This is a genomic window from Bacteroides eggerthii (assembly GCF_025146565.1).
Classification (GTDB): domain Bacteria; phylum Bacteroidota; class Bacteroidia; order Bacteroidales; family Bacteroidaceae; genus Bacteroides; species Bacteroides eggerthii.
Genome location: NZ_CP102258.1, coordinates 2,594,114 through 2,651,784, shown reverse-complemented (window position 1 = coordinate 2,651,784; position 57,671 = coordinate 2,594,114). Strand labels below are relative to the sequence as shown.

Genomic DNA, 57,671 nt, shown 5'->3' with positions numbered 1-57,671 from the left:
AAGCCATAGAAATCGAACAATAAAACACCTGCTCCCGCTCCTATCAGCATACCCAACCTTGCCGACCATGCGTATACCATATTTCCCGCACTGCGTCTTGTAGATGCTGTGATGTCGATAGCCACCGTAATGCCGGCCGTCGTTGCCAGCCCGAAACATGCCCCTTGCACCGATGCAAGCAGCAAGAGCTTCGCATAACTGTCTGCAAAGACATAGCCTGCCGTTGCCGCCAGCATGATAAGGGTGGAATAAAGCAATACGTTCTTCCGCTTGTACTCATCGCACAGGAAGGCATGGAACGGCCCTACCGCGAACATTGCCGCCGCAAACGCCAGAAATATAGTCCCCGTTTGAGGAAGCGATATCCCCACTTGCTCCGGCATCACAAACGAAAGTACGGGAAAGAGCATGTAGGCAGATGCAAACAGCAGCAGGTTTGCTATGCACATCCGCCAGAAGTTCAGCGTCATAAGTCCGTTAGTACTGTTCTTTCTCATTCGGGAAGTCTAAATTCTTCACATCGGATATGTAATGGCTGATAGCGTCCGTCATCACTGTATGAAGGTCGGCATAGCGACGCAGGAAACGGGGACGGAACCCATTGTTCATACCCAGCATGTCCTGAACCACCAATACCTGTCCGTCTACCCCGCCACCGGCTCCGATACCTATAATAGGAATAGTCAGTTCGCTCGACACGCGCTCTGCCAGCGCAGCGGGAATCTTCTCCAATACAATGGCAAAGCATCCGGCTTCTTCCAGCAAATGAGCGTCACGTATCAGCTTTTCCGCCTCCGAATCGTCTTTGGCACGTACTGTATATGTTCCATATTTATTAATGGACTGCGGCATCAGTCCGAGATGTCCCATGACGGGAATACCGGCACTGAGGATGCGTTTCACCGTACCGATGATCTCCTCTCCGCCTTCCAGCTTCAAAGCATCCGCATGGCTCTCCTTCATGATACGGATGGCCGAAGCAAGGCCTTCCATTTCATTTCCCTGATAGGAACCGAAAGGCATATCCACTACCACCATTGCACGCTTCACACCACGAACAACGGACTTGGCATGATAAATCATCTGGTCGAGTGTTATCGGCAGCGTAGTCACGTTACCCGCCATTACATTGGAAGCGGAGTCTCCCACCAAAATAACGTCCATGCCGGCGCCATCTACAATCTGCGCCATGGTATAGTCATAGGAAGTCAACATTGATATTTTTTCGCCTCTTTGTTTCATCTCAACAAGGCGATGCGTAGTTACTTTACGAGTGTCGTCTGAAATATATCCAGCCATAATGTTTAGTGTGTTAATGATTTTAAATTGCGCGCAAAGTTAGTGCTTTTTCCCATTACTTGTGCACTTGAAGCATTTTATCGTAAGTGAAGCCCCTAAAATCATCCAATACACAATGGCATAAGGGAGCAATGGACTCACGAGGATTTGTCGTGGCCAACCCTATGACAGTAGCTTCGGATGCCATGCCCGCTTTCAGTCCGTTAAAGGAATCTTCGAACACATAAGTGGTGTCAGGTGTTGTTCCGAACACTTCCATTCCAAGCAGGAAACAATCGGGAGCCGGCTTGGACCGGGTAAACATTTCCGCCGTAAGGATACGGTCGAACATCGTTCTCACTTCAGGACGGGCGCGATAGACAGCAGCCATTTTCTGGTCATTGGAACTGGTGACAACCGCCATTTGCACATGGTTACGGCGCAAATCGGCAATAAAATCAAGCACACCGGGAATATAATCATAATCCATTTCTTGTTCAAAGCGTATAAGGGCAGCGGTGATTTCCTCCTGTTCTTTCGCTTTTCCGCCAAAAAAAGTATCGTAGATGTAGGTCAGCGTCTGACCTTTCACGCGGTTTTCCAAATCGTCCATACCCAGATAATCGACACCAGCTTTATGCCAAAAGAAAGAATACTGTGCTTCAGTATCCATGATCACTCCGTCAAAATCAAAAAGGACGGCTGTTGTTTTTATTGTATCCATGATTAAAACAAATATAATATTCAGCCGCAAAGGTCTGAATAATCATCGAACTGAGCAAATATTTCCTATCTTTGCAGATGCTTAATTGACGAATATCAAATGAATGATCCGCATATTTTAGGAACCGAACGAATCGACAAGCTTCTTGTACAGTATTCTATTCCTGCCATTATCGGAATGACAATCACTTCACTGTACAATATCATCGACAGTATATTTATCGGTCATGGCGTAGGCGCCATGGGTATTGCCGGACTTGCCATTACTTTCCCGTTGATGAACCTGGTGGTTGCTTTCTGTACACTGGTTTCGGCAGGCGGTTCTGCCATTTCGTCCATACGGCTGGGGCAGAAAGATATGGACGGGGCAGCGGAAGTGTTGAACAACACCCTGATGCTCTGCCTGGTCAACTCATTCCTGTTTGGCAGCATCTCTTTCTTCTTCCTGGATGAGATCCTGCGTTTCTTCGGGGCCAGCAACGACACCTTGCCCTATGCGAGGGACTTTATGCAAGTGATCTTGCTGGGTACTCCCATTACCTATACGATGATCGGGCTGAACAATGTGATGCGCGCCACCGGTTATCCCAAGAAAGCCATGCTGACCTCAATGGTTACGGTGGTCTGCAACATCATACTGGCCCCTGTCTTTATCTTCCACTTTGACTGGGGCATCCGCGGTGCGGCAACGGCAACTGTCATCTCACAGTTCATCGGTATGGTGTGGGTAGTGAGCCATTTCCTGCAAAAGACAAGTATCGTACGGTTGCAGCCGGGGTTCTGGAAAATGAAAAAACGCATTATCAGCAGCATATTCTCCATAGGGATGTCACCGTTCCTAATGAATGTAACGGCGTGCGTCATTGTAATCATCGTCAACAACAGCCTGCAACATTACGGCGGCGACATGGCTATCGGAGCATATGGCATAATGAACCGGCTACTGGTGCTGTATGTAATGATTGTATTAGGGCTGACTATGGGTATGCAGCCCATTGTCGGCTATAACTTCGGAGCACAGAAACACGACCGGGTAAAGGCAACCTTGCGCCTGAGCATCATTGCAGGCGTATGCATCACCAGCACCGGCTTTATCATCTGCGAACTGTTTCCGCATGCCGTATCGGCAATCTTTACGAGTGATGAGCAGTTGATTGACATGGCTTCAAGAGGAGTACGCATCGGCATAGCCATGTTCCCGCTGGTGGGTGCGCAAATCGTTATCGGCAACTTCTTCCAAAGTATCGGCAAAGCGAAGATCAGCATATTCCTGTCCCTCACCCGGCAACTGCTATACTTATTGCCGGGATTGATTATCCTCCCCCGCTACATGGGACTGGATGGCATCTGGACCTGTATGCCCGTATCAGACTTCTTTGCTTTCGTTACGGCTGTCATCGCGCTGTGGATATACATAAGCCGCACTCGCCACTATACTACCGTCAAACAGGTGCACCGTACGATGTGCAAATGATGCATCATGCCGGGAGTGCGTCACCATGACAATGGTAGTGCCCTCTTTGTTCAATTCGGTCAGCAAAGCCATCACCTCCGCACCGTTCTTGGAATCCAGGTTACCGGTAGGCTCATCGGCAAGAATCAACTTCGGGTTCGTTACCACAGCGCGGGCAATGGCCACACGCTGCTGCTGTCCGCCGGAAAGTTGTTGCGGGAAGTGCTTGGCCCGGTGACCGATATTCATCCGTTTCAGAATATCATCCACCATGCGTTTGCGCTCTCCGGCTTTTACGCCCAGATATGTGAGGGGAAGTTCCACATTCTCGTAGACGTTCAGTTCGTCTATCAGGTTAAAACTCTGGAACACAAATCCCAGTTGGCCCTTGCGTACGCGGGTACGCTCCTTTTCTTTCAAATCCGCCACTTCCTGCCCAAGCAGCTTATAACTGCCCTCCGTAGGATTATCCAACAAACCGAGTATATTCAGCAAAGTGGACTTGCCACAGCCGGACGGCCCCATAATGGCTACAAACTCTCCCTCTTTGACTTCGAGGTTTACGTGATTCAGTGCTACCGTCTCTACTTCCGAAGTACAGAATACTTTACTGATGTTATTAATTTCAATCATAATATCCATTTTTATTTATATTATCTTTTTATTCACTCTTAATACTGTTCACCGGATTTTCGTTGGCTATCCGCCAGGATTTCCAAAGAACACAACCTACTATTATCACCAGATTGACGATTATCACCAGCAGGTATACAATCCAACCGAGAGGAATCTGCTCGGCAAACTGTTCCATCCAGACGCCGTTGATGTACCATGACGCGAGACTTCCGAGAATAACCGCCGGCAATGCCACAACAAGTATGTCCTTAGAAAGCAGTTCCAATATAGAAGATGCTTCCGCGCCGTTCACTTTGCGAATGGCAATCTCCTTACTGCGACGGCGCACTTCATCGGCGGTATATCCTATCAAACCCATCAGCATGACGAAGAACATTGTTATGGCCGCCATCAATGTGGCATTGCGGAACACGCGAACGGAATTATAAGAATCGGTAATCTTCTTTTCATAGCCGATGAAGTCGATAGTCTGATTATGGAAAGCATCAGCTACATCTTTGTTCAGTTGTTGCAGATTCCGGACAAAAGGTTCTTTCAGACGGACATGTATCGTTCCCACGAAATATTTATTGTAGCGTGCAACGAAAGGCATCTTGTCGGCAGTAAAGTCCTCTATCTGAAAATCTTTCAGCACTCCCACCACCTTCATCTGTGCAGTGCCGTCAACATCAACTGTGCGTCCCACAGCATCATTCCCCCAATGCATCATATCTGCGAATGTTTCGTTCACTATAACTTCATCTTCCGTACGGGCCATGCGGCCGGTCTTGAACGTCATGCCCATCATCGCCGGATAATCCTCACGCATATAGTAACAAGCACGTGTGGAGAAGAGCGCATTGCCCGATTCATCGCGAATCATAGATCCGCTGTATCCACTGATAGGCGTATTATTGGCACTGGTAACAGCCTCTACATAAGGAAGCCCCTTAAAAAACTGGAAAGCGGCGTCACACTCTTTTTCCTTATTCCAATAAGCATTGGCAAGCGCCAGCCGTTGCGGGTTATACCCCATATCCTTGTTCAGTACATATTGATATTGCGCCATCACCACACACATAAGTCCGCTGATGAATGCCACACCCGCAAACTGGATGAAAAGCAGCGGACGTTTCCACCCCTTCTTACCCTCGGTGTAACGGCGGAATACCTGAGATACGGGAATACGGGCAAACAATCGCCCCGGCAACACCCCGCCCACTATAAACAATACGCCGATTACCGTCAACGGAACCCAAATGCGCTCCGGAGCAAGCAGTAAGGAGAGCTTTGCCGCAGCAGTATCCTCAAAGAACTCCCGAAAATTCAGCAGCACCAAAGCCATTAAGAGCAAGGCTGCCACAATGATGATGCCCGTCTCCAAAAGGAACATACCGAATATCTTACCGCCGCTTGCACCATTGCACTTATGCACGCCTACCGCTTTGGCACGATAGGTGAGCGAAGAAATGGAAATCAACACATAATTCAACGCCGCTATAAAAAGAATGGCAAAGCCGAGAACGCTCATGATATTACGCATCCGTTTCACACTCTCATAGTTCCGGTATGTATCGCGGATAGGCTTTACAAACGCCGTATATCCATATTTCGTTTTACTCTCTTCCGGACGGTACTTCTCTATCATAGCGTCTATACGTGCGTTCACCACCGACTTGTCCGCACCGGGACGGAAACGGATATATTCAGGATAACTGTCCCCGCCCTGCCATGAATAGTTACCGCCGGAACCTTCGTTCCATAAGGTAGGCATGGAGATAACGGCTTCAGGATTGACAGTAGCGTTTGCGGGCAATGCCTTATACGTGCCCTTCACCATAAAATCCTTCTCGTGATTGTAATTGATGGTCTTCCCTACCGGATCCTCTCCGCCGAATATCTTCTTAGCAAAGCGGTCGCTCAGGAAAATCACATCAGGCTGCTGAAGGTCCTTCACCGGATTGCCACTCAGCACCTCGATACCCATTGTCTGAAAAAAGAGCGAGTCTGCCACAATCTTTTTTTCATCAAAACGAATGTTGCCATTGTACAAAGGAGAATTTTTCCAGTAGCAAGTGCTGGTGGCAGCTTCCACCTGTTCCGGAAAATTCTCCAATATGGCGCCTGCCACAGGACCACAGTTCTGTTCTTGTGGCGGATACTTTTCGCCTTTGACGGTAAATACAGACCAGATTTGGTAAAGGTTGTCATAGTCTTTGTAGCAGGTATCAAAGCTCTGCTCGTATGCAACGCGTGAGAAAAGCAGGATACTCATCGTCAGGCTTAACCCCAAGGAGATAATTTTGATGATGTTCGAGCCGCGTCCCCGGAGCAAAGTTTGAATGACATAATAGATTTGTTTCATACTATATTTATATTGTTATGTTTTTATTTATTATGTTATTTTTCCTGCCTAAGATAATGCAGAAAGCGTGCCAAAACAGTTATAGTACTGGTTGTCAGCAAGTAGTGGACAGACCGTATAAGTATCAGTGTCTAATAATTAGACACAGCCTGTCCAATAATTAGACACAGCAGCCCATCCAGTATGTTCTTATATTCTTCCGTCTGAAAAGAATCCATGTCCTTTTGTATAGTGTTGCAGTGAAACAAAATCTCTTTTACAGGACAGAAAAACGGAAAATAGGACAACTTTTCTATTGAATGAAAACTCTACCTTTGCCCTCAGTTTTCATAGGCATACACTTATATACCAAGCTGATTAATATGATAAAGCCATATAAACCCTTACTCCTATCATTCCTCTGCCTGTTCATGGATGGCTGCGACATGATAGACTATCACCCGTATGATGTGCGCATCAGCGGTGAGACCGACGTAAATGCCCATAACATTGCAGAGATAGAACAGAAATGCAAAGGCAAGACAACGATTAAATTCGTGACTATGGGCGACTCGCAACGCTGGTATGACGAGACGCTGGATTTCGTAGGAGAGATAAATAAGCGCGACGACATCGACTTCGTTATTCATGGCGGTGACATGAGCGACTTCGGTGTTACTGACGAGTTCCTTTGGCAACGCGACATTATGAACAAGCTCCACGTGCCCTATGTTACCTTGATTGGCAACCACGACTGCCTTGGCACAGGAGAAGAGACATATCGCGCCGTATTCGGCGACCCCAACTTTTCGTTCATTGCCGGACGGATAAAATTCGTATGCCTGAACACCAACGCTATGGAGTTCGACTACTCCCGCCCCATTCCCGACTTCACCTTTCTTGAAAACGAAATTACCGACCGTAAAGACGAGTTCGACAAAACCGTAGTGTCCATGCATGTCCGCCCTTATGCCGACCAGTTCAATAACAACGTGGCACGTGTCTTTCACCGTTACGTAACCGAGTTCCCCGGCATACAATTCTGTACCGCCGCCCACGAACACCATGTATTCGAGGAAAACCTCTTCGAGGACGGCATCATGTACTACATGAGCGACTGTATGAAGAACCGCAATTACTATATATTCACCATAACACCCGACGGATATGAACGCGAAGTGGTCTATTTCTAATCAACCCGTACTCGCCGCCGTTATCTGCCTGCTGCTATTGTGGTGCGGCGCGCTTTCTGCGCAAGAAAGAGATACAGTGATTATCGTGAAACACGATACTGTCTACCTGCAACGCAAGCCTGATACCATTGTGACCGGCCGTACACATCACAGCCGTTACGACCGGCGTGTGCACCGCTATCGCAAACATTGGGAAGCCTTGATTCCCACACACACCAAAATACAGTTTGCCGGCAACATGGGTTTGCTGTCACTGGGTACAGGCTGGGATTACGGAAAACGTAACCAGTGGGAAACGGATATATTTCTGGGTGTCCTGCCCAAATATCAGTCCGATTGCACCAAACTGACATTTACCTTGAAGCAGAACTATATCCCCTGGAGCCTGCAAATCAAGGAAAGCCGGTTCTCGGCAGAACCTCTCACCTGCGGTATGTACTTCAACACCGTATTCGGTGACGAATTCTGGGTGAACGAGCCGGACCGCTATCCGAAAGGCTATTACGGCTTCTCGTCCAAAGTACGCATCCATGCTTTTCTGGGACAACGTATCACGTACGACATCGATCCCCGCCGCAGGTTTACGGCAAAGTCCATTACGTTCTTCTATGAACTGAGCACCTGCGACTTATACATAGTAAGCGCCTTCACCAACAAATACCTGAAACCAAGGGATTACCTAAGCCTGTCTTTCGGATTGAAGTTGCAATTGCTGTAAGTCCGCTGCCCGTATCTTAACTGTGATACGGTATGTATTATTCCGGTACTTCTCAATTTATTATTTCATCTTTCTCTCCTTCTTGAAAACATTCTCGGGAAAATGAAATATATTTGTCCTCACAAATATAAAAAGACACTGTTCTGCCATGAAGAAATCCGGAAACATTCTTATCGTTGACGACAATCGGGGCGTACTCACCGCCTTGCAACTGCTGTTGAAACCTTATTTTGATAAAATAACCACCCTTTCCTCACCAGTTACCCTTCCCGGCACCTTGCGCGAAGATACGTGGAAGGTAGTGCTTCTCGATATGAATTTCACGTCCGGCATCAATACCGGGAACGAGGGACTTTACTGGCTGCACGAAATAAAGAAGCAATATCCGTCACTGCCTGTGGTACTGTTCACCGCCTATGCCGACATAGACCTTGCCGTACGCGGAATAAAAGAAGGTGCAACGGACTTTGTCGTCAAGCCCTGGGACAACGGAAAGCTGGTAGAAACCCTGCTCAATGCCGCACAGGACACCCCTACATCCGGAAAGAAGAAAGCAACGGCTGCAACTGCCGTTTCTTCCATGTACTGGGGAGAAAGTTCCGCCATGCAACAACTTCGCATGCTGGTGGAGAAAGTAGCCGTTACCGACGCCAATATACTTATTACCGGTGAGAACGGTACAGGCAAGGAGATGCTTGCCCGCGAAATACACGCCCTCTCCACACGCCACCATAAAGAAATGATAAGCGTGGATATGGGCGCCATTACCGAAAGCCTTTTTGAAAGCGAACTTTTCGGACACATGAAAGGCTCCTTCACCGATGCCCATGCCGACCGTCCCGGTAAGTTTGAGTCTGCCGACCACAGCACTCTCTTCCTTGACGAAATAGGCAATCTCCCCTATCATCTGCAAGCCAAACTGCTGACTGCACTTCAGCGCCGCAGCATTGTACGCGTGGGAAGCAATACGCCTGTCCCGATAGATATCCGCCTGGTTTGTGCCACCAACCGCCACCTATCTGAAATGGCGGATAAAGGAGAGTTTCGCGAGGACCTGCTCTACCGCATCAATACCATTCATCTTGAAATTCCTGCACTGCGAGAACGGCCGGAAGATATTATTCCACTGGCAGAACGCTTCATCACACGCTTCTGCAAGCAATATGAAAAGCCTGCTTTGCGTCTGGACAATTCAGCACGTGAGAAGCTGACGCTGCATCCCTGGTTCGGTAATATCCGCGAGCTGGAGCATGCCATTGAAAAGGCTGTTATTATCTGCGACGGCACATTTCTCTCTGCCGGATCGTTCCAGTTACAACGCAGAAACGAAGCACCGGAAACGCCCGTATCCACCCTTGAAGATATGGAAAAGCAGATGATACGCCAGACACTGGAGAAATGTGGCAGTAACCTCTCGGCTGTTGCCTCGCAACTGGGGATTACCCGGCAAACGCTTTATAACAAAATGAAAAAGTACGGGCTCTGAAAACATAAGAAGCATAAGCCAGAAATAGTATGAAGTATAAGAATATAAACCAATATTATGTTTTTCAGACTGCCGTCAGCCTGTTCATTGCCTTAGCTGCAGGAGCAATGTGGACTTTGTATTTTCTTAAAGCTCCGACATTGCATGGCTTTAACGCCCCTCTGTTCTGGGCTGTCTTCTTCACCGTACTTCTTCCCCTGGCAATACGCCGGCAGCAACGGTTGTACCACCGCCACACCCGCAAAGTCCTTTTCATGCTTGATGCCATTGAAAACAACGACACCGCCATTCATTTCTCCGAGACGGACGGAAACGAAGATAGCCGTCTCATAAACCGTTCTCTGAACCGCGTAGCCCGCATCTTATATAATGTAAAAAGCGAAACTGCCCAACAAGAGAAATACTACGAGCTTATCCTCGACTGCGTCAATACCGGCATCGTCGTGCTGAACGACAACGGAGCCATTTATCAAAAGAACAACGAAGCCCTGCATCTGCTCGGACTGGAAGTATTCACCCACATCCGCCAACTGTCACGTGTGGACAATCATCTTATGGATTTACTCACCACCTGCCGTTCCGGTGACAAATTTCAGGTAGCATTCGGCAACGAACGCGGCACAGTAAACCTCTCCGTCCGCGTCAGCGACATCACCGTCCGCAAGGAACACCTGCGCATCCTCGCCCTGAACGACATCAACAGCGAGTTGGACGAAAAAGAAATAGACTCATGGATACGACTCACACGTGTACTGACCCACGAGATTATGAACACCATAACCCCTATCACCTCCCTTAGCGACACTCTGCTGGAACTCACCGAAGAAAAAATATCCAAAGAAGAGATACGCAACGGTCTGGAAACAATCAGCAGCACCAGCAAAGGATTGCTCGCCTTCGTCGATTCCTACCGCAAATTCACACATATCCCTACTCCCGAACCGACCTTATTCTACCTCAAAGGCTTCATCGGCCGCATGGTGGAGCTGGCACGCCATCAGTATCCCGGTATCCCCGTAACTTTCCATGCCTCCATCGTTCCCAACGACCTGATACTTCATGCAGACGAGAACCTCATTTCACAAGTCATCATCAACCTGCTGAAGAATGCCATGCAGGCTTTTGAGAAGTCCTCCTCTCCAGCAGAGGAAAAGCACATCCATATACGCGCCTATTGCGATGAAGCCGAAGCTGTATTGATTGAAATATCCAACAATGGTCCTGCCATCCCCCCGAACATTGCCGAACATATATTTATTCCCTTCTTCACCACCAAAGAAAACGGAAGCGGAATAGGACTCAGCATCTCCCGGCAAATCATGCGCTTGTCCGGTGGAAATCTCTCCTTGAGACCGGGAAAAGAGACAACTTTTGTACTGAAATTTAATTGAACTAACTAAATATTGTATTTGTTATTAATTATAAATACCTTTGTACACTAAGGTACAAAAAGCATTTATAATAAACTTTATAACACAATACTTATGTTATTTACAGCAGAAAACATTCTACTCGTAGGTTCTATTTTACTTTTCGTCAGCATCATCGTAGGCAAGACCGGTTATCGTTTCGGAGTTCCCGCTTTATTGCTCTTTCTGGTAGTGGGTATGCTCTTCGGCAGTGACGGACTGGGATTGCAATTCCATAATGCAAAAGAAGCGCAATTCATCGGTATGGTAGCCTTGAGTATCATACTGTTTTCGGGCGGTATGGACACTAAGTTTACTGAAATCAAACCCATCCTTTCCCCCGGTATCGTACTGTCCACTTTGGGTGTTCTCCTGACGGCATTGTTCACCGGACTGTTTATATGGTGGCTTTCGGGCATGAGCTGGACCAATATTCATCTGCCGCTAATCACATCCTTGCTGCTGGCTTCCACCATGTCGTCTACCGACTCGGCATCGGTATTCGCCATTCTGCGCTCACAGAAGATGAACCTGAAGCACAACCTTCGCCCTATGCTGGAGTTGGAAAGCGGAAGTAACGACCCGATGGCTTATATGCTGACTATCGTACTGATTCAGTTCATCCAGTCCTCAGGGATGGGCGTTTCCCAAATAGCTCTCTCTTTCGTGATACAGTTTATTGTGGGTGCCGCAGCCGGTTACCTGCTGGGCAAATTGGCCATCCTTATGCTGAACAGGCTGAATATAGACAACCAGTCGCTCTATCCCATATTGCTGCTGTCGTTTGTCTTCTTCACATTCTCCGTTACCGACTTGATGAAAGGCAACGGCTACCTGGCCGTCTACATTGCCGGCATGATGGTGGGCAACAACAAAATTATGCACCGCAAGGAGATTTACACGTTTATGGACGGGTTGACATGGCTTTTCCAAATTATCATGTTCCTTTGTCTCGGTCTGCTTGTCAATCCGCACGAAATGCTGGAAGTAGCCGTCGTAGCACTGCTCATCGGCGTATTTATGATTGTTATAGGGCGGCCGCTCAGTGTATTTCTCTGTCTGCTTCCGTTCGGAAAACGTATCACTCCGACATCCAAGCTCTTCGTTTCCTGGGTAGGGCTGCGTGGTGCGGTTCCCATTATCTTTGCCACCTATCCGGTAGTGGCAGATGTACCCGGCGCCGACGTAATCTTCAACATTGTATTTTTCATCACAATCCTATCTCTCGTCATTCAAGGTACTACCGTCTCAAAAGTGGCGCGCTTGCTGGGACTTTCCACTCCAATGGAAAAGACAGGCAATGACTTCGGAGTAGAGCTGCCCGAGGAAATCGACTCCGACCTGCGCGATGTAACCGTTACCCAAGAGATGCTCGACAAAAAAGGCGACACTCTCAAAAACATGAACCTCCCCCAGGGGACCCTCGTCATGATAGTGAAACGCGGCAATGAGTACCTGATACCCAACGGCACCCTAAAACTCCACGTAGGAGACAAGTTGCTCCTTATTTCTGAAAAGGTCAAAGAATAGGAAATAAAGGAGAACAGTCTCCATGAAAAAAACTTCAAACCACTTGCTTTGCATCACTATAAGCCCTATATTTGCGCAGTTTTAACTAAAGTGTGCAATTATACGAATGGAACAAGAACAACTGTTCATTGACTATATAGAACGAAGCATCGTACAAAATTGGGATAAAAATGCCCTAACCGACTACCAGGGAATCACCCTACAATATAAAGATGTTGCCCGAAAGATTGCAAAATTTCATATCGTATTGGAAAGCGCCGGTATCCGGCCCGGTGATAAAATAGCCGTATGCGGTCGTAACAGCGCCCATTGGGCAGTGTGCTTTCTGGCAACAGTGACCTATGGTGCTGTCATTGTTCCTATTCTCCACGAATTCAAGGCAGACAACATACACAACATCGTCAATCATTCCGAAGCCAAACTTCTTTTTGTGGGCGATCGGGCCTGGGAAAACCTGAACGAAGAAGCTATGCCGCTGTTAATGGGAGTGGTACTGCTGACGGATTTCACTCCGGTCGTTTGCCGGGACGAACGACTCATGGAAGCATTCGAACACCGTAATGCTATCTATGGCGCACGCTATCCCAAAAACTTCCGTCCCGAACATATCTGCTATCGCAAGGAACAGTCTCCTGAAGAATTGGCGGTCATCAATTACACTTCTGGCACCACCGGCTATTCCAAAGGCGTAATGCTGCCTTACCGCAGTTTGTGGTCCAACATAGCCTATTGTCACGAAATGCTGCCTGTGCGTCCCGGTGACCACATCGTTTCCATGCTTCCCTTGGGACACGTTTTCGGCATGGTATACGACTTTCTTTACGGCTTCTCGGCAGGCGCACATCTCTACTTCCTTACCCGCATGCCATCGCCGAAGATTATCGCGCAATCATTCTCTGAAATCAAACCGCGTATCATCTCCTGCGTGCCTCTTATTGTGGAGAAGATTATCAAGAAAAACATCCTGCCGCTTATCGACAACAAAATAGGTAAGCTGTTGCTGCGCATGCCCATCGTCAACGATAAGATAAAAGCCGATATGCGCAAGAAAGCAATGGATGTTTTCGGCGGTAATTTTGACGAAATCATTATTGGCGGCGCTCCTTTCAATGCCGATGTGGAACGCTTCCTCAAGCAGATAGGCTTCCCCTACACCATTGCCTACGGTATGACAGAATGTGGCCCTATCATTTGTTCCAGCCGTTGGGAAACCCTGAAACTCGCCTCATGCGGAAAAGCCACTACCCGCATGGAGGTGAAGATAGACTCTCCCGATCCTCAAAATGTAGCGGGCGAAATTATCTGCCGAGGAACCAATCTTATGCTGGGATACTACAAGAATACCGAGGCTACCTCGCAAATCATCGATGTCAACGGCTGGCTGCATACGGGCGACCTTGCCACAATGGATGCAGACGGCTACGTCACCGTACGCGGACGTAGCAAAAATATGCTTCTAACCTCCAGCGGACAGAACATATACCCTGAAGAGATTGAAAGCAAACTGAACAACATGCCTTACGTATCGGAGTCTTTGATTGTATTGCAGCACGACAAACTCGTCGCCCTGATATATCCCGACTTCGACGATGCCTTCGCTCATGGACTCCAACAGGCCGATATAGAAAAAGCAATGGAAGCCAACCGAAATGAGCTGAACCTACTATTGCCGGCATACAGCCAGATAACCAAAGTGAAGATACACTTTGAGGAATTTGAAAAGACCGCCAAGAAGAGCATCAAACGCTTCATGTATCAGGAAGCTAAAGGCTGAAATTCTTAAAAAAGATATAGCAAAGGACGAAAATATATAAGAAGTGTTATAAAACATACTTTTTTTCTTGGATAGTTTGCAAATATTCCAAGAGTCCGTATCTTTGCAATGTGTTTTTCATAGTATTAGATTTAAGGTTAACAAAGGTTGGAGTACAGCGGTACTCCTTTTTTTATGTCTATACTTTTCATTCCTTGAAATATTCATTATCTTTACCTTAAAATAAAAAGAAAGGAAAAGAAATGGATATACACACTTTCATCAGTAACTATCAGGAAGCATTCGGCATGCAAGCTGAACTCCCCATCACATTCTGGTACTCCGACCGATTGGAAGCTCCAACAGAGAAAATAAACGGTTGCTTGTTCAAATGCATGAAGTTAGTCAGAGAAGGAAAGACAGTCAGCCTTAATGCAGAGACAATGGGCTGCGGTGGCGGAAAGTTCTACACCGGATTTACGGAAATGCCGGAACATGTTCCTAACTTCGTATCCCTAAAAGAAAAATATAAGAGAACTCCCGAAATGGTAACCGACTTCATTCGGGAAATCCAAGTGCCCAAAGCCAAGAAAAATTACCTGCATTTTGCACGCATAGACCGAATATCCTCTTTTGATGATGTGGAAGGCATATTATTCCTCGCTACTCCTGACATTCTATCGGGCTTGGCCACCTGGGCATATTATGACAACAATGCACCGGATACGGTTTCATCTCCATTCGGCTCAGGATGCTGTTCTGTTGTGACCCAAACGATTCTCGAAAATCAAAAGCAAGGAAGACGTACTTTCTTAGGATTCTTCGATCCGTCTGTCCGTCCCTGTTTCGAAGCAGACATATTAAGTTTTGCTGTTCCGATGTCACGATTCAAAGTGATGTACCACACAATGCGCGAAAGTTGCCTGTTCGATACGCATGCGTGGGGAAAGGTTAAAGAAAGGATACAAAAAAGCCCTCAAGAAGAAGTCTCTTCCAATCGTCCTGCCGTTTCATTCAGGATTCTGCCTGATATACAGCTACGTGAAGTGAGGATAGAAGACGCTGCCGCTATTTATCACGCCATCGATACACATCGGGATTATATGCGTATCTGGTTGCCATTTGTCGACACTCTGAAATCTACGACCGACGAAGAGGAGTTCCTAAAAGGCGTACTTTCTGCTCCTGATGACCGCTACGAACCTATATTCGGCATCTGGAACGAGCATAATGAAATCTGCGGATTAATAGGGTTTCATTTCTCCGACTTTGCCAATCATCGTACGGAAATCGGATATTGGCTCCTACCGGAGTATCAACATCGCGGCATCATGACCCAGTGCGTTCGCTGCTTATGTCGATGGGCCATTGAGACAAAAGAAATAAAGCGCATACAAATCCGTTGTGCCACAGGCAATGCGGCAAGCAATGGTATCCCTCTTCGATTGGGCTTTCGGCTCGAAGGGACGGAACGCGCCGGTGAATTGTTAGCGTCGGGAGAGTATACCGATGTACATGTTTACAGTATATTAAAAGAAGAAATAGAAGCATCATTCTAAAGAAACAAGTAATTTATGGAACAAACTATTCAGCTCAACGAGCACAATAAGCAGGAGTATCCCCCTATGCACACCTGCGAACACATCATTAACCAGACAATGATAAGACTATTCGGCTGTGGACGCTCTGTCTCAGCACACATAGAGCGCAAAAAAAGCAAACTAGACTACCGTTTGACAGCTTGCCCCACAGAAGAACAAATCAAGAATCTGGAAAATACGGTAAACCAAATAATAATGCAGCATCTCCCTGTTACTACCGAATTCATCACTCAGGAAGAGGCAAAAGGACGTTTCGACTTGAAACGCTTGCCGGAAGACGCTTCAGAAACTGTACGCGTAGTAAAAGTAGGCGATTACGATGAATGTCTTTGCATCGGCACGCATGTTGCCAATACATCCGAAATAGGCACATTCAAAATTATCAGCCACGATTGGGATGGAGAGAACAAGCGCTGGCGGATACGTTTTAAATTAGTATGAAAATCAAACAAAATTAAATAAAAAGATAGTAATATTGGCATTATATAAGTAAAATAGTCAGCATCTTTATGACAAATAGTCAATAAAGTCAACACTAACCTATTGGCATGCAGTTTGCGATATACCAAGTGAACGACGGTTCGGAAAACAAATGATAAAAGCCGAAAGACGGACATCTGGAAACAACGAAAACCGAAGTTCAGAACAAACTGAATGTATAACTTTTAAAAGATAGGAGACTATGATTATGATGCCTGTAAGAAGAACTCAGAATTGGTTACCAAGTATCTTTAACGATTTCTTTGACAACGATTGGATGGTAAAAGCCAATGCAACTGCACCTGCCATCAATGTGTTTGAAACAGAAAAAGAATACAAAGTAGAGTTGGCAGCTCCCGGCATGACAAAGGAAGACTTCAACGTTCATATCGATGAAGAAAACAACCTGGTCATCAGCATGGAGAAGAAAACGGAAAGCAAGGAAGAAGGCAATAAAGATGAAAAGAGAGAAGGTCGCTATCTGCGTCGCGAGTTTTCATATTCCAAATTCCAACAGACAATGATCCTTCCGGATGATGTTGACAAAGAAAAGATTTCCGCCCAAGTAGAAAATGGCGTATTGAATATCAATTTGCCGAAATTCACTGAACAGGAAAAAGAAAAAGCTAAAAGATTCATTGACGTGAAATAAAGTAACTGGTAATTAGGGAAATGCCCCGGTGCAATGTGATTAGCATCGGGGCATTTTTATAATATCATAATTGATAATCAACATTTGGCTTCTTTCCTCTTTCCTTTCAGGAAACGGTTTGTCAACCAACTGCGTATAGGCTCATCATAAAGTTTTAAGCAAGCATAAGCAAGAATGAAAGATCCGGCAAAGGTTAATATCATATAAGGTATACCCTCCGCCAAAGTTGCATTATTATTACATACCCATGCCGTATAAGTGTATATCAATGGATAGTGCGTTATATATACCGGATATGAAATATCTCCCAAGAACTTGCACATTTTAGTGGAACGTTTACCGGTTATTTTCCCTCCAGCCCCCATAGAGACAATCACAGGAAAAACAAACAGTATGCAGCAAGCCTCGTACAGCCCATTCATCCAGAAGTGATTTTCTCCACCCAAACGAGGAAAAGACAAGATCACTACAATCATCAGGCTACACCACCAGAAGGCACGTTTTTTAATGTGAACCAACCATCCCAATCGGAACAACAGCAGTCCGCCGAAGAATGGATACATCAATCGAACAATTCCCACATATTGCTGTCTCCAATTCAACGACCAACCGCCAACGATATCTCCTGTTGGTGCTGTGAGGCAATAATGTACCGTAAAACATCCGGCTATCAAGACTAAAACAGTCAAAGCTGTTTTGCTGAATCGCCGAACGAATAGCGCATAAAGGATATTACCTATGTATTCAAAATAAAGCGACCAAGCCGGAGCATTCAGCGGATGCATCTCCGCCCAACCGCGAATGTCCCATTTCAAAGGAAGCGGAAGTAAAGTACATCCCAGCAGCATAACCAATAACATAGTTCCTACCGTTGTATTTTGGATGGGCGGGAAACAAGGAGACTCCTGAAAAAAGAAAAATACCGCCCCTACGATACTCCCTACTATAACCATCGGATGCAAACGTATAATACGTCGTTTGAAAAAAGTGACGGTACTCATCCGGTTCCAACGATCATCATAGGCATAACCTATAACAAAGCCGGAAAGCATAAAGAAAAAGTCTACCGCCAAATAACCATGGTTGATAATCTGTTCCAAGTGATTGCCGCCCGCATGTGCTTCAAAAAGATGAAAAATTACAACCATGACTGCTGCTACACCACGAAGCCCATCGAGTATTTCATAATGCGGTTTCGAGGCAAGATAAGAGTTTTGCGTGTTCATTCAGATATTAAGATGTTTATTTAGCACGCAAAGATACAAAAAAAGAGATACTTCAAAAAGACCGGACGAACAGTTACTCTAAAATATCTTCCTTATCTAAAGGCATATACGGTCCATCCTTCACTTCAAATATAACGGAAGGTTCCAGAACTTCCAAAGTATGCCACTGCCCTTTCGGAATATGAACCCCATAAATTCCATTTCCGGGATACAGTTCATAGCGCTCCCTCTCTCCCCCATCAGCATTGTAGAACATCACATTAATGTGCCCACGCAGTAGAATATAGGTTTCTGCTGTATGCCGATGCCGATGTATGGGCAGCGCAGTCCCTACTTCCAACGCATTAAGCAACCGTTGTGCTTTGGCGTCCAAAGTTTCATGCAAATTGAAGTTCATACGCAACCGTTCACTCTCTTTGGCCTGACCGGATACCTGATCCAGTAATTGATTGTCTATTATCATGTTGTTGTTAAGTAAACTTTGTACAAATATTTACGTCTAATAGTAGCACAACTGAGAATCAAATATTTACCTTACGATCCGCACTTATATGCTTTTAGTAGAACGCCACAAAGATAGTATTTTTTTTGTCTTGAAGTATTTTACCCTGCAATTCAACCGCACCGTAACGACTATTCAACCAATGCATCCTCATTGTAAACATCAGGTTACAGATCACATTCAGAACATCAATCCGAATCGACGAAAACTTCTTCGATATTTTTTCAGCAAACAATTGCGATACAAAGATGAAGTATAAACAAAGAAAACAGCCCGATGGAGGCTGTTTTCTAAAAGTAGTTTATAACATATTAATTTCATATGTAAACAGAGTAAAAGTTCTATCAAACACATTTTACTTCAATTATGAATATCTTTTGATTTTCAACTATTATTTATCTATCAGTTATTATCTCTTATTATTATGTATTATTATTTAATAAGTTCGTAGTACAACTTCAAATGCTTCCGCATAATTCACTCCCCATTGACTACCTCTGACTGCTGCCAACCCGTAGATATATTCAGCAGAACGTGGATGCGGATAAGGACGCATCACACCTCTATACATAGACAATGCTTTTATTTTAGCATCAATCCCCTCTTTTTCCACTTCTACATAACAATTTGGACGAAACAAATTCATAGCACTGTTAATGGCCCATTCCGAACATGACGGAACTTCCATATACCAGAATTCCTTTACACGTTTAACCTCTGGTCTGCGCTGGAACAGGCGAATAGCCTCCTGACACGCCATTGAAGTCTGTAAGTGATCGTTGTTTGTATCAGCAGGATGATGCGTGATTACCACATCCGGCTCGCTCTCCTTGATAGCAGACTCAATGAACTGTACCAGTTTCAGGTGAGGCACAGTGTTCATTTCGATGTTCGGAAAAATTCCCTCATAAATCTTGTTCACCCCAAGGAACTTATTCGATGCATTCGTATCATCCTCAAGTTCATTGTCCTCCGGACGGAATGCACGTGCCTTTGCCTCTGTACACATAATGCACACATCAATAATATCACCATTATGCGACCATTTCCACATCGAAGCACCAGAACCAAGAGTCTCATCGTCAGGATGAGCAACTACAAGTAAGTATTTCATGCTATTATTTAATTAAATTCATAAGTGGGTATTCTTCAACCATCATAAGCAAGGGTTACACAACCATATGTGCATTAGCGATTCTGCGAATACTCTCCTCGTAACTCACCACACGATATCTGCCATCAAAGTGGTTCGACAACTCCATATCGTACACAATGCTGCCGAACGCTTTATGGATAAAGCCCAACTGAGGTACTTTGCTCAACAAACGAAGAACAGGATTGAAGATGCGAGTCTGCCACATCTTGTTACCCACAGCCTTGGCTATGTCAGCTACAATCTTACTAACCTCAATGTAGCATTCCTGCTGCGGATAATAAATACCCCCCTTATTGTTCTCAATAATCAGACATATCAACTCACAAAGATTGTCCACATATACCATACTCTGCCTGTTTTCCAGTTTAGGGAAAACAGGCATCTTCTTTGCAAAATTCACCAGACGAGGAAAGTTGTCACGTGCAAACTCGCTATAGATTAATGGTGGACGTATGATAGCAATCTGAAATGTATCATCCACCAGCTTCTGTAATCCTCTTTCTGCCATCATCTTACTCTTGCCGTAGATAGTAGGTTCAGATGGTATAGTCTCTGCCGTAATTATCTTCTCCTCGCCCAATCCGCTCATATCGCCATACACAATCTGACTACTCATCTGTACGAACATAGGTACACCCTCGTTTTTTGTCTTGGTTGCTACATCGATAGGTAGCTGACCATTCACAGCATAATACTGTTCCTCACTACCCTGACGTGCATTTGCATGAGCCAAACCGCTCACATTATAAACCGCGTCATATCCGTGGAAGTCAGCCTCCACCCACTTTCGGTTCATACTATCTACCGCATCTATCTGCCAGCCAGGATAGTTTTTATTAATATATTCTGTAAACTTACCACCGATATATCCACCGATGCCAATGAGCATTACTTTCTTCATATTACTTAAAGTTTTCCCAGTTCTTAATCACCTCATCCCAAGGGCCACGATCCTCCTTGTCGTAGAGATATACACACTTGGCGTCTTTGAAATCGCGAAGCCACTCGGCAAACGAACACATACCGCCCTCTACACGCTTAGCATAGTCAATCACTTCACTCATACTAGTAAAAGGCTCAAACTCCTTGCGGTCAGCTGGATCAATACAGCCATTCTCCATACCCTTGATCCAAAGGTAAGGCAAAGGCATACCGACAAACTTTCCCGTCGGATTCCAAGCCGAAGCACGAAAGTTAATTTCCATAAAGTAATATATACCCTCCTTATCAATCAGGAATTCCACCTCAAATATACCTTCAAAACCGATTTCCTCGAACATTGCCTGAAGTTTCTTCTCCATCTCCTTATCCTCAAACATCTTCACATCATGATAAGGACTGTAGTAACCCTGAATCAAGTATTTCCACTTCATCTCAGTCACAATTTGCATCTCCTTACCTTTGTTGATACAGTAACCTTCGAGCGCCATTTCATTCTGTTTGTCCACAAAGTGCTGGATCATAATCAGCGGGCTCTCAATCTTAACGATAGCCTCACGAAGTTCCTGCTCATTCTGACATATATATACATCAGACTTCCAACTACCCGAGTTTGGCGAAATGTCCTTGGTGATAATCGGGTACCAAAGATTCTCTGGCAGTTCATCTTTCTTACTGATCACATACGAATCCAGCACATTGAAGCCATGCCTCTTTGCCAACAACTGAATCTCATACTTGTCCATAAACTCGTTGATTCTACCTGTACGATCCGCATTGTAAGTGATAAAATTATCCTTCCACTCATCATAGTGCAAGTCAAAGTACCCCACCGATTTATCGTCCGAGAATACAATGTAAGGTTTCTTACCGGTCTCCTCCGCCAGATGACCATACAGCTTCATCAGCAAACGGAAACCATCCTCTACCGAGTCCACACGATGTAACTCCGAAATATACTTGCTCTTCGTAGCCACCTCGTATCTACGCTTCACTGAGATGTAAACAGGATTGATACCATTCTCGCCCAAGGCACGAATCATGTTCAGCGGATTATAGTGTTCCAGTGCAAACACTATGCACAGGTGACCGTTGTATTGATTATTCATTGTTATATAGTTTATTTATTCTTGATTACATTTACCAGATAGTCCATCTCCTCCTTACCATAACGCTGATCAATGGTAATCGGAATAATGTAGCGACTAATCCAGTACTCAAAGCTCTCTACAGATTGCTCCTCGCAAATATAACTCCACCAGTGTCCCTGGAAGTGCTTGACCGCAAACAGCTTTTGAATCAATGCATCATCCTCCACTACCAAGGGATACACCATTGGAATGGTCTCCTCATCCATATAACGAGTAGGTTCAATCTTATTAATGCCACTCAAACACCTATGCACATAAGTAAAATTTTCCTTACGCTTCTGCTGGTTGTAGATATAATCTTCCGCATCCATCAGCGTACGGGTCAGTTTCGACATCTGCATACAATCCTCGGTGTCAATGCGATGCTCGTTCAGACTACGTGCCTCATAGCCCTTACCCTCACAGCCATATTCAATTCGCTTCAAAAGGAAAGTTGCCGTATCCGAACTGTAACATTGCGGGTATTCCTCCACATACTTGTGCGCATCCTTACCAATAACATATGCACCATCAGGAACACCTACAAATTTCCGACACGAATATACAGTCAAAGCCCCCTTCACCGGATGGCAGAAGAACGCCTGTGCACAATCGATGATGATATGCACATAAGGCTTAGCTAATTCAGTCATACGTTCGCTTGACATGATGCCGTAATAATTTACCAACAATACCGCATCATCCTCTTTGACTTCAATATCCAACGGATTCCAGTCTTTGTCCTGATGATAGAAGCACATCTCCACACCCTTCTTTTCAAAAGTCTTGCGAATTGAGTCACACTGGTAAATCGGAATCCAAATGCGTTTGCATCCGGTTACACGAAAAGCATGCCAAATACCCATGCGCCCAGTGTTCAGTCTGGCAATATCAGTCTCTTGGCGGTAGAGTTCACGATCTTTCGGCAGTTGCAACTCAAGGAATGAACCTATTTCCATCTTTGCTTATCCTTTTCGATCAACAATTTGATCGTCAGTCATTTTCGGGGCACGCACACTATCAACAGGACGCTGACAACCGAGTACAATGGCAAACGTTTTATAGAACACCAGCCAATCCAGTTTCAAGTTCCAGTTACGCACATAGTAAAGATCAAACTCAGCCATCTGTCGGCGGTTCTCCGACTCTCCCTCATGTACAGCCTCCCAACCGGTAATACCAGGGCGCATCGACTGACGCTCCTGCTGCTCAGCCACGGTCATCACCAGCATCTCTTTAGCCAAGATAGGACGAGGTCCGATAAACGACATCTCACCCTTCAGAATATTCCATATTTGGAAGAGTTCATCCATGTTTGTCTTGCGCACAATTTTGCCCCAGTTCTTCAATCGCACCTCATCGGGCAGCAACTCACCGTTCTCATCGCGCTCATTGGTCATCGAACGAAGCTTGTATAAAGCAAACAGCTTGTTCTTGTAGCCCACACGTTCTTGCTTGAAGATAGGTGATGCCTCAGGCGACACCGCCTTCACAAAGATAATTCCGCATATCAACACCAATGATACCGGAATAAACAGAATCAATGCCAGCATCAAGTCAAAAAACCTTTTTACAATTTTTTCCATTGTATTTTATTTTTCACTTATTCAATTATAACTATCTATTTTCCGCATAGAACTATAAACAGCTCATTTATTATGATTTACAGATATAGTAAATAATTGGATTTAACTTTCATTCATTGATAAAGAATAATAAACGAGCCTTATCTTCAGGCTTTAATGATAAGTTGTTAGCGTCCAATTTTGACGTGTCTCATATAGAAAACCGTATTTAAGCGTATTCCTTATAAATCTTGTCAAAAGTCGGATTATCTTTTAGTGTTTATTATTAGCAATTCCGATGATCACCGGTCATAAATTCTCATAATCGATACGGTTGATTAACTAGTCTTCCTATAGGAAAACAATTTCGTCATTTACATCTTGAGTTCTACGCCCCATTTATTGAGCAACTTCTCCACTTCACTAGGTATCCCGCATGTGAAATCATTTTCACGAGGAGTAAAATCGTCTAACTTTTCCCAAGCATCCACAATAGAATAGGTTCCATCCAGTATGTACCCCTCCTGAGAAAGTTTGCGAACAAGTTCTGTTTGGTGGTCGTTCAGCATCTCATTATATTTCTTTAAACGAGCTACTGCTATACACTTCTTCCCTTTCTGTATGGCACTAAATAAAGCGCCACTACCAGCATGACTGATCACCACATCAGCTTTTGCTATGTACTCCTTAAACTCATTCTCGGCCACATATTCCAAACATTTAATGGTGTCAGAGGTATAATGTGTATTACCCAATTGAACTATAAATTCGTGAGCAGGATGTAATGTATCTATGAGTTCCTCCACCATCTGCAAACAGCGAGGAAACTGATTGCCTTGTGTCCCTAATGTTATAAATACCATAATTGTGTGTTTATACTAATGTCCCACAATACTTTGCTCCGGGATAGAATTTAAGCATCTCTGGCCACTGCACAAAGATTTGGTCGGCCATCTTATACACCAAAAATCCAGTCATCGAGCGTGCATACACCTTGGCACGAGTTTCAATAAAAATAATTTTGCTACCATGGAGTTTGCCAATAATAAACAGAGATACGGCAATATTACTGCCGGTGGAGATAATCACCTTGGGACGATACTGTTTCCATATCTTTCGACTGGCAAAAAACATCTGAAAGTACACAGCCAAAAATGACCACCGACTACCGCTCTCGTTGTCCTTCACTTCCTTACGTCGTGAAGACTCACCCTCTATAATTTCAATATGTCCAATATTCTTCAAAGTTAGCATTTCCTTGGTTGCTCGCACATTGTCTGTCACCAATACAGACTCATACTTACCGAACAATTCTTTCATTGCCATCATCTGGCTGAAATGTCCACCTTGGTTACAAGCGAACATTACGGTATTAGTTAGTTTTGACATTATTTTTAACACCAATTACTGAACGATACAAGTCATAAATTTTATTTGCAACCGAATCCTCATCCAATTGCAGTTGGATTATTTTGTCTCTTCCCAACAAACCATTTTTCTTATGCAAAATCGATTCTGCAACCAACTGAGCAAGTTCCTCTGCATTGTGTTCTTTTGAAACAAAACTATCCTTTACCCCTTCAAGCAATACCTTTACATCGCCAACTGGAGTTGATACACAAGGAAGATTGCAACACATAGCTTCTTTTACAGCTTGAGGGGAACCTTCAGACTTCGATGTCATTAGCAGCAAATCACTGTTTGAATACAATTGTGCTATTTGCTGACGAGTCATATTCTTCAGTTCACGTTCCTCTGCATCAATATTATACTTCTGCTTCAGAATCTCAAGCGTTTCACAAAAAAGAGAATAATTCTTTACCTGACGCTCATGATTACTTGGAAATACAATCTGCACCTTATCATGAACCTCCGTCTTTTCTAATGGTTTGAAAGTTTGCAAATTTACAGCACATGGTACCATATAAATCTTTGAACAATAAGGTTTGACCAAAGACTCCATATCATCATTCAGGATAACGGCTACATCAGAATGCTTTGCTGCAATTCTCGACACAAAAACCGATAATTTTCCATTACCACCTTTGGGCTGTATATCGCTTCCATGGAATGTGGTAATCGTTGGCAAATGCTTTAAAAAAGGATTAAGATGATACATTCCTGCCAATCCATAGTGAATATGCACTAAATCGTAATTACCTTTATTTATTTTCTTTGCAACACCAAGTATCGACTTCATGTATTGCCACTTATCACCGAAACCATTGATATAATACACAACAAAATTTACATCTGGATGCAATCGTTTAATGGCCTGCACTTGTTCATAAACAAAAATACCATGATAAGGATGCTCCTTGGTCGGATAGACATTTGTAACTATCAAAACGTTCATAGATATGCTCTCCTAAAAAGCAACATTATAAAAAAATATCATTGTCATTATACCAGCAATATATACCTTATGAAACTTAAGTTCCTTTTCCTCTATGTTCTGAATTCCATAAGCTGTCAAAATCATTATAAACGGAAATACGATATAACGATATCTGAAATTGAAAGAAAAAGACATCATTAAAACCATCATACTGTTAAGCAATATGGTCGATAGTATAACAAAAACATGATCTCTCCTATTAATTGCCTTGATAAACCCTCCTATGAAAAGCGATCCCCAAAGGATGGATATGAAGACCGTAAAATTTGGCATTGTAATATAAGAAATTTTATCGGCAGTTGAAACAAATGAAGGAATCGGTCCTACAAATGCGAACAAACTGTTTGCTATCATAGATAAAATTCCTCCCAAGTTAGAATCGGCATAGTGCATAGCATGCATATCATTAAACACATTTTCCGATAAACCTCTCATTGCTAATAGATAAGCAGTAAGTTGTGTCCCAATATATATACAAACACCAAACAACAATACTAATATAAATACGTTCCTTAAGTTAAGTTTTACATATTTCGCAAACCTTACTGACACAATTGCAAGAATCAACATTGGTAAGAATGCCAATCGGAATAATACAGTCAATGCAGAAAAAAGAATCAACATCAACAAATTACCAATATTCTTTATTGTATAGTAACGAATAGAATAATAGATTGCACCGACAACAAATAAAGTAAAGAAATTTTCCTTAAGACCATTTGCAGAGGTCACAACCGAATAGGATAACGTACCCAAAATAGCAATCACTAGTTTGGAATATTCAGAACTAATATAGTAGTTAGCAATTTTATAAGTATAATTACACAACATGGTGACGGCTACACTATTTGCCAAAAGTGCCACATGTATGCCAAAATCATTTCCAAACATTCTATAGATAAAATACAAGATATATGCAAATCCCGAATCATCCAAATCATGATCTTCTATACAAAAATTCATGAAATCTGATAGCGAATATCTGCTAGCCTTGAGTGCGTCCATATGATAGTCCAAGGCATCCATAGGAATTGGCCCAAGAGGGTCATTCCAATGTTCGATATAAAACAAACGGATGACTACACTCATTATAAAATGTGCAGAAAATATTATGAATAAAAGACTGCCTCTAGTTGTTTTCTGACTAATTGATAAAACAAACAAGCTGATCATTACCATCATAATCTGCATAGACAAAACACCTACATCAGGTACAAGCTTCTGTCCAGACAATATCAAACAAGCAATTAAAAGAAAGATATACGAAACTCCCAAAAATCGAGAGTTCATAAACCTTATTGAGGATATTGAATTCATAAATTAAAAACTATCCAAATCCAACTTCCTTAAATTCCAGCTATTTGCTTCGAGAACATTGATTCCGTTTATTTCCCAATTGATTTCACCTACTCTATCGTATTGTAGTGAATAAATGAGAGCTGGTGGAGTTTTTCTTATACAATGTAAAAACGGAATCGTATGGAAACCTAACTTTCTTAGGAGTTTTGATTCGTTCGCATCCCCCTCTGGTTTCCAAACAAGGACCTCTATCGGTTTACAATATTCTCTGAAGAAACGGTATGATTTTTTTACATAATTTCTATCTGAATATAAAACAAGCCCAAGATTGAAGTCTTTCAAGTCTATACTTGACAGCATCAAGAAAGATAATAGCACATCATTAGCATCAAACGCTTGCACAAATCGGTAAAACTTGTTAGTTCTTGTCATGCGCCATTTCAGATTATCTGGATCAACAAACGAGTGTATTGAGCCCAACCTGTCTAAGGCACAAATGGACTGAATTTCCTTGTCCGACAACGAATCTGTAATTTTGTATTTAATGCTGTTCTTTACAAATTCAATATTATTTATATTGTGAAAGTTTTCCTGAGAACCCAAAAGCCTTTTCTTCAGAATACGTCCCCATGAAAAATCGTACATGTGGCGAAGAGACATAAGGTCAGCAAAACCAATCTTCTTATTTCCATAATATGGTATCCAAGACGGACCAGTATCAAGAATTAACTTTATACCTTCTTTCCGTAACGCATCTATGGAAAAACGATTCATCTTTGAAAAGAGCCCCTGTTTTCTGGCACTTGGTACAATGACAGTATCGCAGATTTGTGCAACCACCTCACTTTTTCCTCCTATTATGAACTTGTTTAGAAAGATACCTCGGAATCCGACGACTTCATTGTCTGGAGTAACCGCAATGACACTAAGGGACTTATTATAGTTTGGATTCTTGTGATAAGTCCAATCAAAGCGCATTTTTCTACCTTCGAAGTCTTCTTTCCACAAATAGCGTTCTATCTCGGCACATTGCTCAAAATACTCCTCTGTATATAACTTTATTGTATACTCCATATTATCGGTTGAAAAAGTTTCGTTTGATTCTTCTTATCAATTCGATTACATTATAGTTCTTTACTCGATAATCAATAGTCATAAGCAATTCTTTATTATGACTAATAATATTGAACTGATGACCACCGAAATTATAATTAGAGAATACTGTACTGTAAATGCGATCCTTGTAAACGTGCTCGGAGTATTTTTCAGCAGTCAATTGGTCTATTTGCATCAAAGTGATGTCTTCTCCATAACTTGAAACACAAATCTGGGCAGGGCGATACAACTTATCATTGAAAGAGAATACAGCACCTCCGTTTCGGCCATAATCATTACCTGTATAAATCGGAGACTTGGGGTGCTCTTTATATGGGCCGTCAAGTGAATCAGAGACAAATAGATGCTGATTGAAATTTTCCTTTTCTTTAACAGATGTAAACAGATAGTACTTTGCCCCATTTTTGATGATAGAGGAATCCACCCACTGACGTTTCTCGTCGATAATAACCTTAGCCAATTTCCATTTACTCAGATTGTCATTACAAGCTTCATACAGGCGGATTGTTCCACTATATCCAGCTTCTGGCAACATATACACTTTACCATTATCCTCAAAAACATACGGGAAAGACAAGTGAAAAGCCTCCTTTAATACATCTACCTCATCTGACCATACCTGCATATCATCAGTAAAACGCATGCAAATATAACCAACACCATACCATCTGTCTTGTCTCTCATAAAACAGATATAATCTCCCATTGTATGAAAACAGGAAAGGATCTGCAAGAAAAATGATTGGCTCTATCTTAAATAAATCGGTATCAGACTCGAACTTCTTAATTAGAGTACCTTGACTTTCCCCAAAATCCTCTGCTTTTAGCTTGTTTATGCTAATACTGAAATTATTAATGTATAGATTAAACATTCTTTAATTCCTTTCGGATAAATTGATCAAGTAAAGAGAATTCAGATTTGAAAGTACGCTTCGATGCTGCCATCTCACACATTTTTTTATAATTAGCCCGATCTGTCTTAACTCCTTTAAGGTAGCTGAGCAGTTCTATAATTGTGTAAGAATCATAATTCGGATGGTTCTTTAATATAAAACCTTCCTTACCATGGCGTACACTACGAGCATAATCTCCTGAATACTCAGTACAAATCATTGGAACGCCTGCAGCAAGGTACTCACATATCTTTGTTGGTGAAGACACTGTGTTTAGTACAAGATCATCCCGCAAAAGGAAACCAGCATCTAGAAGTTTCAAATGTGATGGTACTTCCGCTGGAAGCAGACCTTTAATACAATAGTTCTCCGCACCCAATCCATCAAGCTGCTTTTGCAAGTTAGCAGGAATATCAAAACCTGTATAGATTACTAAGAAAATACGATCATCCAGTTTGTACAGTTTGATAGCAAGATCTACAATCAGATTAATGTTCTGCCAAGCTTGTAGACCTCCGCAATAGCCAAGGACGATTCTATTTTCTGTCAATTTCATCAAATCACCCTCATAAGCATTACAATTGTACAACTCAGTATTAACACCACAAGAAATAATCGAATTGGTTGTAATCTTTGTATCAGTATTCTTTTCCAACTGTTTGCAAAGATTCTCGGATACGGTTATGCAAATATCAGAATACTTAATAGAACAAACTTGGTCGAAAAGAAAATTATTAGAACACCATTTCTTATGTGTATACTTCGAGGTATATTCGTAATAACCATCACCATGGAAGTCGGTAATACGCATAGAGGAGTTACCAATGAAACGTAAGGGCAAACCATCCACCTCGCTCTGAACCACATCGTAATGCTTAATTGTAGAATAGAACCATCCTACTAAATACTTATAGTAACGCAAAAACAAAGCAAGAGTTTTATTCTTTGCTCTTGGAAACAGATAAGGTACAAAAGTCCAGTGCACGCTATTATCTACATATTTTTTCAGAGATTTCCAATAGCCAAGATCCTTGAACAGACATAAAACATCAACTTCATAACCAGCCTCTTTATAACATTTAATATAACAGTTCAATCTATGTTTGGCTCCTTCATTCAAATGCACGATAAGACCCGCGCCTGAAAAAATTATTAATACTTTAGGCATTTTATAATAATGATTTATACATTACAGTATTCGAATATTTTGATAAGATTTTTATTACATGCAGAGTGGACAAACTCAAGTCTTTAGGGTGATCTATATAGGTTATCAAATCTTTGTTATTAACAAAGAAAGCTAACAAAATCGTTGGGATTGACCTTTGAGAAAAAGTGTATCTGGAATAATTAACATAATTATCAGGTTTTGCCTCCTCTTGATAGTCACCTCTTATGTGAGTACCGTCAGTTATACACTTTAAATCATTAAAAACTTTCTTATTAATCCAGTCTAATCCTCTATAGACAATAGTCCTTCGATAGGAAGAAATTGGTACCTCTATAAATTCCCCCTTATCATCAGGAATAATTACATCATTTTCATACCTCCACATTTCACCATCGGGAGAATCTATAAAATTAAAATAGGAATACTTATTCTTACCATATGCTCCTCGTGCTACGGACGAATCAATCTTGATTCCCGCTTTTTGAAATCCTTTCTTCAATTTATCAAAAGGTTGTACTGCCCATCCACCTGCTCTGAAGGCAACGATCTTGTAATCTGAATCAACCTCACGTGCGATGTTTGTAAGCAGATTTGTTCCTTCTACAAACATATCTACAATCTCCTGCTCAGAGAAGCTATTGAGACTATAGTGACGAAACTCGAAAAAGTCCCATGTACCATCGCCATTATATTTAGCATCTACCCAATGAGGATGGATATGCAATTCAATACGGTGGCCTCGGCAAACCATATCCTTGAGTTGATCAACGATGAGTTGGTAGTCTGCCAAGGTACGTTCAGTATTTGCTTCTTTCAAATACTTAAGCATCTGCCAATCTACAAAGAAGTTACCCTTAAAGCCTACAGAATCCATTGCATTGAGCAGGAGGTTGGTTGGTTCTATCAAAGACTTCACAACCGTCCCTGACCTATCGCCAAAGAATAACTCGTAGTCGTATGAAAGAATGATTTTTTTCTTCTGAAACATAACCTTATCTGTTACCTGTAAGAACAGGCATTATGGGCTTAAAAAATTTATTTAGTACGTAGTAGTAAACTACAGATATTCCATATACCATAAAGGGACTCAACAAATACAATAAGCATAGTAACCATTCGTTCTGAAAAGAAGAGCATTGCTCAAGCTTGAGACAAATGGAAGTAGGAGCAATAAACAATCCGCATGCATGTATGGCATATACAAAGAACGAGCTTTGATCAATGATGTTAGGGATAACAATACAGTATTTCTCATTGATTGATTTTGCTAGCCATACCATTGCTATTGCTACTAATATAGTTGTTGTCTGCTGTATGTATCTGAGCCCTTCCTGAGACTGCGGATATTGATATAGTCCAATAGCAATAGATACTACAGCCAAGAAGACAATAAGCCAATTGAGCGACTCTGAATTTATCAGACAAAACTCCTTTTGATCAACAGCCATATAAGCTCCCAAAGTGAAGAACAGAAATGCATGTATGCTGAAACCAGGAACAGATGTCCATAACTGTGTTACATATAGTAACATCATACCAATGGCCAGCAATCCTTTCAGATACCTGAGCAACAAATAGATAATAGGAGTACAGAAAGATACGACAATAAGATCGCGCAGGAACCATAGCGGTAAGTCTGCCGGACCATACATAGGCATTGACCAGCCCAAAATATTCAGATTCTTCTCTCCCCATAAATGGCAGCACACCACAGTGACTCCAAAAGATTGAAGCTTATGGGGTAACCGTTAGCATGCCATTGATATACTTGATATAAAAACTCGTATGAAGCTGAAATGGTACACCATACCAAATAAGGTACAACCAAAGTCTTCACTCGCTTGCTGGATTTGACTTTGTATACATCTAAAGTGAACTGGTCTACTCGGTAAAAATACAAGAAGCCAGAAATAAGGAAAAAGAGTCCGGTAGCTGATGGGGTCAATATATGTCCGAACAAGTTTTGCAACATATTGAGCATTTCAAAATCCCCCCCATTCACATAACTAGTAAACCTTACAGGTGTACAGTGGTTGATAATGACCAAAAGCAACAGAAATGGGCGCAAATTGGATATAACTGTCAGTTTGCTTGAGTTCATTATTGTTTGCGTTTTCAAAGATTTTTTTTAATAATAGCTATTATTTCTTTCAAAGATTCATTCTTTGTTATTATTGACAGGCCTACATAACATACAAAAAAAACGAATCCTCCAACAAAGAATTGCATGTACATATTATCAAAGCTATAGACAGGAATTAAAGCAACAAGTACACCAATGATACCCAATACCATGCTAGGTGTAAAGTCTTTTATTTGTTCCCAAATAGATATTCCGATTAGTTTTTTTGTATACGCAGAGTTTAGTACCATAGCCAATAGGCCGTAACTTGCCTTACCTACACAAAGGCCTATTAGTCCAAAAGGCACAGATATTATAAGAATCAGGAAAGCAGTAACCTTTTTAATCACCTCCAGTTTAAGAGCTAGGTCTGCTCTACCTTTAACATAAATCAGATTGCGATTTATGCAACTAATATGTTCTAGCAAAAAGCCACAACAAAGGATTTGCATAAGTACAATAACGTCTGCCCATTTTTCTGTAAGAAGAATCAGCACCAATGGTTTTGCAAGAACGAGCAAAACAAACAACAAAGGTATTATTATGTAGCTAGACAATGATATGTATTTGCGATAAACAGAAATCAATTGGCGCTCATCGGTTATTTTGCTCATGATTGGAAACGTGACACGAGAAAATACCTCAACACAAATGTATGCTGGCATCGAAGTAAACTGTTCGGCACGTGAATAATAACCTAACTGAGCTGGAGTACAGAACTTTCCAATTATTATAGGATAGAGATTAGCGTAAATTTTATCAATAATACTGGCCGCCATCAAACGCGTGCCAAATGGGAATAAGCGGTGAAATGATGATACATCGAAAAAGCATACAGGTTTCCACCTCTGAGTGATAGTATACATACCGGTCATCACAACTGCAGAGGTTAAATATTGTCCTACCAGAGCCCAAACTCCCCCCCCCTTAAAAGCAAGTATAATACCTACTACACCTGAGAATAATGCTGAAATAACAGTAACTTTAGCAATAGCCTTAAAATTAACATCAACAGTCATTCGCACTTTATGTATAGCAGAGAATGAAAATATTATGATTCCCAAACTCTGAACCCTTAGATATAATGTAACATCGTTATTGTAGAACGATGATATATAAGGAGCCGCAAAAAACAAAATAAGATAACAACATACAGACAGTAAAACATTGAATGTAAATATTGTTGAATAATCACGCTCAGTCTTATACTTGTCCTGAATCAGTGTCGTAGCAAAACCTCCATCTATGAATACCTGTGATATTGTAATGAACACAAAAATGATGGCAACGATACCATAATCTTCAGGCATAAGAAGACGAGCCATTATGACACTAATCACAAATTGAATCACCTTTGTTGATGCAGACTCTACAAAGGACCATATTACTCCCTTTACAGATTTGCTTTTAAGATCTCCTACCATATCAAGTTAGTATCTTCCAACTTTTATGATTTGTTCCCAAAAGTTACTTTCTTTACAAAACTCTATAGGAATACTCCTGAAATTGCGTTCGTAAAGCGGTGTCTGATAAACATTAGGATCAGCATGCGCATTCTTCTTTGGTGTCATGAAATCCTCTCCATAAAGAGTTTTCAAGATTTCTACTGAGTTTAATGGAATTTTAATTTCCTTATTTCTAAACTTCCAAGCCATAGTTGAAGTTTCATAGGGCACAACAACATCCTTTGCTCTAAAAAGATTCATATTGCTTGAAAACAACCAGTCATGGCCCGTAATAGCCAACGGAAGAAAAATGTGTGATTGTGAATTTACATCTATATATGAAAAATAAATATCACATGTTAACCCTTTGAACTTCATAGGAAGTTGGCATCCTTTAAAATCAGAAGCGACAAAAATATTACTAAACTCAAATCCGTGTTTTTTCAAAGAAATCAAAAGATTATCCGACAAGCTTCTGATATCAAGTGCCATATCAATATCATCATCATAAGGGATAAAATCATGATTTCTGTATATTCCTAACAAAGTACCAAATATAGGAACAAAAATGATGCTAAGTTCACTGGCTACATCGTAATAAGCTTGTAATGCTTCACCACCAACGTCCTGTAGTAATGCACATGCCTTTTTTATCTTTCTTTCTTTTCTAATCTTATCTATTCCAATAATTTCTAGAATAGAATGAATAATTGTTTTTGCAATCATATCAATCATTACTTTATTATGACATTATACAGCAGGCGTACAGTATTTTTGTCAAGCACAATAGGGTTATTCTTAAGTCTTGTTGTATTTATTGAGTTTGTAAGTATTTGTATTGAAACATTACGTTTGTTATCAACTGGATTTACTAATACTAATTTTGACAGCATGTATTTAAATTTACTTATTGCTTCTTGCGCCGTATTACAATCCATTGCCTTAGCTATATCATTGAATATACAAATAAGGTGTTCTATTCCTCTTGTATCTACACAATAGTTCTCGTGATACAAATTATCAAGCATATATTTCCATATAACAGGCAAACACACAGCTACTGCATGCCCATGAGGGAATCCATAAAGAGAAGTAATCTTGTAGCTCATGGCGTGAGCTGCTGTAGTTTGAGTAATGTTGATAGCGCGACCACTGTAGTTAGCTCCCAACATGACATTAGCAGCTGCCTGATCATCGTTCTCAAAGATGTACTTCTCCCAGTTCTGCATAATGAGTTCAATCGTCTTGCGACTATACTCATAACTTTCTTCAGTCGAGTTGACTGACCACCAAGATTCGATGCCTTGGCAGAGAGCATCCATCATAGTACACTTCTTCTGATACTGAGAAAGCGACTTTAGAACAGATGGTTCCAAAAATACGTAATCTGGCAAGATACCATCGTTTGTGACGGTCTGCTTTGCTCCCTCGTAATACATAACAGCATTGTGTGTACTTTCGCTACCCGTTCCAGCAGTGGTTGGAATGGCAATGAAAGGAATCTTAGTACCGTCAATTTCTACACATGTATTTACCAAAGGAGGAATGATTGCATCATTTCCCTCTTTGGCCAATACTGCAAGTTTTATACATTTTGCCACATCCATCGGACTACCACCTCCAATAGCCAAAATACCATCGCAATCCTCTGATTTGAAAAGTTCGATCCCCTTACTTATTTGTTCATACAATGGATTAGACGTAAATTCGGTAAAATAAACCTTATCGATATCCAGCGACTTAATCATATCCCTGAAATTGAGCGACTGATAAGAACGAGAACCGGTAACAATAAATAACTTCTTACTACCACTCTCATTCAATACCAAAGGTAGTTTATTGATCCCTTGAATGATATTTTGCTGCATAACCTAATTCAATTACTTCTGAAGGAAGGCCATAAAAGATTCTTTGTTTTGAATAGGAGTCGTAGTAGGACGACCGAGATTCTTACGGTTACCCTTTTTGACACAAACCTGCAGGAGTACAGGACCTTCTGCATTCTTGATTTCAGGAAGTCTTGCTTCGAGTTCCTCCATGGTCTCTACCGAACAAGTTGCCACATAACCCACTGCTTTAGCAACAGCACAAAGGTCGATCTTGAGACCAACAGTAGGCTGACCACCTACTGAATCATGTGCACCATTATTGAACACTATGTGCACATAATTTTTACACTTCATGCTGGCGACAATAGCCATATTGCCCATATGCATAATACTGGCACCATCGCCATCAAAGCAATATACTCTACGCTCAGGCTTCTGGAGTGCGATACCAAGAGCAATCTGCGAAGCGTGCCCCATAGAACCCACAGTGAGAAAATCGCGTTCGTGACCTTGGTTCCATGTGGTACGTGCCTCAAAAAGCTCGCGCGAAATCATACCGGTGGTTGATACAATGCAGGCGTTATCCTCGATGTTCGAAGCTACTTTCCGAATTGCTTCCTCGCGAGACATGGTAAGGTCGTTCATCTCAACATCCCGAAGTTTGTAGGTATCAAAGGTGTCTTTCTCGATAACAAGTGCATAGCACTCGTTGGTAACCTTCATGAAGTCGGCAGCAATCTTAATCTGCTTTGCAGCATCCTCTTCCTCTTTAGATAGAATAGCATAGTTAATGCCCATGGTATTCAACAGACCGATAGTCACCTTACCTTGCTTTATATGCTGAGGCTCATCATACACACCGGGGTGACCTCTCCAACCGATAACGAGCAATACTGGGATATTGTATACCTCTTTATCGGTAAGTGAAGCCAACGGATTGATTATATTACCCTCACCAGAGTTCTGTATATAAACGACAGCTACCTTGCCTGTTGCCAAATGATAGCCAGCAGCAATACCCATAGCCCCCCCCTCGTTGGCAGCTATAATATTCTGCTCAGCAGGAAGGTTATCGGTAATGTAGGCACAGATATTTTTGAGTAGTGAATCAGGAACACCAGCATAGAAATCTATGCCATGTTCCTTAAGAGTATTTACGAAAAATTCAGGTCTCACCATAATCTTTGATTAGTTTTTGGTTCCAGGAATAAGTTCGAGAATCTCCTTGATAGGCATGCAGTACTCATTTGCAGCTTCTTTCGAACGAGAATGCATAAGGATAGACTTAGCGCAGTTCATCATTGCAGGATAAGAAGCACGAAGCATATGGTTAGCGTAGATTACTACATTGATACCCCAAGATACTAGTTCCTCCTCGGTAAACTGATTATAAGTGGTAGGAACTACTACAATAGGTACATCAGTATACTTAACACGAAACTGGCGACAGAATTCTTTGATGTCCTCACCGGTTTTCTCCTTTGAGTGAATCATGATACCGTCAACACCAGCCTCAACATAAGCGAAGCAACGCTTAATAGCATCAGAAATAGGTTTGCCAGCGATGAGCGACTCACAACGAGCGATGATCATGAAGTCATCAGTAATCTGAGCGTTCTTACCAGCTTTGATCTTAGCGCAAAAGCCCTCGATAGTATCCTGAGTTTGAACAGCATCTGTACCGAAAAGCGAATTCTGCTTCAAGCCTACTTTATCCTCAATGATAACTGCCGATACGCCAAGACGCTCAAGAGTACGTACGGTAAATACGAAGTGCTCGAGTTTGCCTCCAGTATCACCGTCATAGATAAAAGGCTTAGTAGTTACCTCAAGAGCATCATTCAGGCCATGAAGACGAGTAGTCAAATCAACAGCCTCAATATCGGGCTTACCTTTAGACGTAGAATCCGTGAGTGAAGAAGCCCACATACCATCGAATTCACGCTTTACATTATTCACTTCTACGCAAACATTCTCAGCAATCAAACCGGTAAGGCCAGAGTGTGACTCAAGTATGCGCACGATAGGTTTAGCTGCAATAAGACGACGGAGGCGCTTCATACGAACCTCAGGAGTAGTACCGATTTCCTTCAAACGCTGGTTGAGCATAGAACTGGAAATCCCCTGAGTATAAGGTATGTCGATTACCTTACCGCCCCACTGCGAGATGCAATCTATAACACGCTGGCGAGTTTTTTGTTGAACACCCTGTTTCCAATCATCACCATGGAGTACATAATCAGGACGTACTTTCTCTAGATTAGGAACGTAATCAAGAGTAGTTTGAGGAATTACCTCATCAACACCCTTGAGATTAGCAACGATCTCACTTCTCTGCTCGTAAGTTAGATAAGGCAGACGCTTATAACTAGCAATAGCCTCATCAGTAAGTACACCTACCACCACGCGACCAAGTTTCATAGCCTCGTGAATGATGTTCAAATGACCAGTATGAATGATGTCAGCAGACATACCAACATAAACTGTTTTTTTTTTGTCCATAATGTTTGTTATTGTAAATACTCAATTTAGGACACCGCCTTAATAAGGCACTTTGAATGTCCTAATTAAAGAATATGTTAAATAATGAGCTCTAAAATTAACATTAATTCGTTGCCAAAGTGATTTTGCCAAGAATCATATTAGCATAATCTCTGTACCCATTAATGATATTTTTGGGATATTGAATGCTTACGCACTTATCCTTATTACTTTACCTTAATTCACGCTTCAAACTCAGAATTTCTTGTTTTAATTATCTTGGCCGAAACACCAACAACTATTGAATGAGGAGGTACATCTTTAACAACCAAAACATTGGATCCTGCTTTGATATTGACATTATTTCCAATGGTAGGGCAGTTGACCTTATCACTATAACCGATAGTTGCTTACTGATTAATCCAACAATTCTTACCAATGTGTCGGCACGAAATAATGGTAGAAAAACTATGCTCGATAAAGAGCCCCCCTTCAATATTTCTACAATTGATATAAAAATTGAGGTAGTGGAATAGTCTGAGCGACTTCAGTAGAACTGACAGTACTCTAGAGTGACCTCTCATACGGTATACCATCTGAGTTCTGAATTCAGGATAGACTATGAATAGTCACCAAAATCCACAGTGTCTAAGACTAGAGTATCGTTAATAGTCTACCTCCAATCTTGCCCCAACAACAGTATTAACATACTCATTTTCATATATATTACCATAATGTTAAATTACACCTCATAGCGGTCTGTGCCTTTACCTGCGAGCACATCGGCTATGCGACGACAAGCTTGGCCATCGCCATAGGGGTTGGCGGCATGTGACATCTGCTTGTAGGCAGTTGCATCATCAAGGAGGGTACTGACTTCACTCACGATCTTGTCATAATCGGTACCCACAAGGTGAACGGTACCCGAGGCGAGAGCTTCGGGACGTTCGGTGGTGTCACGCATAACAAGAACTGGTTTGCCGAGCCCCGGAGCTTCTTCTTGAATTCCACCAGAGTCGGTAAGAACAATGGTGGCTTTAGCCATAAGATGCACAAACTCGAGGTACTGCAAGGGCTCGATGAAGAAGAAATTAGGACGGGTTAGGTCTTCACCAAACACCTCATGAATTGGCTTGCGTACATTTGGATTGAGGTGCATCGGATATACAAAGTCTGCTTCAGAATACTTCTCACTAAGATCCTTCATAGCGGTGACCATGCGGATAAAGCCATCGCCGAAGTTTTCACGTCGGTGACCGGTGATAAGGACAAGTTTCTTACCACCATAAAGACGGGTGACGTCATAACCAGCATTAAGTAGGACTTGGTTCTGCTCCTGAGCGAGGACGATATCGGCATTAAGTTTGTCAACGACCATATGGAGAGCGTCAATCACGGTATTACCGGTGACATAAATATTACCATGGACCTTCTCCTCCTGCAGATTCTTCTCGGAGAGTGGAGTCGGCGAAAAGTTATAGGTGGCAATACGCCCAGTGATTTGGCGGTTCATCTCCTCAGGCCATGGGCTGTAGATATTGTGCGTACGGAGACCTGCCTCAACATGCCCCACGGGAATCTGTGCATAGAAAGCGGCTAAAGCTGCGGTGGTGGAGGTAGTGGTATCGCCATGAACGAGAGCTACATCAGGACGACACTCTTTGAACACGTCAGACATACCAGTAAGAATGCGTGAAGTGATGTCGGTGAGATTCTGACCTTGCTTCATGACGTTGAGGTCATAGTCGGGACGAACGTCAAAGATGGTGAGTACTTGATCGAGCATTTCGCGATGCTGACCGGTAACGCACACAATGGTTTTAAATTCGGTATGGCGCTTCTGGAGTTCTTTGACCAAGGGACACATCTTGATGGCTTCCGGTCGGGTTCCGAAGACTAACATAATTTTCTTTACCATATTAATAAGTGGGGTTATCTAATATGTTGGGGTATTCAGTAAAAATTCAAATATGAGTATAATCCAATAATTTTTAATCTCTGCGGAAAACGTCGCGTGTGTATACCTTATCCTCTACGTCTTTGAGACAATCGTCAAAACGGTTGGCGATGATTGCATTCGACTGAGACTTGAACCGGACAAGATCGTTGACTACCTTACTCCCAAAAAAGAGATCGCCATCGGAAAGGGTGGGTTCGTAGATGATGACGTTAGCGCCCTTGGCTTTTACACGCTTCATAATACCTTGGATAGCGCTCTGGCGAAAATTGTCAGATTTCGACTTCATGGTAAGACGGAAGATGCCGATGGTAACTGGTTCTTTTGAACCGTCGTACTGGTTGTTTTCACTATAATCATACCAGCCAGCCTTGCGAAGTACGGCATCAGCAATATAGTCCTTACGGGTTCTGTTACTCTCTACGATAGCAGACATCATATTCTGAGGTACATCCTGATAGTTGGCAAGAAGTTGCTTGGTATCCTTTGGCAGACAGTAACCGCCATAACCGAAACTAGGATTGTTGTAGTGTGTGCCAATGCGTGGATCAAGACCAATACCGTTAATGATGGCGGCAGAATCAAGCCCCTTGACCTCACTATAAGTGTCCAACTCATTAAAATAGGATACGCGAAGGGCAAGGTAGGTATTGGCAAAAAGTTTCACAGCTTCCGCTTCTTTCAAACCCATATAGAGTACAGGAATATTCTTGGTATCCTTGTACTGTTCCATGATGGGATTCTCGACAGAAGGACCTTCTGCTCCTTCAACAAGGAGGCGGGCAAAGGTCATGGCAGCCTCCTTCATGTGATTGCCTTGAATCTGGCGGATGGCTACATTCTCCTCCTCCCATTCTGCTCCCATCATCTTGGGATAGCCTACGATGATACGGCTTGGATGGAGATTATCGTAAAGAGCCTTGCTCTCACGAAGGAACTCGGGAGAAAAGAGAAGTCGGAGCTCACGACGTTTACTGTCTACCAATGGCTCCATCTGTGCAAACTTCTGTGCGTATTTCACATACAATGAACGGCAGTAGCCCACAGGGATAGTTGATTTGATAACCATGGTTGCCTCAGGATTCACACTCAGTACAAGGTCAATGACATCCTCGATGTGATGGGTATCGAAGAAATTCTTTACTGGATCATAATTAGTGGGAGCAGCAATCACTACAAAATCGGCATTCTTATATGCTGATGCACCATCGAGCGTGGCAGTAAGGTTCAGTTCTTTCTCAGCAAAGAACTTCTCAATATAATCGTCTTGAATAGGACTGATACGATGATTAATCTTCTCAACCTTCTCTGGAATTACATCCACAGCGACTACCTCATGATGTTGCGAAAGCAATGTAGCCATGCTTAAACCAACATAACCAGTACCGGCTACAGCAATTTTCAATTCTTGGTATTCTCTCATTTTCTCTATTTTTTCAATATTCTTGTCTTCTCAATGTCCTTGTCCGAAAACCAAGGTTGTCCCGTACCAACTGTCCTCCATGTCAATAAACATGACCGGAATTAAGAACGAAATGGAGCATGAGACTGTTGTCAATGGTATACACCGGGAATATTATCAAAATTGGCTATAAATAAGGCTCAGACTTTTCACGATTGTGAATCGGGGTCTCAGGAGTATTTGATCAACCCGACACAGTTCATGACGGCACAGAATTTACATCCTTTTATACTTGAGATATAAAACATATGCCTTTTGGCGGAGGAGTTTTGCCGCCTTGCAGCATCTTGAAAACATTATAAATAAAATGATGGTCCCGTTGAACGTGGTGAAGAAAAGCAATCAAATGGTTTTACAATATTAATCGGTAACCTTTACTTTAGGCAAGTAAAAAAACTTTCTACAATTTTCAATTTTATAGATTACAGATAATGGAACCAGCCTGTTTAATGAAGTGAGCAGAAAGCTATCTTATGGTATACTCATCCACATTACTCGTTTCTTTACTGAAGTTCACCCCTACTTTCACCAACGTCCTCCCATCTAAGGTGTTTCGTAAGGCATGCCTACAAAAAACACTTTCAGGCGCTCCATGAAAACATCTACATTACCGGTCCTCAACTCACGCATGAATTTTACAATATAAAAACCGGTCTCCGCATCAGACACTTTTGTATAATAGGGCATCAGGAAATTCAAAAAGCCATAACGAACCTCGTCATTAGGAAATCCCAAAATATAAAGACTAACCTCTTTATCATATCCCTTGATTGTGAGATTACCACTCTGATAAATCATAGGAAGCGGGTTTCTTACCTCCGCACGATATTCCGAAAAAGCAGATGCCTGTACTTCTACCCCACCAATCAACATAATCACTCTGTTTCAGCAAGTCAACAAGATAAGTAGGTGTACCCGTCTGAACCAATCATTATCCTTACGTATTTCCTCAAAAGGCTTGTATGCCAATCGGCTATTTTCGCATCTGTTCTATTTCTACCTCATTTCTTAGAAGATATATGCAAATATACGCTTTTTCTTCCAAGGGTAAGGTTTATTCATATTTGTTCTATTCGTCAACATATTCCCACGGATAAGGATTATCCACCACATTCTGAAATTCTTCAATAGCTTCTTGTTGTTCAGCAATAAGTATCTTTTCATCCCAACCAGCAATAATTTTACGTGCATCATCAGCCAAAGGCTCATCATAAACTTCACCATAGCAAGCAGTAAGCAAACGAAGTTTCAATAATGATACGGGAAGAACTTCAAGAATATCCCAACAGCGATTCAAAATCTCCTGAATATGTTCCTGCTTTTCACCATGATCAATAAACGAAGCATTGTAGCCCATCAGAAGAGCAAGGCAGACATTAGCCTGTTCTTCAACAGTGGAACCTTTGAAGCCAGAATTATACAAAGCTGTGGTCATACGGTAAACCTCACCGTTACGACGGGAAAGATCATCGCTGTAGACGGGACTGCCGTCCATACCCAAATACATCAGGTCGTGCGCGGCACGCTGAAGGGAAAGAGTTTCTTCAGAAAGAGACATAATGAATTATAAATTATGAGTTATGAATTGACAACTGTAAAACGATCTACAATCAATTATTTGATTACTTCTATCAGTTCAGGATGGATAGTAGCCATGGCAACGGCAATCACACCCTGAATCTCAATGACAACACGACGGTCACGTGCTCCCTTCACTTTCAGGAAGATACCTTCCTGACCCTCGAAGTCACCACCTGTGATACGGACTTTTGTTCCTTTGGATAAGTTTACCTCTTCGGGCTGGAAGTACAGAAGCTGGTCGCTGTAAGTCCCCGCCACTGCTATGAAACGACGCATCTCATTATCCGGGATGATGATTTTCTCACCACTGCGGGTATCGGTGATATATTGTAAATAAGTAACTTTAGACTTGACACGTTTCAGAGCAGAAGGACAGGCATGAACAAATATCAGATTGTGTATCACAGGAACCAGAATACGGACCTTCTTACCTTTCTTAACCGTCACCTTATACTGCATGGGGACGAAACAATCCATATTCTCCTTGCCAAGTAAGCGTACAGCATCCGGCTCTCTGCGGTAGGTGGCACGCATGGCATACCATAATTCGGTCTCTTTCTCTGTTTCCATTTATAGGCCAGTTTCAGAAAAGGGCGTTCTCCCGGGGCTTTGAAACCCTCGCAGATGCTTGAATTCCAATCAATTGCAGACACTTTATATAGAATACGGCAAGCTTTGTGCCCCTCTCACCTATGATTGCTCTGTAGTTGTACATTTTTGTACAAGTAAACTACTGTAAACAAACGGATTATAACACAAAAACTGTTTTTTAGACGTTCGTTTAAAAAACGTCAATATTTTAGAAAAGAGAAGGGGAAGAAACACTTAGAAATTTGCAAAAAATAAGGATGAATGAAGTTCGATTCAAAAAACTAATAGACAATGCGTTATGCCTATAACCGATAATTTATGAAAATATTTTTATTGAACATTTTGCTTGTTTCAAAAATACAGGTTATCTTTGCGTCCATTAAACGAACGTTTAAAAAACACCTTTTATCATTCACATATTTTTCTGAAATACAAATAATTGCCAACAATTACACATATTTTCCACTATTTAATTCCATTCAGTATTTACCCACTTTTCCATGAAAAGCCGAATTCGCTATTCAGGACATTTTACCTCGTTAATTATTTACGCTAAAAAGTCGACAAAAAACAATTCACTTCACGAAGCACTAAAATATGCAAAATGAGTTAAAAAAGGAGAGAACAAAAAGTTAACATCCAATCATGCAAGAAGTTAACTTTATATAGTGCAAAGTATTAACTTCGTATCAATAGGAAATTAACTTCGTACAAACACGAAGTTAATTTCCAAAATCAGCTACTTTTCCTGTAACTTCTCACAGCCCAAATATTAGCAACTATGGCAAAAATCAGCAAGGCTCCTAATTGAGGAAACAGTTCGGCCAAGCCACCGCCGCGAAGATATATTGTACGCATCACCTCAACAAAATACCTCAATGGATTTATACGGGTAATCCATTGTGCCCATTCGGGCATACTATGAATAGGAGTAAAAAGACCACTCATCAAAATAAGGACGAGCATAAAAAACCACATGACAAACATGGCTTGCTGTAACGTTGCCGAATGATTGGATATGACCAGTCCAAAACCGGAAACAACCGGCAGAAACACCAGTGCAAAAACATAAATAGTAAGAAAATGTCCGGCAGGTAAAATACCATATAGCAACCAAGCGAGTACAAAACAAATGGTAAGCACAACAAAGCCTATCAGCCAATAAGGTATCAGCTTGGCCGCAATAAATGTGAATTTATTGACCGGTGTCACATTGATTTGTTCAATAGTCCCCGCCTCTTTCTCTCCCACTACATTGAGTGCGGGAAGAAAGCCGCAAATCAGCGTCAGCAACATAACCATTAATGCAGGAATCATGAAAAGCTTATAGTTCAAAGTAGGATTATAGAGGTTCAAGGTAGAAACACTGATACGGGGAAGCGGCTTGCCTGTTAATGCTTTTACAGGTACTTCCGACATCAGTTCACGAGAATAATCGCTGATGATGGAAGACAGATAAGAACCTCCCAGACTCCCTTTTGTTCCGTTCACCGCATTGGCTGCGACGAGCAAACGAGGAGCTTTACCGTTTATCCAATCTTTTTCAAAATCATAGGGTATCTCCAAAATGACATCTGCTGTGCCCGCTTCAATACCGAGCAAAGCCTCATCGTAAGTAGCCGGAAGCGCTGTCAGACGAAAATAGGTAGAAGCTCTAATCTTGTCTACCAGGCGACGGGATACAACGCTATGATCGTTATCCACAATATTCAGATTTATATTCTTTATCTCCAAGTTGGCAGCCCAAGGCATCAATATCATAATCATACATGGAAATATGAAAATCAGCTTTGGCAAGAATGAGTTGCGGAGCATCTGCTTGAATTCTTTTTCTATCAAATACTTAATCATAGAGGTATTTACTACTAATTGTTATAATTGAAATTACTTCATTCCAGCCTGTTCTTGAACTTCTTGAAACTAACGGTTATCAACAGAACCGCCATAACAGCCAGTATACCGATCTCGGTCAGCACCAGTGATATATCCACTCCCTCTATCATCAGTTTACGCACAGCCTGAATATACCAACGTGCGGGAATCACAGTGGAAATGCTTTGCAAAATGACAGGCATGCTCTCAACAGGGAATATCATACCCGAAAGCAACATTGTGGGCATCATCAGCATTAGTCCGGACACCAGCATGGCGGCTACCTGCGTGTGAGTAACAGTAGAGATGAGCAATCCCAAAGCCAGTGATACGAATATGAAAAGCAGCGATACGACCACCAACCAAAACAAGCTGCCTGCAACCGGAACATGGAGCACATAGACCGAAAGCAATAATATCGTAATCAGGTTGACAAACGACAACACGAAGTACGGCACTGCCTTGGCAAGAATGATAAACAGGGGCTTTACCGGGGAAACCAACAACACTTCCATCGTTCCCGTCTCCTTCTCACGCACAATGGAGATAGAAGTCATCATTGCACAAATCATCATCAGGATAAGTCCCATAACACCGGGAACAAAATTATATGCACTCTTCATCTGCGGATTATAAAGCAACTTGACTTGAGGAACAATTGCAGATGTGCGTACTCCGGGCGGAAGCATTTCTTGTCCGGTCATGGATATGATATTTGCAGCATATCCGGCTTGCATGGTAGCCATATTGGGATCGGTGGCATCGGAGATTATCTGTACTTCTGCCTCACCGGTATAGAGATGATCCGAGAAATGTTCGCTAAAAACAATTGCCATATCAATATCGCCCTTCCTAAAAAAATGATCCGCTTCTTCGGGAGAATACAAGCTGCGGATAACAGTAAAGTACTCACTAGCATCCACACGATCGATGATTTGCCGAGTTACGACATCATTGGAAGGATCGAGAACGGCAACACGCACATTCTTTACTTCGGTAGTAATGGCAAAGCCGAAAAGAATGATCTGCACAATGGGCATACCCAGCAGGATCAGCATCGTACGCCGATCGCGGAAGATATGGAAGAATTCTTTTCGGACAAAAGCTATGAATTGTTTCATGGTTATATCGCAATCTGTTTTTAAGTCTTATATCTAATATCAATCCGCCGTCCTTACAGCCTCACGAGCCAGCTGTTGGAAAACATCATCCATTGTCTCAACTCCGAACTGTCGTTTCAGCCTGTCGGGCGTGTCGAGCGCACGAATCACTCCATCCACCATGATAGATATACGGTCGCAATACTCCGCCTCATCCATAAAATGGGTAGTGACAAAAACGGTGATACCTTGATCGGCAGCCTGATAGATCAGTTCCCAAAACTGGCGGCGAGTAGCAGGATCAACTCCTCCCGTCGGCTCATCCAGAAACACAATCTTAGGATGATGAAAAATGGACACAGAGAAAGCAAGCTTCTGTTTCCATCCCAACGGCAGATTTTTCACCAATGTATCACGTTCTTTTTCCAATCCTAAACGTAGCAACAACTCGTCTGTTCTGGGAGCAATCTCCGGTTCGGGAATTCCGTATATACCGGCAAAAAGGCGAATATTCTCCCATACTTTGAGATCTTCGTATAATGAAAACTTCTGACTCATATAGCCGATATTCCTCTTCACATCCTCGGACCGGGTGGCGACATTGAAACCGGCTACCCTGGCTTTGCCCTCGGTGGGATGACTCAATCCGGTGAGCATGCGCATGGCAGTGGTCTTACCGGCTCCGTTAGCACCCAAAAAACCAAAGATTTCACCTTGACGCACTTTAAAAGAAATATGGTCGACAGCTGTAAAACTGCCAAAACGTTTCGTCAATCCGTCTACTTCAATTACGTAGCTCTCACAATTATCCGCTTTTTCGTGCAAAAGTCCCGCAGGACAAAGGATGTCTGCAAACTGTTTCAGAATACGGTCGGGAGTATCAATACCACGTATCCTCCCTTCATTGATGAAAGCGATACGGTCGCACTGACGTGCCTCGTCAATAATTGGAGTAGACGCGATAATGGTAATGCCCTGTTCCCTGAGACGGCGAAGCATTTCCCAAAACTCCTTACGCGAGACAGGGTCTACACCGGTAGTCGGTTCATCCAGAAAAAGAACATCCGGTTTATGGATAAGCGCGCAACTAAGAGCAAGTTTCTGCTTCATACCACCGGACAAAGCCCCCGCACGACGATTGCGAAAAGGTTCTATCTGCCGGTAGATGTCGCGTACCAAATCATAATTTTCCTCAATGGTGGTATGGAAAACCGTAGCAAAGAAATTCAGGTTTTCTTCTACCGTCAGATCCTGATAGAGCGAGAACCGTCCGGGCATATATCCTACCCGCTCGCGAATAGCTTTATAGTCCTTCGCCGTATCCAGTCCGCAAACCGTAGCTGTGCCTTCATCGGCAAGCAGCAAAGTGGTGAGAATACGGAACAGGGATGTCTTCCCCGCACCGTCAGGACCGATGATGCCGAAAAGCTCACCCGGCTCGACAGACAATGAAACACCTTGCAAGGCTTCCACCCGGCCGTAACGTTTAAATACATTATTGACAGTTACTGCAGAACTCATACTGTTATTGAATTTTAATTATAAACGGTGACTTACCCCAACGCCGGCTGCATAGCATCAATCACTTGAACTCTACTCCTCCATACATTCCTATTTTCAGCATGCCGTCATTCTTCACAGCCACTTTAACAGCATATACCAGATTGGCGCGTTCATCCTTCGTTAGAATGGTTTTCGGAGTAAACTCGGAACTGTCCGAAATCCAAGTGACAACGCCCGGATATTCTTTCCGGACCTCCTTGCCGTAGTCCGAATAGACCGTTACTTTCTGTCCCAGCTTCACCTCGGACAGCTGTTCGGAAGTGATATAGGCACGCAGATAAACTTGCTCCATATCGGCAACCTTGAATAGCGGGGTTCCCGGCGCCGCCAGTTCTCCCGCTTCCGCATATTTGGCAAGGACAGTTCCCGTCAGAGGGGAAGCAATATGACATTTCTTTAGTTGGTCCTGAATCTGTGCCACCTGAACGCCTACCGATGAACTTTGCCACGTCAGGCTCTGGTCACTGTTCTGCAAGGTGGAGTTCTGAGCTGCGAGTTGTTTGCGAAGTACCTCAAGCAGCGATTCGGCGTCATCCAACTGTTTTTGATTGGCCGCACCCACACGAAGCAGATTGTACACGCGGTCACGTTCGCGTTGTGCCTGAACAATCTGTTCTTTAGTGGCCGCCACCTGTTTCAGAATATCAGGGCGCTGCCCTTCCACAGATTTGACATTCGCCTCCAACTGAAGCTTTTTGAGATAAAGCTGAACAGTATCAATGACACCGACTTCCTGTCCGGCCCTCAATGTTGTACCTTCTTCCACATCCAAAGTGAGTATCTTTCCGGTGGCTTCGGCAGAGACTATCACATCGGTAGCTTCAAAAGTTCCCGTAGCGTCATATTTCGGGATGCCGCTGCCACAAGCTGTAAAAAAAAGCAGAACCGGAAATAATTTAAACGATTTCATATTATATGGTTTTATTGTTATTAGAAAATTCTTAATTATTCAATGTATATTTCAGTTGCCAGATGTTCATCAGCAGTTGCACTTCATGCAACGCCTTGGTTTGACGCGCCAAATTCTCATTGGTTATTTCACGAAGCATATCGGTAACAGTCAGCGTCCCGTTTTCCACCTTAGCCTCAGCTGCACGACGGATATTTTCACGCAAACGGATGATTTCATCATCATCTGCCATTTTCCTGCGCATGGATATTACATCTGCATCCTGCTGTGTAGCCTGCAAGCGGGTATTGAAAAGGAATACATCTCTACCTGTTTCTATCTGCCGGCGGCTATTGTCTATCCTGCGGCGGTCGTTCTTTAAAGTATACAGGCTACCAAAGTTCCATGACATACGTACACCTGCCATATAGAACGCATTAAATTCATCTTTCAGCATATTCAATCCCGGATTGCCATAAGCGCCCTGTACAAACAGTCCGAAACGAGGCATCAGTCTTACATTCAACATAGCTTCCTGCACTCTTAGCTGTTCTCCTTGCGCATCGAAGAGGCGCAGTTCCGGACGATTATTTATTCCGGTTCCCATACCGTTCGAATCTTCCGGAACAGGCTTCTGTAAAATGGTCCCGGCAGGAATTTCCTTTCCAATAAAAGCAGAAAGCATATTTATGTATGCCTGGCGTGATGTCTCCAATTCGATACGGCGTTGTTTGGTATTGAGTTGCTCCACGCTGACGGCATCCAAATCGCTTTGAGTAGCTATACCGTTTATTATATAGTTTGACACCTGCTTATGTGTTCTTCCCAAATCATCCTGCAAGAGTTGATTCTGCTTCAGTTGTTCGTCCAGCAGCAATATACCGAAGAATAGCTGGTTGATACGGTCGTTCAAGGCATACATATCTACATGCTGCTTTTCCATATCTACATCCGATGCCGCACGTGTAAGGCGTTTCCGGTTACGGATATCCCCACCGTCCCAAATGGTCTGTTGCAGTTCGAGCATCACCTGATACTGGTCTTTTGGAGCAGTCTTTATATTGACTCCCGGTATCTCGACAGGCAGTTCGGTTATATCACTTTGATAGGTAGCCTTACCCGACAGGGAAAACTGGGGCAAATATCCCTTTCCGGCATTAGACAGATCATATTCGCGTGCCTTTTCTATCAATCCATACTGACGTACTAACGGATAATTCGCCTGCGCCCCGCGCTGACATTCATCCAAGGTAAGCTGGGCATGCGCCCATGTAGCTGCAAGCAGGAAAACTAAAGAGAAAATCGCTTGTTTCATATTCATATCTGTTTCTTATTTATTTTAGCCAATGCAAAGATAGAAGCATAACTTAGTATGCTCACAACCTATTTGTCCGCAAAGATGTTCTAATAGTACGGCTTTTTAATGAAAAAAGGAAAATATATGGATGCTTTATTATCTTTGCCACTGAATTATTCACTATTTATAGATATGGAAAAGAACAAACCTATAAACGTTGCACTAGATGATATACGTTACAAACCGGAAATCATCAATAATCTTGAATACCGATTTATAAACGATGATTTGGGTATGGTTATAAGTTTTATACAAATGGGAAGTAAATTATTCCAGATCAGGCAACCCTATCGTGCCAAAGAAGGACGGATAATTCGTGTTTTGCAAGGAACAGGACGAATTTCCATCAATCTTATCGAGTATGAGATATCTGCCCGTAAGATTATCATAATCCCCGACAATTCTTTGATAGAAATGCTGGAAATCAGTTCTGATTATGATTTTCAGGTCATAATGCCTGCTTACAATTTCCTGCCTGCCATGCCAAATTTTATTTTGTCGGAAACTTACACAAGAAACGGTATCATACTGTCACTTAATGAGGAAGAATGGACCCAAACAGAGCTGTTCTTTATTTTGCTATGGAAGATACTTCATTCTTCACCTTATCGTCGTGAAACCGTACAACATCTCATTGTATCCCTACTTTGTAACCTCAAATATATTCACGAGCAAACACATACCACCTCTTCCCTGCGCCTTTCACGTCAGGAAGAAATATTCCGCCGTTTCATAGCCCTTGTAAACGAATATAGTAAGCAAGAACGTTCCGTCAACTTCTATGCCGACAAGCTATGCCTGACCTCTCATTATCTGAGCACCATTATACGTGAGGCAAGCGGACAGACAGTAATGCAATGGATCAACCAATCCGTTATTCTTGAAGCAAAAGTACTACTGAAGCACAGTAATCTGCTAATCTTCCAAATATCGGATGAATTGAACTTTCCCAATCCGTCTTTCTTCTCGAAATTCTTCAAGAGAATGACGGGAATGACGCCTGCCGAATATCAGAAAACATAATAAACCGGAAATAGTCTGTTTTTCCTTATCAGGATGTCATAAACAGAACAGTTTATAATGCTTATAAACCTTTTCTATATAGCGGTTACTGAGTAATTTTGTCACAAATTAATATACCTTAGATTATGAAACGAATTTATTGGATTTTAGCAAGCATTTCCTTATGTTCACTTACATCCTGCAACGGCAGCACACAAGATGCCAAAGGATGCCAAACAGTAAAAATAGATACGGTTATTTCCGCCAGCGGGCAGAGTTATTTGCAATATCCCGGAAAAGTGAAGGCGGCACAGGACATCAGTCTCGCCTTCAGAGTCAGCGGAACCATACAGAAAATATATGTAAAGGATGGCGCCCGCGTACAAGCCGGACAGTTGCTTGCCGAACTGGACCCTACGGACTACCAAGTGCAACTGGATGCCACCGAAGCCGAATACAAGCAGATAAAAGCAGAGGCAGAACGTGTGATGGCTCTATATAAAGATAACGGGACTACCCCCAGCGCCAACGACAAAGCAGTGTACGGACTGAAACAAATCACCGCCAAATATCAGCATCATAAAGACCAGCTGGGATACACCCGGCTTTACGCACCTTTCAGCGGTTATATACAAAAACGACTGTTCGAAGCGCACGAAACGATAGGTGCCGGAATGCCTGTCCTGTCTATGATCAGCAGTGGCGCACCGGAAGTAGAGATAAACCTGCCGGCAGCCGAATATATCCGTCGGGAACAGTTCGACCAATATTACTGTACTTTCGACATTTATCCGGAGCAGACCTATCTGTTGAAGTTAATCAGCGTAACTCCCAAAGCCAATGCCAACCAGCTGTACACCATGCGCCTGCAACTGCTTGCAGACAAACACCCCATCCCCTCGCCGGGCATGAATACAATGGTTACCATTCGTTGCGATAGTGACAGTCCCCGCAATCTGTCTGTACCCGGTAATGCCATTCTGCAAAAAAACGGCAAAGCCTGCGTTTTTGTATATAATCCGTCCGACAATAAAGTAAGCAGTCGCGAAGTAACCGTAGTACGCCTGATGAGCGACGGACGCAGTATCATCACATCCGATGGGCTGAAACCCGGAGACCTGATTGTTTCGGCAGGAATACACTACATAGAGAACGGAGAAATCGTAAAACCGCTGCCAGTTGCCAGCGAGACAAATATCGGCGGATTATTATAACATGAATGTACACTAAAATATCAGTAATATGGATATAAGTAAATGGGCATTTAAGAACCGTAACCTGGTCTACTTCCTGGTAATGGTCCTGCTTATCGGCGGAATTCTCTCCTGCTACCAGATGAGCAAACTGGAGGACCCGGAAATAAAAGTAAAGCTCGCCATGGTGGTCACCACCTACCCGGGAGCATCCGCCCACCAAGTGGAACTGGAAGTGACGGATGTATTGGAAAAGAGCATCCGCAGCATGGGAAACATAGACAATGTAGAAAGCTACTCTTACAATGACCTTTCCTTGATACAGATAGAGCTGACCACCATCACCCCGGATGAAGAAGTGGAACAATGCTGGGATATGCTGCGACGCAAAGTAAGCGACGCCTGCGCCTTACTCCCCGACGGGGCAAGCACCCCGATTGTCAAAGATGATTTCGGCAACGTATACGGAATGTTCTATGCACTGACAGGCGACGGACTATCCGATCGTGAACTGTCCGACTACGCCGAGCTCATCAAACGGGAAATCAGCGATATGGAAGATGTAGACCGGGTGGAATTGTATGGCAAACGTCCCGAATGTATCAATATCTCCCTGCTGCAGGACCGCATGGCAAACCTTGGCGTGAAGCCTGCCGAAGTTCTCGCTACACTGAACGGCCAAAACAAAACCACATACAGCGGCTACTATGACAATGGAGACAACCGTATCCGCGTGACCGTCAGCGATAAATTCAAGACTGTGAAAGACATCGGCAATATGCTGATACAAGGGCATGACGACGACCAGCTCCGTATGCGCGACATAGCCCGGATAGAGAAAGGATATGAAGAGCCCACCCGTAACGAACTGTTCTTCGACAGCGAACGGGCCCAGGGAGTTCTTATCGCAGCTTCCGGCAAATCGGATATTGTGAAAGTCGGCGCCGCCGTAGAAAAAAAACTGGCGCAACTGAAAGAAAGCCGTCTGCCCGCAGGTGTAGAGTGCCACAAAGTATTCTACCAACCGGAACGCGTAGGAGCTTCTTTGGGCACTTTCGTAATTAACCTGATTGAGTCCGTCATCATCGTCGTAGTCATCCTGATGCTGGCTATGGGCTTCAAAAGCGGAGTCATAATCGGGATTAGCCTGATTGTCACCGTATTCGGTTCGTTCCTATTCCTGCAAACGGCAGGAGGAACCATGCAACGCGTATCGCTCGCCGCATTCGTACTTGCAATGGGGATGCTGGTAGACAACGCCATCGTCATCGTAGACGGAATACTGGTGGATCTGAAAGCGGGAAAGAACCGCATGGAAGCCATGACAGCCATTGGCCGCCAAACAGCAATGCCTCTGTTGGGAGCCACCCTGATAGCTATTATCGCTTTTCTGCCCATTTTCATGTCACCGGACACAGCAGGCGTCTATACCCGCGACCTTTTCATTGTGTTGGCAGTCTCTCTACTGTTGAGCTGGGTGTTGGCATTGACCCATGTTCCCCTAATGGCCGACCGCAGGCTGCACCCCGCAATCGAAGTCAGCACTACCGGAAAACGCGAGTACAAAGGCCGTACATACGCACTCTTGCGCACTGCCCTGTATTTCGGTTTGGCACACCGTTGGAGTTTTGTTCTGGCAATGATTACTTTGTTAGGGCTTTCCATTTTCGGCTACGGATATATGCGCCAGGGGTTCTTCCCGGACATGGTATATGACCAGCTTTATATGGAATACAAGCTACCCGAAGGCAATAACTCCACCCGCGTGGCACAAGATCTGAAAGAGATAGAAACCTATCTGAAAACACGTAAGGAGATTACTCACGTCACCACTTCGATAGGTGGTACGCCGGGGCGTTACAACCTCGTGCGCAGCATCGCCAACCCTTCCCTCTCATATGGCGAGCTGATTATCGACTTCACTTCACCGGACGACCTTGTAGACAATATGGATGAAATACAAAACTACCTGGCACAGCGTTACCCCGATGCCTACGTGAAACTGAAGCGTTACAACCTGATGTTCAAGAAATATCCCATTGAAGCACAGTTTATGGGACCCGATCCGGCCATACTGCATCAGTTGGCCGACAGTGCGCGGAACATTATGGAGAATACTCCGGAAGTATGCCTCATCACCACCGACTGGGAACCGCAGATACCCGTACTTTCCATAGAATACGACCAAGCAGCCGCCCGCGCTCTCGGCCTCAGCCGCAGTGATGTCAGCATGTCTCTCCTTTCCGCCAACGGCGGCATACCTATCGGTTCTTTCTATGAAGGCATACACCGCGACAATATCTACCTGAGATGCCTGGATGAGAAAGGGCAACCGATAGAAAACCTGGGCAACACGCAAGTGTTCTCCACCCTTCCTTCATTGAACGGACTGATGAACGAGGAGAACATCGTGAAACTCAAAGCCGGTACTTTGAGCAAAGAGGAACTGGTGGAAAGCCTTATGGGAAGCACTCCGCTGAAACAAATCAGTAAGAGTATCGATATCCGTTGGGAAGATCCTGTAGTACCCCGTTACAACGGGCAACGCAGCCAGCGTGTGCAATGCTCTCCCGCTCCCGGCATAGAAACGGAGAAGGCGCGGCAAGCCATTGCCCGGAAGATAGAACAGATAGAGCTACCCGACGGCTACACCCTTCATTGGCAAGGGGAAAAGAATGCAAGCGACCAGTCTATGAAGTACCTGTTCAAGAACTTCCCGCTGGCCATCATATTAATGATTGCCATCCTCATTATGTTGTTCAAGGATTATCGTAAACCCGCTGTCATCTTCTGTTGTCTCCCTATGATTCTTGTAGGAGTAGTGGCAGTAATGCTGCTTACGGGCAAAACATTCAACTTCGTGGCAATTGTAGGCACATTGGGACTGATAGGCATGCTCATCAAAAACGGCATTGTGCTAATGGATGAAATAACCCTTCAACTTAATCAGGGAATAGAGCCGGTTACGGCATTGGTCGATAGCGCCCAAAGCCGCTTACGCCCTGTAACCATGGCAGCGCTGACTACCATTCTGGGCATGATACCGCTGCTGCCCGATGCCATGTTCGGTTCTCTGGCGGCATCCATTATGGGCGGACTGACATTCGGAACACTGATAACGCTCTTGTTCATCCCTATCCTATACGCATTATTCTTTCACATTAAAAACGAGTAACAATGAAAAAGAAAATAATTATCCTCACCGCACTGCTTTTCTCTGCCGGTATCTCTGCCCAAGAGACACTGACACTGGAGCAATGCAGGGAAATGGCTTTGAAATACAATAAAGAAATGGCGGCTTCGGCCAAACAGACGGAAAGCGCACGCTACACCGCAAGGAGTTACAAAGGGAACTTCTTGCCAAACTTCACCCTCAGCGGAACAGGTATTTACAGTACGGCAGACGGCAGTTTAGGCATAGCCGGCGGCAATCTGCCAACTTTCCTGCCCGATGCTACGGGACAGTTTCTGCCCAACAACGGATTCGCTTACTTCCCAGGAGTAGACATGAACTATAAAATAGGCATGGTGTATATGGGTGGCATACAAGTGGAACAACCTCTTTATATGGGCGGCAAAATTCGTGCCGCTTATAAGATGTCTTTATTGGGCAAAGAAATGGCACAGCTGAGCGAAACGCTGACGGCATCGGAGGTCATTGTGAAAACCGACCAAGCCTATGCACAGGTCATCAAGGCCAAAGAGATGAAGAAAGTGGCGGACAAGTACAACGCAGTGCTCGTTGAATTGAAGAAAAATGTAGAAAGCGCCTACAAGCATGGACTAAAGCCTCAAAATGACGTCCTGAAAGTACAAGTAAAACTGAATGAGAGTGAACTCAACATCCGTAAGGCCGACAATGCACTCCGTCTGGCAACCATGAACCTCTGCCACTACATCGGAAAATCCCTGACGTCGGACATACGCACTGCTGACAATTTTCCTGAAGTGGCACAGGACATCCGGCTACAAATATCAGATATCTCCGCCCGTCCCGAATATGCCATACTGAACCAGCAGGTGGCCATCGCCAAGCAACAGGTAAAGCTGAACCGCAGTGAGCTGTTGCCCCAAATCGGTGTAAAAGGTTCGTACGACTATATTCATGGATTGGAAATCAACGATCAGGACCTATTCAATAAAGGCAGCTTCTCCGTCCTCCTAAATGTAAGCGTACCTCTTTTCCATTTCGGCGAACGCACCAACAAAGTGCGTGCAGCCAAAGCCAAACTGGAACAGACCCGTCTTGAACAGGAAAACATGAACGAACAGATGCTACTGGAACTGACACAGGCTGCCAACAACCTCGATGAAGCCCAACTGGAAAGCACCATCGCCGAACGCTCCCTGCAACAAGCCGAGGAAAACATGCGGGTAAGCCGCAGCCAATATGATGTGGGATTGGAAACCCTGTCCGACCATCTGGAAGCACAGGCCTTGTGGCAGCAGGCATACGAAACTCACGTAGATGCCCGCTTCCGACTGTACCTGAATTACGTGGCTTATCTAAAGGCAACGGGGACTTTACTAAAATAAAAGTTATGAGCACTTTTATCTATACTCTTCCCATGACTTAATGGCCAAATCGTCCGGAGTCA

At 43.2% G+C, this 57,671-nt stretch carries 51 protein-coding genes and 1 pseudogene (2 of these 52 running past the window's edge); 14 read left to right on the top strand and 38 right to left on the bottom strand.

Going from position 1 to position 57,671, the window contains the following annotated elements:
- The 3 genes in view from NQ546_RS10875 to NQ546_RS10865 are tightly spaced (at most 55 nt apart) and all read right to left on the bottom strand, a layout consistent with a single transcriptional unit that may run on beyond the window.
- Positions 1-497, bottom strand: partial view of an MFS transporter gene (locus tag NQ546_RS10875; protein WP_004291108.1) — the 5' portion only. 481 nt of this gene lie to the left of the window's left edge; 497 of the gene's 978 nt are visible here — the first part of the coding sequence; it begins with the start codon at positions 495-497; the stop codon falls past the left edge of the window.
- Positions 478-1,299 (bottom strand): 3-methyl-2-oxobutanoate hydroxymethyltransferase, encoded by an 822-nt coding sequence (gene panB / locus NQ546_RS10870; protein WP_004291109.1) that lies wholly within the window; start codon positions 1,297-1,299, stop codon positions 478-480. Before panB ends, NQ546_RS10875 begins: the two co-directional genes overlap by 20 nt.
- Before the next feature lie 55 nt (positions 1,300-1,354).
- Entirely contained in the window at positions 1,355-2,002 is a 648-nt protein-coding gene (locus tag NQ546_RS10865) for an HAD family hydrolase (protein WP_004291110.1), read from the bottom strand.
- Between the two features lie 99 nt (positions 2,003-2,101).
- On the opposite strand from NQ546_RS10865, the gene NQ546_RS10860 reads away from it, so the two are divergent.
- Positions 2,102-3,475, top strand: coding sequence for an MATE family efflux transporter (locus NQ546_RS10860; RefSeq protein ID WP_004291112.1), 1,374 nt, complete (start codon positions 2,102-2,104; stop codon positions 3,473-3,475).
- On the opposite strand, the gene NQ546_RS10855 is transcribed toward NQ546_RS10860, so the two are convergent.
- Both NQ546_RS10855 and NQ546_RS10850 read right to left on the bottom strand, forming a co-directional pair.
- Positions 3,368-4,087: an ABC transporter ATP-binding protein gene (locus NQ546_RS10855; RefSeq protein ID WP_021940105.1), complete on the bottom strand. Its 720-nt coding sequence runs from the start codon at positions 4,085-4,087 to the stop codon at positions 3,368-3,370. The two genes, NQ546_RS10860 and NQ546_RS10855, sit on opposite strands and share 108 nt — an antisense overlap.
- Positions 4,088-4,115: 28 nt before the next feature.
- Positions 4,116-6,434, bottom strand: a complete 2,319-nt coding sequence (locus NQ546_RS10850; protein WP_004291114.1) for an ABC transporter permease — start codon at positions 6,432-6,434, stop codon at positions 4,116-4,118.
- Between the two features lie 362 nt (positions 6,435-6,796).
- Here NQ546_RS10850 and NQ546_RS10845 point away from each other — a divergent pair, with 362 nt between their 5' ends.
- The 9 genes from NQ546_RS10845 to NQ546_RS10805 all read left to right on the top strand — a co-directional run bounded on the left by NQ546_RS10845 (position 6,797) and on the right by NQ546_RS10805 (position 17,235).
- A complete protein-coding gene (locus NQ546_RS10845; protein WP_039953377.1) occupies positions 6,797-7,606 on the top strand; it encodes a metallophosphoesterase family protein in 810 nt (269 codons plus the stop codon).
- Positions 7,581-8,324, top strand: coding sequence for a hypothetical protein (locus NQ546_RS10840; protein WP_004291116.1), 744 nt, complete (start codon positions 7,581-7,583; stop codon positions 8,322-8,324). Before NQ546_RS10845 ends, NQ546_RS10840 begins: the two co-directional genes overlap by 26 nt.
- A 148-nt stretch (positions 8,325-8,472) precedes the next feature.
- Positions 8,473-9,810: a sigma-54-dependent transcriptional regulator gene (locus NQ546_RS10835; protein WP_004291117.1), complete on the top strand. Its 1,338-nt coding sequence runs from the start codon at positions 8,473-8,475 to the stop codon at positions 9,808-9,810.
- Positions 9,811-9,839: 29 nt separating this feature from the next.
- Entirely contained in the window at positions 9,840-11,201 is a 1,362-nt protein-coding gene (locus NQ546_RS10830; RefSeq protein WP_004291118.1) for a sensor histidine kinase, read from the top strand.
- 93 nt (positions 11,202-11,294) lie between these two features.
- Positions 11,295-12,749 (top strand): potassium/proton antiporter, encoded by a 1,455-nt coding sequence (locus NQ546_RS10825; protein ID WP_004291119.1) that lies wholly within the window; start codon positions 11,295-11,297, stop codon positions 12,747-12,749.
- 106 nt (positions 12,750-12,855) lie between these two features.
- Positions 12,856-14,523: a long-chain fatty acid--CoA ligase gene (locus NQ546_RS10820; RefSeq protein ID WP_004291120.1), complete on the top strand. Its 1,668-nt coding sequence runs from the start codon at positions 12,856-12,858 to the stop codon at positions 14,521-14,523.
- 242 nt (positions 14,524-14,765) lie between these two features.
- The gene (locus tag NQ546_RS10815; protein ID WP_004291121.1) at positions 14,766-16,061 is read left to right on the top strand and encodes a GNAT family N-acetyltransferase; all 1,296 of its coding nucleotides are present in this window, start codon (positions 14,766-14,768) and stop codon (positions 16,059-16,061) included.
- 15 nt (positions 16,062-16,076) lie between these two features.
- Complete coding sequence (locus NQ546_RS10810) at positions 16,077-16,544, top strand: alanyl-tRNA editing protein (RefSeq protein WP_004291122.1); 468 nt, start codon at positions 16,077-16,079, stop codon at positions 16,542-16,544.
- A gap of 247 nt (positions 16,545-16,791) precedes the next feature.
- Positions 16,792-17,235 (top strand): Hsp20/alpha crystallin family protein, encoded by a 444-nt coding sequence (locus tag NQ546_RS10805; protein WP_029429243.1) that lies wholly within the window; start codon positions 16,792-16,794, stop codon positions 17,233-17,235.
- A 77-nt stretch (positions 17,236-17,312) separates the two neighbouring features.
- On the opposite strand, the gene NQ546_RS10800 is transcribed toward NQ546_RS10805, so the two are convergent.
- The 32 genes and pseudogenes from NQ546_RS10800 to NQ546_RS10650 all read right to left on the bottom strand — a co-directional run bounded on the left by NQ546_RS10800 (position 17,313) and on the right by NQ546_RS10650 (position 50,842).
- Positions 17,313-18,461: an acyltransferase family protein gene (locus tag NQ546_RS10800; RefSeq protein ID WP_004291124.1), complete on the bottom strand. Its 1,149-nt coding sequence runs from the start codon at positions 18,459-18,461 to the stop codon at positions 17,313-17,315.
- A 73-nt stretch (positions 18,462-18,534) separates the two neighbouring features.
- The gene (locus tag NQ546_RS10795) at positions 18,535-18,924 is read right to left on the bottom strand and encodes a WbuC family cupin fold metalloprotein (protein ID WP_004291125.1); all 390 of its coding nucleotides are present in this window, start codon (positions 18,922-18,924) and stop codon (positions 18,535-18,537) included.
- Positions 18,925-19,399: 475 nt separating this feature from the next.
- Positions 19,400-20,077, bottom strand: coding sequence for a PIG-L deacetylase family protein (locus NQ546_RS10790; protein WP_004291127.1), 678 nt, complete (start codon positions 20,075-20,077; stop codon positions 19,400-19,402).
- 55 nt (positions 20,078-20,132) lie between these two features.
- Positions 20,133-21,020: an NAD-dependent epimerase/dehydratase family protein gene (locus NQ546_RS10785; protein ID WP_004291128.1), complete on the bottom strand. Its 888-nt coding sequence runs from the start codon at positions 21,018-21,020 to the stop codon at positions 20,133-20,135.
- Position 21,021: 1 nt separating this feature from the next.
- A complete protein-coding gene (locus NQ546_RS10780) occupies positions 21,022-22,167 on the bottom strand; it encodes an ATP-grasp domain-containing protein (RefSeq protein WP_004291129.1) in 1,146 nt (381 codons plus the stop codon).
- A gap of 11 nt (positions 22,168-22,178) precedes the next feature.
- Positions 22,179-23,147: a hypothetical protein gene (locus NQ546_RS10775; RefSeq protein WP_004291130.1), complete on the bottom strand. Its 969-nt coding sequence runs from the start codon at positions 23,145-23,147 to the stop codon at positions 22,179-22,181.
- A gap of 6 nt (positions 23,148-23,153) precedes the next feature.
- Positions 23,154-23,774, bottom strand: coding sequence for a sugar transferase (locus NQ546_RS10770; RefSeq protein WP_004291131.1), 621 nt, complete (start codon positions 23,772-23,774; stop codon positions 23,154-23,156).
- A gap of 353 nt (positions 23,775-24,127) precedes the next feature.
- On the bottom strand, positions 24,128-24,616 hold the full coding sequence (locus tag NQ546_RS10765) for a glycosyltransferase (RefSeq protein WP_004291132.1): 489 nt from the start codon (positions 24,614-24,616) through the stop codon (positions 24,128-24,130).
- Between the two features lie 10 nt (positions 24,617-24,626).
- Entirely contained in the window at positions 24,627-25,142 is a 516-nt protein-coding gene (gene pssD, locus NQ546_RS10760; RefSeq protein WP_004291133.1) for a PssD/Cps14F family polysaccharide biosynthesis glycosyltransferase, read from the bottom strand.
- Complete coding sequence (locus NQ546_RS10755) at positions 25,126-26,109, bottom strand: glycosyltransferase (RefSeq protein WP_004291134.1); 984 nt, start codon at positions 26,107-26,109, stop codon at positions 25,126-25,128. Before NQ546_RS10755 ends, pssD begins: the two co-directional genes overlap by 17 nt.
- A gap of 12 nt (positions 26,110-26,121) precedes the next feature.
- A complete protein-coding gene (locus NQ546_RS10750) occupies positions 26,122-27,441 on the bottom strand; it encodes a hypothetical protein (protein ID WP_004291135.1) in 1,320 nt (439 codons plus the stop codon).
- A 30-nt stretch (positions 27,442-27,471) separates the two neighbouring features.
- Positions 27,472-28,524, bottom strand: coding sequence for a GNAT family N-acetyltransferase (locus NQ546_RS10745; protein ID WP_004291136.1), 1,053 nt, complete (start codon positions 28,522-28,524; stop codon positions 27,472-27,474).
- A gap of 1 nt (position 28,525) precedes the next feature.
- Positions 28,526-29,437 (bottom strand): glucosamine inositolphosphorylceramide transferase family protein, encoded by a 912-nt coding sequence (locus NQ546_RS10740; RefSeq protein ID WP_004291137.1) that lies wholly within the window; start codon positions 29,435-29,437, stop codon positions 28,526-28,528.
- Positions 29,430-30,626: a glycosyltransferase gene (locus NQ546_RS10735; RefSeq protein WP_004291138.1), complete on the bottom strand. Its 1,197-nt coding sequence runs from the start codon at positions 30,624-30,626 to the stop codon at positions 29,430-29,432. Before NQ546_RS10735 ends, NQ546_RS10740 begins: the two co-directional genes overlap by 8 nt.
- Position 30,627: 1 nt before the next feature.
- Entirely contained in the window at positions 30,628-31,617 is a 990-nt protein-coding gene (locus NQ546_RS10730) for a polysaccharide deacetylase family protein (RefSeq protein ID WP_004291139.1), read from the bottom strand.
- Between the two features lie 4 nt (positions 31,618-31,621).
- Positions 31,622-32,338 (bottom strand): acyltransferase family protein, encoded by a 717-nt coding sequence (locus tag NQ546_RS10725; protein ID WP_147293904.1) that lies wholly within the window; start codon positions 32,336-32,338, stop codon positions 31,622-31,624.
- On the bottom strand, positions 32,305-32,730 hold the full coding sequence (locus NQ546_RS17400) for an acyltransferase family protein (RefSeq protein ID WP_039953302.1): 426 nt from the start codon (positions 32,728-32,730) through the stop codon (positions 32,305-32,307). The genes NQ546_RS10725 and NQ546_RS17400 overlap by 34 nt, the downstream gene beginning before the upstream one ends.
- 14 nt (positions 32,731-32,744) lie before the next feature.
- On the bottom strand, positions 32,745-34,175 hold the full coding sequence (locus tag NQ546_RS10720; RefSeq protein WP_004291141.1) for a lipopolysaccharide biosynthesis protein: 1,431 nt from the start codon (positions 34,173-34,175) through the stop codon (positions 32,745-32,747).
- A gap of 6 nt (positions 34,176-34,181) precedes the next feature.
- The gene (locus tag NQ546_RS10715; protein ID WP_004291142.1) at positions 34,182-34,931 is read right to left on the bottom strand and encodes a LicD family protein; all 750 of its coding nucleotides are present in this window, start codon (positions 34,929-34,931) and stop codon (positions 34,182-34,184) included.
- Positions 34,931-36,064 (bottom strand): phosphonoacetaldehyde reductase, encoded by a 1,134-nt coding sequence (locus NQ546_RS10710; RefSeq protein WP_004291143.1) that lies wholly within the window; start codon positions 36,062-36,064, stop codon positions 34,931-34,933. The genes NQ546_RS10715 and NQ546_RS10710 overlap by 1 nt, the downstream gene beginning before the upstream one ends.
- A 12-nt stretch (positions 36,065-36,076) precedes the next feature.
- Complete coding sequence (aepY, locus tag NQ546_RS10705) at positions 36,077-37,204, bottom strand: phosphonopyruvate decarboxylase (protein WP_004291144.1); 1,128 nt, start codon at positions 37,202-37,204, stop codon at positions 36,077-36,079.
- Between the two features lie 9 nt (positions 37,205-37,213).
- Complete coding sequence (gene aepX, locus NQ546_RS10700; protein WP_172556394.1) at positions 37,214-38,527, bottom strand: phosphoenolpyruvate mutase; 1,314 nt, start codon at positions 38,525-38,527, stop codon at positions 37,214-37,216.
- A 721-nt stretch (positions 38,528-39,248) separates the two neighbouring features.
- Positions 39,249-40,424, bottom strand: coding sequence for a non-hydrolyzing UDP-N-acetylglucosamine 2-epimerase (wecB, locus tag NQ546_RS10695; protein ID WP_004291147.1), 1,176 nt, complete (start codon positions 40,422-40,424; stop codon positions 39,249-39,251).
- Between the two features lie 73 nt (positions 40,425-40,497).
- Positions 40,498-41,886: a UDP binding domain-containing protein gene (locus NQ546_RS10690; RefSeq protein WP_004291148.1), complete on the bottom strand. Its 1,389-nt coding sequence runs from the start codon at positions 41,884-41,886 to the stop codon at positions 40,498-40,500.
- A gap of 505 nt (positions 41,887-42,391) precedes the next feature.
- Positions 42,392-42,847, bottom strand: a pseudogene (locus NQ546_RS10685) (hypothetical protein); the annotation flags it as partial.
- 147 nt (positions 42,848-42,994) lie between these two features.
- Entirely contained in the window at positions 42,995-43,483 is a 489-nt protein-coding gene (locus tag NQ546_RS10680; RefSeq protein ID WP_115615912.1) for a UpxZ family transcription anti-terminator antagonist, read from the bottom strand.
- 56 nt (positions 43,484-43,539) lie between these two features.
- Positions 43,540-44,076, bottom strand: coding sequence for a UpxY family transcription antiterminator (locus tag NQ546_RS10675; protein WP_004292416.1), 537 nt, complete (start codon positions 44,074-44,076; stop codon positions 43,540-43,542).
- Positions 44,077-44,832: 756 nt separating this feature from the next.
- Positions 44,833-45,948, bottom strand: a complete 1,116-nt coding sequence (locus tag NQ546_RS10670; protein WP_004291151.1) for an ABC transporter permease — start codon at positions 45,946-45,948, stop codon at positions 44,833-44,835.
- Positions 45,949-45,986: 38 nt separating this feature from the next.
- Positions 45,987-47,090, bottom strand: coding sequence for an ABC transporter permease (locus tag NQ546_RS10665; RefSeq protein WP_004291152.1), 1,104 nt, complete (start codon positions 47,088-47,090; stop codon positions 45,987-45,989).
- A 39-nt stretch (positions 47,091-47,129) separates the two neighbouring features.
- A complete protein-coding gene (locus tag NQ546_RS10660) occupies positions 47,130-48,590 on the bottom strand; it encodes an ATP-binding cassette domain-containing protein (protein WP_004291153.1) in 1,461 nt (486 codons plus the stop codon).
- A gap of 61 nt (positions 48,591-48,651) precedes the next feature.
- Complete coding sequence (locus NQ546_RS10655) at positions 48,652-49,542, bottom strand: HlyD family secretion protein (protein WP_004291154.1); 891 nt, start codon at positions 49,540-49,542, stop codon at positions 48,652-48,654.
- A gap of 31 nt (positions 49,543-49,573) precedes the next feature.
- Positions 49,574-50,842, bottom strand: coding sequence for a TolC family protein (locus NQ546_RS10650; RefSeq protein ID WP_004291155.1), 1,269 nt, complete (start codon positions 50,840-50,842; stop codon positions 49,574-49,576).
- Positions 50,843-51,010: 168 nt separating this feature from the next.
- Between NQ546_RS10650 and NQ546_RS10645 the strand changes: the two genes are divergently transcribed.
- The 4 genes from NQ546_RS10645 to NQ546_RS10630 all read left to right on the top strand — a co-directional run bounded on the left by NQ546_RS10645 (position 51,011) and on the right by NQ546_RS10630 (position 57,609).
- A complete protein-coding gene (locus NQ546_RS10645) occupies positions 51,011-51,901 on the top strand; it encodes a helix-turn-helix domain-containing protein (protein ID WP_039953389.1) in 891 nt (296 codons plus the stop codon).
- 125 nt (positions 51,902-52,026) lie between these two features.
- Positions 52,027-53,094 carry an efflux RND transporter periplasmic adaptor subunit gene (locus NQ546_RS10640; protein ID WP_004291157.1) on the top strand — a complete coding sequence of 356 codons (1,068 nt, stop codon included), beginning with the start codon at positions 52,027-52,029 and terminating at the stop codon, positions 53,092-53,094.
- 28 nt (positions 53,095-53,122) lie between these two features.
- Complete coding sequence (locus NQ546_RS10635; protein WP_004291158.1) at positions 53,123-56,248, top strand: efflux RND transporter permease subunit; 3,126 nt, start codon at positions 53,123-53,125, stop codon at positions 56,246-56,248.
- A gap of 2 nt (positions 56,249-56,250) precedes the next feature.
- Positions 56,251-57,609: a TolC family protein gene (locus NQ546_RS10630; RefSeq protein ID WP_004291159.1), complete on the top strand. Its 1,359-nt coding sequence runs from the start codon at positions 56,251-56,253 to the stop codon at positions 57,607-57,609.
- A 15-nt stretch (positions 57,610-57,624) separates the two neighbouring features.
- On the opposite strand, the gene carB is transcribed toward NQ546_RS10630, so the two are convergent.
- Positions 57,625-57,671, bottom strand: the 3' portion of a protein-coding gene (gene carB / locus NQ546_RS10625; RefSeq protein WP_004291160.1) for a carbamoyl-phosphate synthase large subunit. The gene runs 3,259 nt beyond the window's last position; only the last 47 of its 3,306 coding nucleotides appear in the window; its start codon lies beyond the right edge, outside the window; it ends in the stop codon at positions 57,625-57,627.

Excerpts from the sequence above, each read along its gene's own strand:
- NQ546_RS17400 (WP_039953302.1), bottom strand. The coding sequence starts at position 32,730 with ATGAACTCAAGCAAACTGACAGTTATATCCAATTTGCGCCCATTTCTG.
- pssD (WP_004291133.1), bottom strand. The coding sequence starts at position 25,142 with ATGTCAAAACTAACTAATACCGTAATGTTCGCTTGTAACCAAGGTGGA.
- NQ546_RS10630 (WP_004291159.1), top strand. The coding sequence starts at position 56,251 with ATGAAAAAGAAAATAATTATCCTCACCGCACTGCTTTTCTCTGCCGGT.
- NQ546_RS10795 (WP_004291125.1), bottom strand. The coding sequence starts at position 18,924 with ATGATAATAGACAATCAATTACTGGATCAGGTATCCGGTCAGGCCAAA.
- NQ546_RS10860 (WP_004291112.1), top strand. The coding sequence starts at position 2,102 with ATGAATGATCCGCATATTTTAGGAACCGAACGAATCGACAAGCTTCTT.
- NQ546_RS10790 (WP_004291127.1), bottom strand. The coding sequence starts at position 20,077 with ATGAAATACTTACTTGTAGTTGCTCATCCTGACGATGAGACTCTTGGT.
- NQ546_RS10650 (WP_004291155.1), bottom strand. The coding sequence starts at position 50,842 with ATGAATATGAAACAAGCGATTTTCTCTTTAGTTTTCCTGCTTGCAGCT.
- NQ546_RS10830 (WP_004291118.1), top strand. The coding sequence starts at position 9,840 with ATGAAGTATAAGAATATAAACCAATATTATGTTTTTCAGACTGCCGTC.
- wecB (WP_004291147.1), bottom strand. The coding sequence starts at position 40,424 with ATGGTAAAGAAAATTATGTTAGTCTTCGGAACCCGACCGGAAGCCATC.
- NQ546_RS10765 (WP_004291132.1), bottom strand. The coding sequence starts at position 24,616 with ATGGTATTTATAACATTAGGGACACAAGGCAATCAGTTTCCTCGCTGT.
- NQ546_RS10660 (WP_004291153.1), bottom strand. The coding sequence starts at position 48,590 with ATGAGTTCTGCAGTAACTGTCAATAATGTATTTAAACGTTACGGCCGG.
- NQ546_RS10810 (WP_004291122.1), top strand. The coding sequence starts at position 16,077 with ATGGAACAAACTATTCAGCTCAACGAGCACAATAAGCAGGAGTATCCC.
- NQ546_RS10690 (WP_004291148.1), bottom strand. The coding sequence starts at position 41,886 with ATGAGAGAATACCAAGAATTGAAAATTGCTGTAGCCGGTACTGGTTAT.
- NQ546_RS10835 (WP_004291117.1), top strand. The coding sequence starts at position 8,473 with ATGAAGAAATCCGGAAACATTCTTATCGTTGACGACAATCGGGGCGTA.
- NQ546_RS10670 (WP_004291151.1), bottom strand. The coding sequence starts at position 45,948 with ATGATTAAGTATTTGATAGAAAAAGAATTCAAGCAGATGCTCCGCAAC.
- NQ546_RS10750 (WP_004291135.1), bottom strand. The coding sequence starts at position 27,441 with ATGAACTCTCGATTTTTGGGAGTTTCGTATATCTTTCTTTTAATTGCT.
- NQ546_RS10680 (WP_115615912.1), bottom strand. The coding sequence starts at position 43,483 with ATGTCTCTTTCTGAAGAAACTCTTTCCCTTCAGCGTGCCGCGCACGAC.
- panB (WP_004291109.1), bottom strand. The coding sequence starts at position 1,299 with ATGGCTGGATATATTTCAGACGACACTCGTAAAGTAACTACGCATCGC.
- NQ546_RS10815 (WP_004291121.1), top strand. The coding sequence starts at position 14,766 with ATGGATATACACACTTTCATCAGTAACTATCAGGAAGCATTCGGCATG.
- NQ546_RS10800 (WP_004291124.1), bottom strand. The coding sequence starts at position 18,461 with ATGAACACGCAAAACTCTTATCTTGCCTCGAAACCGCATTATGAAATA.
- NQ546_RS10840 (WP_004291116.1), top strand. The coding sequence starts at position 7,581 with ATGAACGCGAAGTGGTCTATTTCTAATCAACCCGTACTCGCCGCCGTT.
- aepX (WP_172556394.1), bottom strand. The coding sequence starts at position 38,527 with ATGGACAAAAAAAAAACAGTTTATGTTGGTATGTCTGCTGACATCATT.
- NQ546_RS10740 (WP_004291137.1), bottom strand. The coding sequence starts at position 29,437 with ATGTTTAATCTATACATTAATAATTTCAGTATTAGCATAAACAAGCTA.
- NQ546_RS10645 (WP_039953389.1), top strand. The coding sequence starts at position 51,011 with ATGGAAAAGAACAAACCTATAAACGTTGCACTAGATGATATACGTTAC.
- NQ546_RS10770 (WP_004291131.1), bottom strand. The coding sequence starts at position 23,774 with ATGGAAAAAATTGTAAAAAGGTTTTTTGACTTGATGCTGGCATTGATT.
- NQ546_RS10745 (WP_004291136.1), bottom strand. The coding sequence starts at position 28,524 with ATGGAGTATACAATAAAGTTATATACAGAGGAGTATTTTGAGCAATGT.
- aepY (WP_004291144.1), bottom strand. The coding sequence starts at position 37,204 with ATGGTGAGACCTGAATTTTTCGTAAATACTCTTAAGGAACATGGCATA.
- NQ546_RS10785 (WP_004291128.1), bottom strand. The coding sequence starts at position 21,020 with ATGAAGAAAGTAATGCTCATTGGCATCGGTGGATATATCGGTGGTAAG.
- NQ546_RS10655 (WP_004291154.1), bottom strand. The coding sequence starts at position 49,542 with ATGAAATCGTTTAAATTATTTCCGGTTCTGCTTTTTTTTACAGCTTGT.
- NQ546_RS10675 (WP_004292416.1), bottom strand. The coding sequence starts at position 44,076 with ATGGAAACAGAGAAAGAGACCGAATTATGGTATGCCATGCGTGCCACC.
- NQ546_RS10735 (WP_004291138.1), bottom strand. The coding sequence starts at position 30,626 with ATGCCTAAAGTATTAATAATTTTTTCAGGCGCGGGTCTTATCGTGCAT.
- NQ546_RS10640 (WP_004291157.1), top strand. The coding sequence starts at position 52,027 with ATGAAACGAATTTATTGGATTTTAGCAAGCATTTCCTTATGTTCACTT.
- NQ546_RS10665 (WP_004291152.1), bottom strand. The coding sequence starts at position 47,090 with ATGAAACAATTCATAGCTTTTGTCCGAAAAGAATTCTTCCATATCTTC.
- NQ546_RS10845 (WP_039953377.1), top strand. The coding sequence starts at position 6,797 with ATGATAAAGCCATATAAACCCTTACTCCTATCATTCCTCTGCCTGTTC.
- NQ546_RS10825 (WP_004291119.1), top strand. The coding sequence starts at position 11,295 with ATGTTATTTACAGCAGAAAACATTCTACTCGTAGGTTCTATTTTACTT.
- NQ546_RS10855 (WP_021940105.1), bottom strand. The coding sequence starts at position 4,087 with ATGATTGAAATTAATAACATCAGTAAAGTATTCTGTACTTCGGAAGTA.
- NQ546_RS10635 (WP_004291158.1), top strand. The coding sequence starts at position 53,123 with ATGGATATAAGTAAATGGGCATTTAAGAACCGTAACCTGGTCTACTTC.
- NQ546_RS10710 (WP_004291143.1), bottom strand. The coding sequence starts at position 36,064 with ATGCAGCAAAATATCATTCAAGGGATCAATAAACTACCTTTGGTATTG.
- NQ546_RS10755 (WP_004291134.1), bottom strand. The coding sequence starts at position 26,109 with ATGAACGTTTTGATAGTTACAAATGTCTATCCGACCAAGGAGCATCCT.
- NQ546_RS10850 (WP_004291114.1), bottom strand. The coding sequence starts at position 6,434 with ATGAAACAAATCTATTATGTCATTCAAACTTTGCTCCGGGGACGCGGC.
- NQ546_RS10715 (WP_004291142.1), bottom strand. The coding sequence starts at position 34,931 with ATGATTGATATGATTGCAAAAACAATTATTCATTCTATTCTAGAAATT.
- NQ546_RS10780 (WP_004291129.1), bottom strand. The coding sequence starts at position 22,167 with ATGAATAATCAATACAACGGTCACCTGTGCATAGTGTTTGCACTGGAA.
- NQ546_RS10865 (WP_004291110.1), bottom strand. The coding sequence starts at position 2,002 with ATGGATACAATAAAAACAACAGCCGTCCTTTTTGATTTTGACGGAGTG.
- NQ546_RS10720 (WP_004291141.1), bottom strand. The coding sequence starts at position 34,175 with ATGGTAGGAGATCTTAAAAGCAAATCTGTAAAGGGAGTAATATGGTCC.
- NQ546_RS10730 (WP_004291139.1), bottom strand. The coding sequence starts at position 31,617 with ATGTTTCAGAAGAAAAAAATCATTCTTTCATACGACTACGAGTTATTC.
- NQ546_RS10805 (WP_029429243.1), top strand. The coding sequence starts at position 16,792 with ATGATGCCTGTAAGAAGAACTCAGAATTGGTTACCAAGTATCTTTAAC.
- NQ546_RS10820 (WP_004291120.1), top strand. The coding sequence starts at position 12,856 with ATGGAACAAGAACAACTGTTCATTGACTATATAGAACGAAGCATCGTA.
- NQ546_RS10775 (WP_004291130.1), bottom strand. The coding sequence starts at position 23,147 with ATGGAAATAGGTTCATTCCTTGAGTTGCAACTGCCGAAAGATCGTGAA.